Here is a 42,087-nt window from a genome sequence, read left to right on the forward strand (position 1 = left end):
TACTTCTCCGGCGCCAAGCTGCAATGGATTCTGGAGAACGTCGACGGTGTGCGTCAGGCCGCCGAAAGCGGCGACGCGTTGTTCGGCACCCCCGACACCTGGGTGTTGTGGAACCTGACCGGCGGGCCTCGGGGCGGCGTACACGCCACCGATGTGACCAACGCGAGCCGGACCATGCTGATGAACCTGGAGACCCTGGACTGGGACGACGAGCTGCTGAGGCTCTTCTCCATTCCTCGTGCGATGCTGCCGACGATCGGTCCGTCATCGTCGCCGCAGCCCTACGGCGTGACCTCGGAGGCGGGACCGGCCGGTGGCGAGGTATCGATCACCGGGATGCTTGGTGATCAGCACGCGGCGATGGTGGGCCAGGTGTGTCTGTCCGAGGGGCAAGCCAAAAACACCTACGGCACCGGGAATTTCCTGCTGCTCAACACCGGTGAGGCGATCGTGCGGTCCGACAACGGGTTGTTGACCACCGTCTGCTATCAGTTCGGTGATGCCAAACCTGTGTACGCGCTCGAGGGTTCGATCGCGGTGACCGGTGCGGCCGTGCAGTGGCTGCGCGATCAGCTGGGCATCATCAGCGGTGCCGCGCAAAGCGAATCGCTGGCACGCCAGGTCGACGACAACGGTGGAGTCTATTTCGTCCCCGCGTTTTCCGGATTGTTTGCGCCCTACTGGCGATCCGATGCGCGCGGCGCGATCGTCGGGCTGTCGCGGTTCAACACGAACGCACATCTGGCGCGCGCAACGCTGGAGGCGATCTGCTACCAGAGTCGCGACGTGGTGGATGCCATGGCGGCGGATTCCGGTGTGCGCCTTGAGGTCTTGAAGGTCGACGGCGGCATCACCGGCAACGATCTGTGCATGCAGATTCAGGCTGACGTACTGGGGGTGGACGTGATCCGGCCGGTGGTCGCGGAGACGACCGCGCTCGGCGCCGCCTACGCCGCCGGTCTGGCGGTGGGGTTCTGGGCCGATCCGGCGGACCTGCGTGCCAACTGGCAAGAGGGTAAGCGGTGGGCGCCGGCCTGGAACGACGAGCAGCGCGCCGCGGGATACGCGGGCTGGCGAAAAGCCGTGCAGCGGACCCTGGATTGGGTCTCCGTAACCTAGTGGGTCACGTGACGTCACCTCATCCAGGGCCCGCCGAAGGCACTCAGTCTTCGCCGAGAATGCCGTAGATTTCCCGTCGCGCATTGTTGAGGATGTCGACGATGCGCTGCTGCTGTTCGGCGGAAGCGGTGTGGGCCGACTGCCCGACCGCGCCGAACAATTGACCAATGGCCGCCCGCAGATTCATGTGACCGGGGTCGGCGCCTTCGGTGATCTCGTCCCACGGCGCGGTCTCGATCTTTTCGGCCGCGGCGCGGCCCTGTTCGGTCAGCTCGAAAAGCTTCTTGCTGCCTTCGGTTTCGCTCGCGGTGATCAGGCCTTCGTCGTCGAGCAGCTGCAGCGTCGGGTACACCGAACCGGGGCTCGGCTTCCAGAGTCCGTTGCTGCGTTCGGCGATCTGCTGGATCATCTCGTACCCGTGCATCGGCCGCTCAACAAGCAGCTTCAGGATGGCCGCTCGCACGTCGCCGCGCTTGCCGCGACCCGGGCCGCCGCGGCGCCATCCGCCGCGCCGGCCACCGGGGCCGAAGCCGAAGCCGGGACCGAACCCCGGCCCGAACCCGGGTCCGAAGCCGAGCGGGCCGTCGTGGCCGCCGGCATGATCGCGCAGATGCTCGCGGAAGTCCCGTCGGGCCTGGCGCCGTGCCTCGTGCAGGGCGCGCCGGTCAACCGGGCCGGGGCCGAAGCCGAAACCAGGCCGGCCGGCGAAAGGTCCGTCGGGGGGAGTGAATGGGTTGCTCATTTTCTGTCCTTACGTTTGTGGGTAGCGCACCGGTCGTGCGCTACGAAACATCACGATATATCGGAATCGAACGCGATGCAACGGAAAATGTCGGTAAAATTCTGTCGACGGCGCCTGACCTGGGAAATCTGAGCCGTATCGGCCGGCGATCCGTCCGGCGGCGCGGTTTGCATGGGACAGGCGACGGGTAGGAACTACCGAGATGGATGCTGACAACAACCTGACGGTCGATAGCGGTAGCGGCGGCGCGACCGCAGTCGGGCGACCCGATGGTGTTCGGCGCCGCAACACCCGGCCGTGGATCAACTGGGGACTGGCGCTGGCGACGGTGCCCGCCGCCGCAATCGTGATGCTCTTTGCGCTCGGCGCCATAATGAGCACCGACGGCTGCAGCGATCGCAGCTGTCCCAACCTGGGCCACGGCGGGATAAACTTCGGCGTCGCGTTCTACGGCGCGCCCGCGGTCGCCGTCGTGGTCATCATCATCTCGTTTTTCACCGCCAAACGCCGCGGCGGTATCGCGGTTCCGCTGTGCGGATGGGCGCTGTTGGTTGCCGACGTCGCACTCATGGCGGCGAGTGTGGCCGGCTAATGCGGCAGTGAGAAACCGTCCGGCGTATCGCTGTCTCCCGGGCCGGATCGACCGGGTTGCGGTCCCGGCCATCCCATGGCTTGTGGTGGCGGTTGCGGTACCGCACCTGGCGGCGGGCTGGGCCAGGCCCGGGTGCCCTGGTATGCAGCGCGGGGCGGTGGCCACGGCGCCGGCCCCATCGGCGGCTGCCCCGGCGCGGGCATGACCGGCCGCAGCCGGGCGAGTTCGCGGCGGTGCCGCTCGGCGAGGACCGCGGCGAGTACCAGTTCAGGCGGAGCGCCGGGCGGCGGCGGTGGTGCGATGCGGGCCACCACGTCGCCGGCGATCCGGTAGGCCATCTGCAGGCGCAGCTGACGGTCGAGCTGTGTTGCCCTGGCAAGAAATTGACGCGCAACCTCGACCTGACCGCCGGACAGCCCCGAGAGCTGCAGCGACGATGCCCACCACGCCAGTGAGGGCGGCATCATCGGCGGGGGCCCGAGTCGAGGTCCGCGTTCGTTGACCACCACCGTGCCGGCGAAGATATCGCCGATCCGTTTGGCCTTGGGGGACAGGATGCTGCAGATGACGGCGGGGCTCCCGAACAGCATCCAGATCTCCACCAACGCCGCCAGGGCGCGAAACAACGCCTGACGGAAGCGTTCTGGGCCGCCGTCGTCGGACACGACACGCAGGCCCATCGCGATCTTGCCCACCGAGCGTCCCCGCGTTGCTGTTTCGAGAATCAAGGGATAGCCCACAATCACCAGCACCGTAAAGATCAGCAGGATCGCTTGAGACAGTGCGGTATCGAATTGAGTCAGGGTGGCAGCCCATAACATCAGGCCGAGCAGATAACAGACGACCATGACCGCGATATCGATCAGCGCGCTCAACGTCCGCACCGGCAGCTGGGCGATCTGCACATCGAGCACCACAGCGTCCCCGGTCACCACCTCCGACATAACTTCGAACGGTACAGGTTGGGTGCGTGTGGCCTGGCCGCGCTTTGCTACGCCGGCGGTGCGATTAGGCTGCCGAGGGTGGATGTCGATGCATTCGTGCTGGCCCATCGCCCTACCTGGGACCGCCTCGACAATTTGATAGGGCGGCGCCGGTCACTGTCGGGTGCGGAGATCGACGAACTCGTCGATCTCTACCAGCGGGTCTCCACCCACCTGTCGATGCTGCGCTCGACTTCGTCGGATTCCGTGTTGATCGGTCGGCTCTCGAGCCTGGTCGCGCGGGCCCGTTCCGCGGTGACCGGTGCCCATGCGCCACTGAGCAGTGCGGTCATTAGGTTCTGGACGGTGTCTTTCCCGGTCGTTGCTTACCGCACCTGGCGGTGGTGGCTGGGCACGGCGGCGGCGTTCTTTGCCGTGGTCGTGATCGTCGCGCTGTGGGTCGCCGGCAGCCCGGACGTGCAGTCCTTGATCGGAACACCCACTGACATCCAGCAATTGATCAACCACGACGTCGAGTCGTACTACAGCGAACATCCCGCCGCGGCGTTCGCGCTGAAGATCTGGGTGAACAACTCGTGGGTGTCCGCTCAATGCATCGCAATGTCGGTGGTGCTGGGGTTGCCGATCCCCCTGGTGCTGTTGGAGAATGCCGCCAACCTGGGCATCACTGCCGGCCTGATGTTTCCGGCCGGGAAGGGCGGCCTGCTGCTGGGTCTGCTTGCCCCGCACGGGTTATTGGAACTCACGGCGGTATTCCTCTCGGGCGCAACGGGAATGCGGCTGGGATGGTCGGTGATCTCGCCTGGGGACCGGCCCCGCGCCCAGGTGCTCGCCGAACAGGGCCGTGCCGTCGTCTCGGTCGCCGTGGGTCTGGTTGCGGTGCTCTTGGCCTCGGGGTTGATCGAAGCGCTGGTGACGCCGTCCCCGCTGCCGACCTTCGTGCGGGTAGGCATCGGCGTCATCGCCGAGGTGGGTTTCTTGTCCTACATCGTCTACTTCGGCCGCCGCGGTGTGAAGGCCGGCGAAAGCGGTGATATGGAAGAGTCGCCGGACTTCGTTCCGACTCTCTGAGCGGCCGTCGTTGACGGGCAGCCCCCCGGTGGCCGGCATCGCGTTGTAAAGCGTGATAGCGCCGACGCTAAAAGCTTGCCGATCGAATCTGGTTTCCTGCTCCGGTATCGGCGCGCGTGATCGACCTTCTACAGACGCCCGGTCGCCTTCATCGCCAGATAGTGATCGGCAAGGGCGGGTGCCAGTTCGGCGGGCGGGGCGGCGACGACTTCCACCCCGCTGCGACGCAGCCGCGTGGCGATCGCGCCGCGGTCATTGCGGGAGCGTTCGGCGGCCGCCGCGTCGTACACCGCCGCGGCATCCGAACGCCCCGCGGCCATCTGGTCGACGCGCGGGTCGGAGACCGCGGCCAGCAGCAGGTGATGTTTGGCCGACAGCTGCGGCAACACGGGCAACAGCCCCTCTTCGAGTGCGGCCGCATTGAGGTCGGTCAACAGCACCACCAGGGACCGCCTTCGGGCGCGCAATGCGATTGCGGAAACCATTGCCCGCCAGTCGGATTCGACCAAAGCCGGTTGCAGGGGCGCCATCGCGTCAACCAGCTGGGCCAGCAGTTCGGTGCGCGAGGCGCCGAACACGCCGGCCCGGCTCACCCGGTCGTGGGCGAGGAAGTCGACATGGTCCCCGGCCCGCGACGCCAGCGCCGCCAACAGCAGTGCCGCGTCCATCGACCAATCCAGCCGCGGCCAGCCCGCGGGATCGGACGCGGTCGGATCGACGCCGACCCGCCCCGCAGCCGTGCGGCCCGTGTCGAGCACGATCACCACCCGCCGGTCGCGTTCGGGCCGCCAGGTGCGCACCACCACATCGGCGCGACGCGCGGTGGCGCGCCAGTCGATCGAGCGCACGTCGTCGCCGACGACATACTCTCGCAGCGAGTCGAATTCGGTTCCCTGACCGCGTACCAGCGTGGGCAGCAGGCCGTCGATCTCCCGTAGCCTGGCGAGCCGCGACGGCAGGTGCTTGCGGGCCAGGAACGGGGGCAGCACCCGCAGCTGCCCCGGCACCGGTCGCGAACCCTGCCGTCCCGCCAGCCCCAGCGGGCCGATCGATCGGGCGGTCACCACCATCGCTCGCTGGTCGCCGCGGCGAACCGGGTGTAGGTGGGTCTGGACGTGCTGGTCTTGCCCGGCGGGGATGTCGATGGGATGAATGCGCGGCTGCGCCTGGGCGCTGGGCGGCCAGGCGTCGCGGATCTGGCCGCGGAATCGGCGCGGGCCGTCGTTGTGGATCGACAGCCCGCACTCCACCTGCTGCCCGAGCCGGGCCGAGCGATCCGGGGACCGCGCGTAGCGCAATTTGGCGGTGCTGGCCGCCAGTACGATGTCGAGGACCACCACGATTGCCAGCGCTATCAGCAGGACCACGAAAGTCGTTGCCGGCCAATGAGACAGCGCGATAGGCAGGACGCAGATCAGTGCGACCAGCCCGGCGCGTCCGGTCAGGATCACTAGCGGGGCACCGGAACCGACGCCAGAATCCCGTCGAGCACGCCGTCGGGTGTGGCCCCCTCGAGTTCGGCCTCGGGCCGCAACATCACCCGGTGCCGCAGTGTGGGGCGGGCCATGGCCTTCACGTCGTCGGGAGTGACGTAGTTGCGCCCGGACAGCCAGGACCAGGAGCGCGCCGTGGCCAGCAGGGCGGTCGCGCCGCGGGGGGACACACCGAGTTGCAGCGCGGGTGAGGAGCGGGTGGCCCCGACGATGTCGACGATGTAGCCCAGCACCTCGTCGGCAACCAGCACGTTTCGCACGGCGTCGCGACCGGCCGCCAGGTCGGCGGGCCCGGCCACCGGCTTGATCGCCGACAGATCGCGCGGGTCGAAGCCGTGTGCATGCCGGTGCAGGATGGCGATCTCGGCGTCCCGGGGCGGGAGCGTCACATTCAGTTTGAGCAAAAAGCGGTCCAGCTGGGCTTCGGGCAACTGGTAGGTGCCCTCGTATTCGACCGGGTTCTGGGTCGCGGCCACGATGAAGGGGTCGGGCAGCGGCTGCGGTTCGCCGTCGACGCTGACCTGACGCTCTTCCATCGCCTCGAGCAGCGCGGCCTGGGTCTTGGGCGGGGTCCGGTTGATCTCGTCGGCCAGCAGCAGGTTGGTGAACACCGGACCGGGCCGGAATACGAAGGCGGCGGTGCGCGCGTCGTACACCAGCGAGCCCGTCACGTCGCCAGGCATCAGATCGGGGGTGAACTGCACCCGCTTGAACTCCAACCGCAGCGCCGCGGACAGCGCCCGGACCAGTAGCGTCTTCGCCACTCCCGGAACGCCTTCCAACAGCACGTGGCCGCGGCATAGCAGCGCGATCACCAGGCCGCTGACCACGCCCTCCTGTCCGACGACAGCCTTGGCCAGCTCGCCGCGCAACGCCAGCAGCGCCTCGCGCGCCGATTCAGCGGTGGGGGATTGGGCGGTAGTGGGTTGTGTCACGGGTGTGCGACCTGCCTTTCGATTTCGTCGAGCGCACGGGCAAGTTGTAACAGGTCGTTGTCGGTCGTCGGGGGTGGACCGAACAGATGGTAGGAGACGAAGGCCGGATCGAATCCGATGCGCCCGGCCGCGGTGGTCACGACCGCCGTCGGCGAAGCGCCCGCACCCAGGCCGAGCCGCGGCAGCAGCCGTGCCAGGGTGGCGGCGCGCAATGCGGCGGCCGCGCGATCGCGTGCCCGTCGGGACCGGTACAGCCGGCCGCGGCCCTCGACGGTCTCCGACGCGCGCACTACCACCGGTAACTCCTCGGCCACCAGCGGTCCGGGCCGGCGGCCCTTCCACACGGCGACCAGCAGCACCACCAAGGCCAGTTGCCCGACGAGCCAGAGCACTTTGGGCGGAACCAGCTGTAAAAGCGTTGTCTTGGGCGAGGATTCACCCTCGACGTGGTGGGGTGCATACCAGATGAGCCGGGGCCGGTCGCCCGCGAGGTTCATCGCCAGCGCGGCGTTACCCGCTTGCAGCAGGCCGCCGTTGGTCATGAAGTCGGTGCTGCCGACGGCTGTGATGGTGCGTCCGTCGTCGCGGAAGCGGATCAACGCGCCGTCATAGCACTGGGTCATCGCGCGGCCGTCTTCGGACTCGTAGGTGTTGCTCGCCCCGAGCCGGACCGGACCGGAGCGAACAGCCTCGCGCAGTGTGCAATTCGGGTCGAGGTCAAAACCGTTGACGTGCGCGACACGCACGCCGGGCAGCAGCGCCTCGCGGGTCCGTGCCGTCGGTTCCACCAGCAGCAGGTCCGAATGGACGTTGTCCAGCCGGTCTAGGAGCGTGTCGGTGAGGTATTGGCTCTCGGCCACCAGGATCAGCGCGTCCGGGCGTGCCGCATGTTCGACGTCGGCGATGTTGTTGGCCACGACGACGTCGACTCCGGCGCGGCGCAGCAACTCCACCAGCGCGTGCGCACCGTCGGAGCTGGTAGACGCCGCGTCCATGCGGGCGCCGGGGCGCGGCGAGTTCAGATACGCGTCGACGCCCGCGATGACGGCGAGCACCAGCAGCGTGACGAGCACCCAACGCCAGGAGCGCCAGCGCCGCGGCGTGGCTTCGGGACCGGCGCCGGTGATCGTCGCCATCACCGCACCTGCGCCCATGACTCGGTTGCGGCGAGTTGGCCGGGCTGTAGCGGACCGCCCTGCCAGCGGGACCGCAAATGGTCGTCCAGGTCGGCGATCATCTGGTAGGCGGCCTGGGTTCCGGGTTGTTCGCCGTAGGTGACATCGTTGAAACCCATTGCCGCTTGCCTTAATTCGCCGCCCAGGTGCGGCAACGCGGCGCCGGCATCGCGGGCCAGCTCGTTGGCCGTCCGGCCGGGGGCCGGTGTCAGCACACCGGTTTCTTCGAGCTGGCGGGCGACGGCGCGCAGCCGGTGACGAATCGCCGCAGCCCAATCGCCCTCGGCCGCGAAGTTTTCGGCGGTCGCGCGATGCTGGGCGGCGGTCAGTTGGGCGGCTTCGAACAGTAAGTGGTCACCGCCGCGGCGGGTACGCATGGTGCGCCGCAGAATGTGTATGCCAACGATCACTGCGACGGCGAGCAGGATGAAAAGCACTGTCGCGGTGAGCCATCCACCCGGAACCGAGGAGATCTTCTGCAACAGGCGGTAAATCACATTGTAAATCCAGTTGATAAAGTGTTCCCCGGGGGAACCCTTCGAATAGATCGGTTTGTTGAGCTCGTCCTGCGCGGCGCGATGTGCGGCATCGCGGTCGATGTCGATGGAAGGCATCCTCAACTAGTCCTCGCTCGGCCCTTACAGGGGCCGTGTCAGCCAGAGGTTGTCGGTGGACGCGGCCGGGTAGGGCCCCTGGGCGGCTCCGCTTTGCAGCACCAGGTCGAATGCCTCGGCGCGCATCCGGCGGTCGGTGTACAGCAGGACGATGACGCCCGCGTTGAACGGCGCCGTGATGATCTCGCCAATCGCCGCCCCCACCGAGAGAACCGCCGTGCTGACCACGAACGCCGTGGCGGACGAGTTGATTTGGACAAACTGGCCGATGATGCTGAACGGCACCGCGACGGCGTTGGCCACGACGGACGTCACCAGCAACGCGAGCACCCGGATTCCCAGCACCCGCCAGAAGCCGTTGCGAACCAGCTTGAACGATCGGGTGATCGCGTCCATGACCGGCAGCCGCTCCAGCACGATCAGCACCGGGGCAAACAGCACAACCGTGTACAGGTAGACCAGCAACGCGAGGACGACCAGCACCAGCGGGATGCCCAACACCACGGCCGCCGCGGCGCTACCGATCGCCGCCAACACTCCGATGATCACGGCTACCAACCCGGCAAGGGCCGCCACCACGACGGCTTCCAGCAGGGCCAGGCCGAGCAGGGCAAGCAGTCGCCCACGGATCTTGATCCAGGTCTCGCCGATGGTGATGGGTGACCCGAACACCGCCCGCCCGACGATGACGGTGAGCATCCCGGACAAGAGCATGCCGCCCAGCCAGCTGACCAGGATGCCACCCACCAGCGATGCGGACCAGGCACCCAGGACCGTCGAGCTCAGTTCGCCGGGTCGATCGCTGGGGAACCTGTCGGCCGCGGCCAGGGGTCCGAAGAACGCGACCTTGGTGACGATCTGCATGATCACCACGACGATGGCGGTCAGGCCGAGCGTCGCTTTCGGGTTCGCCCGGACGTAGCCGACCGCGCCATTGAAGATGTCGCCCAGCGTCAGCGGCCGCAGCGGGATGATCCCTGGTTTGACGGCTCCGTAGCGCGGCGTGCCGAAGGACGGCGATCCGTAGCCCAACGCAGGCCCATATCCGGGCGGCGGCCCGTAGCCCGGCGGTGGTCCGTAGCCGGGCGGGGGCTGGTAGCCAGGCGGCGGGCCATACGCCGGCGGCGGACCATATGCCGGTGTTTGACCGTAAGCCGGGGGCGGGCCATACGCTGCGGGTGGGCCGTATTCAGGTTGTGGGCCGTATGCCGGTGGCGGACCAGCCGGATAACCAGGCGGCGGCGCGCTCACCGAACCCCGCGGCCTTCGCAGCCGGGCGCGTCGTTCGTCATGGGCTCCATCCTGTCGGCGGCCGGGGCATTTCACAATGTTGACCGCCCACCCGGCGCGTAGCGTCTCACACATGGCGGAACTCAAATCCCGGATCCGGACCGACCTGACCGCGGCGATGAAGGCCCAGGACAAGTTGCGAACGGCCACCCTGCGCATGGTGTTGGCTGCGATCCAAACCGAGGAAGTTTCCGGTAAGGAGGCCAAAGACCTCACTGACGAGGATGTCATCAAGGTGCTGGCCAGGGAATCCCGCAAGCGGAGCGAAGCCGCGGAGATCTACACCCAGAACGGGCGCGGGGAGCTCGCCGCCAACGAGCACGCCGAGGGGCGGATCATCGACGAGTACCTGCCCACCCCGCTCACCGAGGCCGAGGTGGCCGACGTTGCCGACACCGCGATCGCGCAGGTCGCCGAGGAAATCGGTCAGCGGCCGGGGATGAAACAGATGGGCATGGTGATGAAGGCCGCCACCGCGATCGCCGCCGGCAAGGCCGACGGCGCCCGCCTCTCTGCCGCCGTCAAAGAGCGGTTGTAGCCACGCGGGTCAGACGATCCGGCCGCAACGGCGCGGCGGCCAGCGCATCGGGCGAAACACGTTGCGCCGCAACAACCGGCAACAACGGGGACTCCATTACCAGCTGAAAGCACCGGCGCGCCGTTTGCGCTCGGAGCAGTCGGGTATTCCGTCATGCATGACGAATTTTGGCTACACTTTGATGACCGAGCAGAGTGGACCCAAAGACCTTGTCCGGTATGCGGTTTCGGCCGAAGAGCGGGGCTTCGACTTTCACGTGTGCAGCGACCACTTCTCGCCGTGGCTGACCTCGCAAGGACATGCTCCTAACGCCTGGGCGGTGCTGGGCGCGGTGGCGCAGGCCACCGAGCGGGTCGACCTCTACACCTATGTGACATGTCCGACGATGCGATATCACCCCGCGATCGTCGCCCAGCAGGCGGCCACCGTGCAGATCCTGTCCGACGGCCGGTTCACCCTGGGCCTGGGCAGCGGTGAGAACCTGAACGAACACGTCGTCGGCAGAGGCTGGCCGGCCGCCACACGCCGGCAAGACATGCTGCGCGAGGCCATCAAAATTATCCGGGAGCTGTTCGGCGGGCAATTGGTCAACTTCACCGGCGACTATTTCCAGGTCGATTCGGCGCGCTTGTGGGACGTGCCCGACGTTCCGGTGGGCATCGGGGTGGCGGTTGGGGGCACAAAGGCGGTCGACAAATTCGCCAAGCTGGCCGACCACCTGATCGCAGTGGAACCCAAGAAGGATCTGGTCGATGCCTGGCACGGCGCACGCCAAGCGGCCAATCTCGCCGGCGGCGGTCGGGTGGTCGGCCAGATACCTGTGTCCTGGGACCCAGACCGTGACACCGCCGTCAAACGCGCGCACGACCAGTTCCGCTGGTTTGCCGGCGGCTGGAAGGTCAACGCCGACCTACCGACGCCGGCCGGTTTCGCCGGGGCGACCCAGTACGTGCGACCCGAAGACGTCGCCGAGACGATCCCGTGCGGTCCTGACCTCGATGCCATCGTTGAGGGCGTCCGGCCCTACTGGGAAGCCGGGTTCACCGACATCGCGCTCGTGCAGATCGGCGGAGACACCCAGGAAAGGTTCCTCTCCGAAGCGGCTGAGCCGTTGCTTGCGGCCCTGCGCGACGCAGCAAACTAATCGCAGGTTTGACCGCCTTTCGCCCGGGTATCCGGGTCGCAGTCGTGCGCAGCCAACCAACGCGCGTCTGGACGTCGTGGAGCTGGGACGTGAACGGCGTTCCGGCGTGCGTTGGTCTCTCAAACTGCTGACGCACAGCTGGCCCGCAGGTGATGCGCATTCCGGCTAAGCAGGGGGAGTAAACCATGAGCGATGGCAACGGTGACACCACAACCACACTGGTAAGGGCGCTCAGCGGAGCCAGTTTCGGCCTTGGCGTGAGCGAACTGGTTGCGCCGGGGAAGGTCGCCGCTATTGCGGGCGTGGACGATACCCGACGGTCGCGGCGGGTCATCCGCGCACTCGGGGTGCGCGAATGCGGCCATGGCGCGGCGCTGCTGGGCGGTCCCCCCAAGCTGGTGTGGACCCGGGTGGCCGGCGACGTCCTGGACATGACGCTGCTGATCGCGGGCGTCGTTGCCCGCGGGCCCGGGCGACGGCGCCAGGGCACCATCTCGGCCGCACTACTTTCCGGAATCGCCGGACTCGACGTTTACACAGCGTTGCGAACCACCGGCAACGGGGCGCGACCTTCGCAGTTACGAGCTCTTTGATCCGACGGAAATCGGTGATCGCAGCAAAGGAAAGCGACGATGTCAAATAAATTGCAGGGCAAGAAAATAGCGATCCTCGCGGCCGACGGCGTGGAGAAGGTGGAGCTCGAACAGCCACGTGCGGCACTGCAGGAAGCCGGTGCACAAGTCCAGCTGCTGTCGCTGAAGGACGGCGAAATACAGGCGCGTAACCACGATCTCGAACCAGCCGGAACCTTTGCTGTGGACCGAAAGGTATCCGAGGCCTCGGTGGACGATTTCGACGGTCTGGTGCTGCCGGGCGGTACCGTAAATCCGGACAAACTGCGCATGGACAGCTCCGCCGTATCCTTCGTCCGTGATTTCGTCGCGTCGGGGAAGTCGGTGGCGGCTATCTGTCATGGTCCCTGGACGCTGGTGGAAGCCGGTGTGGCAGTGGGCCGGACGCTGACCTCGTATCCCAGCATCCGCACCGACCTGCGCAACGCGGGCGCCCACGTCGTGGACGAGGAGGTCGTCGTCGACGGCAATCTGATTACCAGCCGCTCGCCATCGGACCTTTCGGCGTTCTGCGCGACCATCCTCAAGCAATTCGCCCAGGCGACGACCGGATAACCGCGAAGACTTTTCGCCTGGTCCGTTTGAATTTGCCTGTTTGCGGGCATTATCCCGCCAAGCCGTGATCAGCGGCAGTCCTTGTCCGGTTCTCGAAAGGCCAACAGTGACAACCACGTATCCCGAGCCCGCTGTTACAACGGTCCCAAACGTGTATCAGCCGCAGGAGGACTCCCGTTTGCTGGTGGATGTGATGCATGACACCGGACTGATCCCGGGGCGACGGGTCCTGGATCTCTGCACAGGCAGCGGTTTCATCGCGATCGCGGCTGCCGCTATGGGCTGCGCCGGTGCGACCGCCTTCGACATCTGCCCGCAGGCGGTGCGTTGTGCTCGGGAAAACGCGGCGGTTGCCGGTGTGGAGGTCGACGTCCGCGAAGGATCCTGGATCGCCGCGGTGGATTACGCGCCGTTCGATGTCGTTGTGTCGAACCCGCCCTATGTACCAACCCCGCCCGGTGCCGAAACGGAAGAGATCTGCCCGGTGGCCGGACCTTCATGGGCGTGGAACGCCGGGGTGGACGGCCGGATGATCCTCGACCCGCTCTGCGAGTCGGCGCCAAAGCTCTTGCGCGACGGTGGATCCCTGCTGCTGGTGCATTCGGCGCTCGCCGGTGTCCAGCAGTCGCTGGATTCGCTCAAGTGGGCCGGCATGGACGCGAATGTGGTTGCCTCCAAATGGATACCGTTCGGGCCGGTGATGTCGTCTCGGGCGGCGTGGCTGGAGGAGGTCGGCCTGATACCGCGCGGACGCCGGGAAGAGGAGCTGATCGTGATTCGCGCGGAAAAGCGATGACCGCAACCCGGGTGCAGGTGGTGCCCAACGGGCCCGTGCTGGTATCGGGCCCGGTGCGGATCGAGATGCCCAATGGCGAGGTCGTCGAGTCCGACCGGTTCATGGTGGCGATCTGTACCTGCCGCCGTAGCGACCGCTACCCGCTCTGCGACACCAGTCACCGCCGGTGCCGGCGCCTCAAGACGCCGGCACGATCGACTGCTCCAGCGGCCTCCGCAACGACGTCTGATTCCGCCCCCACGACGTCGTAATCCGTTCCGCCAAGCGGTCTTCGACCGCAGCGTGGGCACGGATGCCGAAGATGACATCGTGTTCGAGTCGCGGGTCCTGGGCGACTAGATCGCCCACCACATCGTTGCGCACGACGTGTTCGTGCACCGCATCAGCCTCCACATGCTCGCTGTAGAACTCGATGCACGCCGCCGGTGCCTGCAGACGCCGTAAGGCCTTCACCATGCGCTGCGATCCCGGCGGTGAGGTGATCTCCGTCGCGGCGAAGTGCCCGATCGCGGCGCCGCGCAACGAGCGGTGCAGCCCGAACAGCGACATGAGGTTGACCACCGCCAAGGCTTCGGCCGGCACGGCGTCGACGTAACCCCAATATGTCGCATCCAGACCGGCCGCCGCGAGCAGATCGGCGAACAGCTGCTGATGCAGCCGCGAGCCCTGTCCGGCGCCGTACTCATCGAATTCGACTGCCACAAACGCCGCTTTGGCCACACCTGTCAGGCGCGGAATAGCAAAGGCGTGGGGATCGCCCTCTTTGAGGTGGTACAGGGAGCGGTGCACGAAGTATTCGCACATCTGCTGCCACGTCCCGGTGTCACGGAGGTAGTACGACGGGCCGGTGCCATCGACTGGTTCGACCGTGAGCGTTTCCATCTCGGCCGCCGCCGTCTGATCTGGATCGATGTGTCCGACGTCGCTGCGCACGCCGGCCAGAAACACCCGTTCCAGTTCGGCGCGCAGTCCCAGCAGCGTGGGATTCCACTCCCATGCGGGGTCGACGCCGGCAAGCCCGCGGTAGTGCAGCTCGTAGCACATGGACAGCGCCAGTTGCAGATCCAGACCGCAAGGATCGGAATCGCGCACAGAGGCGCCGATACGCGCCAGGCGGTCGACCGATGGTGGACCCGCCAGCGCGCAACGTAGGGCTGTGGACAGCGGCCCGTGCGCCGCAGGCAGGACCGGTTCGGTCAGGGTCGATGCGTGAGTCACGCCGATGTCTACCCGCTGTACAGGGCGGGCAAACGGCCCGGCCGCAGCTAGCAGGGTCTTCAATCCGCCTCAGACGGCCTCTGCCGGCAGGCGGAACGTGATGTCGGCGGTGGTGCCGGTGGCGGTGGTGTCGAGCTCCATCGAGTCGCTGAGCATCTGCATCAGCGGTAAGCCGCGTCCGCCGTTGCCCGGCGTGCTGGATGGCGTCTTCCACGATCCGTAATCGGTGATCCGGGTGCGCACTTCGCCGTCGGCAAGACTGACGTCGAGCAACATGGTCCCGGCGGCGAATCCACGGTAAGCGTGTTCGACACAGTTGGTGCACGCCTCGTTGACGACAAGCACGATGTCGGCGGTCTGGTCTTCCGTTACGCCACCGGCGTGCAGCCAGTCCGCCAGCCGATGCCGGATGAGGACCAATTGATCTGCGGTGGCTCCACTTTCGATGCGCAGCGGTGTCTGCTGGTGCCGGTAGATCACCATCGCGACGTCGTCGTCATACCCCGCAGCCGGCGCCAGTTCGCGAAGCACCACATCGGCGACCGCGTCCAGCGGCGCTGTCATGGTCTGCGCTACAACGCTTGCTGCACGGGCGATTCCGTCGTCGATCGACTCGTGCTTGCGTTCGACGAGCCCGTCGGTGAACAGCATCAGTGTCGAGCCGGGCGGCAGCACCTGGGTGGCTTGCGGGCGCGGTTGATTTCTCCGGACCGCGAGCGGCACCGATGCGGCGTCGGTCAACAACGTCGTCGTGCCGCCGCCCGGGCCGGCCAGCACGGCCGGCATGTGGCCGGCGTTGCTGTACTGCAGCACCCCGGTTTCGGTGTCCAGAATGGCCAGGAAGACCGTCGTGCAGTACGCGTTCGGGATGAGCGATGCCGCCGAGTCGAGCTGATCAAGCAACACCGCGGGCTCGGCGCCGTTGATCAGCAGCGCCCGCGCGGAGCTCCGTAGCTGCCCCATGATCGCGGCCGCCGGCAGGCCGCGACCCACGCAGTCTCCGACGACGATGCCGATCTGGTGCTCACCGATCGGTAGCACGTCATACCAGTCACCGCCAATCTCCAACGGCGGCACCGCGGGTTCGTACCGAACGGTGAACCCCGGGGGCGGCTGGACCGGCGGTAGCATGGCACGCTGCAACGTCAGGGACGTCTCACGCGCGCTCTCGAACTGACGCACGTGCTGCATGGCCAGACTCAGGTGCCCGATCAGCACGGTGACCAGCAGCCGATCCTCTCCAGTGACCCAGCGAGGCGTGCGCAGCTCCAGCCACAACGCCAGGTCGCCGGTACCGGAGAGCACCGCCACCAGTCCCTGGACCTTGCCGGGATTGCCCGGCGCCTCAATCGTTTTCGCTGTCAGCGGCAGTTGATGACGCGCATCTTGGAAGGTATGACGCAACCACGGATCCAGCTTGCGCCACGACGAGGCCGAGGGCTCGCCGGCCACCTGGACCGTCGGGTCGCCGTCGCCGTTGGGCCACGAGACCGCGATCACCCGTTGCACATCGATTGCCGCGCTGCATTCGTCGAGTGTGATCGACAGCAACTCGTCCACACTCTTGGCCACCGCCACGGCGGTGGCCAACCGCAGCACCGCAGTTTCCCGGGCCGCGAAGGCACGCTCGGCGGTGACGTCGCGGATCGTTCCGACATAGACGACTGGATCGCTGCCGGTTTCCTTGACCGCGTTGATGCTCACCTTGACCCACGCCAGGTGGCCGTCGGCATGGCGAATGGGTGTCTCGTAGTCGGCCCTACCGTGGGCCAACACCAGCGTTATCTGTTCGGCCGCCGTCGTGGTGTCGACCAGCCAGGGGTGGGGCCATCTATACGGCAAGCCCTCATTGGAGTATCCGAGGATCTCGATGAATGCACTGTTCATCTCGACCACGGAGCCCTCGTGATCGGCGACGAAGAAGCCTTCCTGCAGCGAATTGACCAGGGCGGTACGGAATTTGTCGCGGTCGGCCAGCCCCTCGGCGCGGGCCCGCTGTTCGGCGTAGCGTCTGTTGCCGTCGATGAAGCCGCGCGTTGCGACGTCCAGCGGAACCAGCAGCTGCAGGAGGAACTCCAGTGCGATCGGCGCATCGACGCGGACGTCTTGTGAAATCTCGAAGATCAGCCGGACGTGCTGCTCGACGATGTCGAGCAGGCTGATTTGTTCCTGCAGGGCCCTGCGCCCAAGCTCATTGCCGATCGCCAGGCTGGCCTCGTCGTGTGAGTTCAGATAGGTGCGTAACGCGGCCTCGTATTGATCGTAAAAGTCGTTTCCGGCGCTCAAATCGCTACTCCCCTGTGACGTGCCGCCAGCATCATCGCATCGTCGGTTTCCTTTGCGTCCTTGCCGAGGAGCCCTTCCGCGATGGCGACAGCTGTGGCCGAGAAGTCGATGTGGTCCAGGTAATCTTCGGCAATGCCGTCGGTGCTCATCAGGAGAAGATCACCGGGGCGGATGGAAACCACTTGTGCCGGTGTGGTTTCCGGTATGCGGTAACCGACGATACCTCCGCTAAGCCGCGCACTGGACCGGACCTGGACACCGGTCGGTACCTTGGCCACCAGGTCGGCGGTGACATTACCGACGCCGGCCCAAGTCAAGGTGTTGTCGGCAAAGTCGATCCGCGCCAACGTCATTGCGACTCCTCGGGTGCCGACCAACACACGGTGGCAGAGCTGGATCAAGACCTCGACCCGCTCGGAACTGGCGCGCGTGACCACATCGACCGCGCGCAGCGCCGCTTCTGCGGCAGGAGGCCCGTGGCCGAGCCCGTCTATCACCCCGAACAGTGCCGCCTCACCGTTGATATCGACCGCGATACCCCGGTCGCCTGACGTGTACTCGCTGGGCAGAGGCCGCCCCGCCCTTGCCCACTCGATAGGTCCGAAGCGACCGTTTTTATGCACGAGGAGGGACCCATTTCCACATTTCGATGACGGTTCCCCGACCGAGGGTGGACTCGACCACCAACCGGTCCATCAGGCGGCGGGCGCCCGGCAGGCCCAACCCCAGCCCGCGCCCGGTCGTGTAACCGTCTTCCATCGCCCGTTCGATGTCGGCGATGCCGGGGCCCTGGTCCTCGGCGCGCACCACCAGTGCCTTGCGCCCTTCCCGGTCCTCGATTGCGACCCGGACGGCGCCACGGCCGGCGTAGCTGGTGATGTTCCGTGCGATCTCCGAGATCGCCGTGGCGATCATCGTGACATCGGTGAGGGAGAATCCCAGATCAAGAGCGAGTTCGTGGCCGGCTTTGCGGGCTTCGACGATGTCGTCGGGGTTGTCGATGGCGACGACGATATCAGCCGCCACCGTCGAGCCCGATCGTTGACTTCCCCACTCCGCCTTGGCGATTCAGCAATGCGAGGCCCTCTTCGAGATCCAGCGCGGTGTTCATGTCGTCGAACGCCAGGCCAAGCTGGACCATCGCGAAGGCCACCTCCGGCTGCAATCCGACGATCACCGTGTCCGCGCCGCGCAATCGGGTCATGTGCGCAATCGTCCGCAGCGACCGGGCGGCGAAGGAATCCATCACGTCGATGGCGGTGACGTCGACGATGATGCCCTGAGCGCGGAACTGGCTGACCCGTTCCATCAGGTCGTAGCGCAGGCGTTCGGCGTCGGAGTCGGTGAGGGCGGCCTGTACCGACGCGATGAGGATCGAGCCCTGTTTCAGGATCGGTACTGGCATGGGGTGCTCGTGTCGATTGTGGTTATCCGGTCTGCTCGCCCGTGCGGGTGACCTCGTAGCCCAGTAGGCGTTCGGCTTCCTCGATACCGCCCTGCAGGTCGCCGACGGCGTTCATCTTCGACAGGTCCAGCCCGATGGTCACCAGCGTCAGGGCGATCTCGGAGGACAGGCCGGTGATGATCACGCTGGCACCCATCAACCCCGAGGCGTCGACCGTTTGCACCAGGTGGTTGGCCACCGTTGAGTCGATGGTGGGAACACCGGTGATGTCGATGACCACCACCTTGGCGCGGTTCGCGCGGATTGCCCGCAGCAGCTGTTCGGTGACCTGGCGGGCGCGCTGACTGTCCAGCACGCCGATGATCGGCAGGATCAGCAGCTGCTCACGCACCTGCAGCACCGGCGTCGACAGTTCGCGGATGGCCTCCTGCTGCTGGCGGATGATGCGTTCGCGTTCCTGCACGAAAGACACGCCCACGGTGTTGGCGATGCGGTTGGCCGCCGGCTCGTAGGCGTCGAGGACGCGGTTGAGCATCTCGAACTCGGTCTGGTACTTCTCGAACAGCGAGCGGGCGAGCACGTCGCGCAGCAGCAAGACGATCCCCAGCACCTCGTCGGTCTCTACACCTCGCGGAATGATGCGTTCCGACAGGTCACGCGCGTAGGCCTGCAGCGCCTCCACGCTGCCGGTCTCGAGCACCTCGACGTAGTTGTCATAGACGGCCGTCGCCTCGGAAAAGAGCTCCTCCGGGGTCATCGCGGTGAGCAGCTCAGCCTCGGTGATACGGCGGGCCCACTCCTCGCGCAGAACGGTCCGATTCTGCCGCAGATGCTGAACTAGCTGTGGCAGCAGCCCCTCGCTGGAAATGCCGACGGTTTGTGCTGCGGTGCCGGTACTGTTGAAATCCGACGGCGAATCTGACATCTGGCCTCCCGAGTGCCACGTCGCGCCCTGCGGTCTGCAGTTTCCTTTTGCGAGACTAGCCTGGGTTGTCGCGGGGCACGTATAGAGGGCATATTCTTCTCGCAGTTCATAACGCAGGCTAGGGTTGAACCACGCCACGGCCCAGGACAAAAGGATTGCCAGTGTCAGCTCCTGATTCGATTACCACGCTGGTTGAGGACCACGACGGGGTGTCCGTGGTCAGTGTCAGCGGCGAAATCGATTTGGTCACGGCTCCCGCCCTGGAACAAGCCATCAGCGCGGTCGTCGCAGATACCCCGACAGCATTGGTCATCGATCTCTCCGCGGTGGAGTTTCTCGGTTCGGTCGGGCTGAAGATCCTGGCGGCGACCTACGAGAAGCTGGGCAGACAGACCGGGTTCGGCGTGGTCGCACGTGGCCCGGCTACCCGCAGGCCGATCCACCTGACGGGTCTGGACAAGACCTTCCTGCTGTACCAGACGCTCGACGACGCGTTGACCGGGGTGCGGGACGGCAAACTCAACGGCTAGCGATTCACCCCGCCGGCGCAGGCCGCTTCGAACGCTCGCTCCGTCGTACCTATCGCTTGCCTGACAACATGTTTGGCGCGCGTGCGTCGAGTCCGATTCCGCATTGCATCGATTTCAGGATTGAATCGCGTTCACCGCAAACGTAGCCGCCCGCCGCGATTCGCTCGCGTATATTCTTTGGCGAAAAACTATTATCGGAGGCGGACCGTCCGATGCGGTGTGTCCACATCCGGTCCAGGTGCGATGATCAGGGTATGGACGTCGACCACCCGCAATCCGACCAGCGGTGGGATCGCCGTGAGCGAGGCGAAACCGAAGTTCAACGGCTGGACCGCAATTGGAACAGCCTGCTGCAGGAGCTGCGGGTCGTCCAGACCGGGGTGCAGCTGCTGACCGGATTCCTGTTGACCCTGCCGTTCCAGCAACGCTTCGACGTGTTGGGGCCGCCGATGCGCATTGTGTATCTCGCGACCGTGGCCTGTGCGGTGTGTGCGACCGTCTTGCTGATCGCCCCGGTCGCCATGCACCGGATACTCTTTCGCCGTCACCGGCTTCAGGTCCTCGTGTCGGCCGCACACCGGTGTGCCTTCGCCGGGCTGGGCTTGCTCGGGCTGGCGGTGATCGGCCTGACCACGATCATTTTCGCCGCGGTGGCCGGGCGAAATGTGGGCCTCATAGCCGGAGCGTGTGCGCTGCCGCTGTTCACCTTCTTCTGGTGGGTGCTGCCGCTGGTGCTGCGCACACACGGCGAGTGAGCGAGCTCGTCGGTCAGCGGCCCGGCGCAAGCGCCGCGATCCGGGTTGATTCCAGGTGCTCGAGCAGGTCGCGGGGATCGGCGAAGACGGGTTCGGCGCCCGCCTCCTGCAGTTCCGCGCGGGCGATGCCGCCGCTCAGCAGCCCGATACACGGTAATCGCGCGCCGGCCGCGGCGTGTGCGTCCCACACGGCGTCCCCAACGAACACGGCATGCTCGGCATCGACGCCGGCGCGGTCCAGCGCCACCCGCACGATGCCGGGTTCGGGCTTGGCCGTTTCGACGTCGCGTGACGACGTCGTCTCGGAGATGACGTCGTCGCAATCGAGCACCTTGCGCAAAATCTCGAGTTCGTCTTCGGGCGCCGAGCTGGCCAGCACGACCTGCAAGCCCAGGTCGGCGACCCGGTGCAGCAGGTTGCGGGCACCGGGCAAAGGTTGCAGCAGCGGCGTGATCTCTCGGTAGTACTCGCTGTGCTTGTCACTGAGCCGCTCCTGCACGTCGGCCGGGGCGTCATCGGAGAGCGTCCGGACCAGCCGGGATCCGTCCATGCCGATGCGGCGATGAATTTGCCAGGACGCCACGTTCATGCCTTCGGCGTCAAACGCGCGCTGCCAGGCATGGACGTGCAAATAGTTGGAATCCACCAGGGTGCCGTCGACGTCGAACAGGACGGCGGGTGTCGCGCCACGCGCCATCAGTGCCGGCTCCCCAAGTCGGTGTCGGGACGCGTGCCAGCGTTCGGTCGTGAAGTCATGTGTCCGGCATACCCATGCCGGCCATCGCTGACACAGTCGCGATTTCGTTTGGCTACCGCGGCGACGGGTACACCTGCGTCGTGCTCCCCGACATCGGGGTGGTTTCGTCGCGCCTGTCAGCGGAGCCGACCGCACCCGTCCGCCGTGCGAATAATGCTTATACACAATAACTCTCGACGAGGAATGACATTGGATTACCCCAAGAACGCCGCAGTCGACCATGCCCGTACCACTCGTCAGCACGCCGGCGAATCCCTCAAGAACGGAGCCAACGTCCCCGGCCTCGCTGGTTCGGCCGTGGCGGTGATAGCGCTTACCGTCGGCTTGTTCGCCGTGGCGACCGGACATCTGGTGGGTGGCGCCATCGCCCTGATCGCGGCCGTCGTACTTGGCGCGCTCAGCGCGGCGTGGCTGCTGCGTGCCCACCGCAAGGTCCGCGACGCCGAACTGCGCTGGCACACCGCGTATTCCGACCAGCCCGCGCCACCGCCCAGCAGCTGAGTGCCCGAGCGTTTGCCGCGCGTGCGGCGCATTGCGGCGGAGCTAACGATTATCGGCGCCACGCAGGTACCCGTGGCTGACGCCTGATCCCCACGCCAAGGAGGTAATCCGTTCCTGCCGGACCGGTTGAGCCACCCCGCCCAGCAAACGCCGTGCCGTTGGCGGCGTTGACGCGCTTTCGCGAGTAAGCGCGGGGCATGACGTCGCCGCCGGTCCATTTCTCGGTCGCCGCAACTTTTTCGGGCCGCGTCGGTGTAGCACACCCCCGGACGGGGTACTGCCTGCGCCACGGGTGAGTACACGAAAGTGCGTCAACCCGTTCCATAGCAGGAAGGAACCCCAATGGCGACCACCACTGACTACGACGCACGCCGTGTATCCGACGCCGACACCCAGGACAAGTCCTCGCTTCGCGAACTGGCGCCGACCCTGCAGGGGCCTGTCACCGCCGTGGTCGACGAGGACCCCAACGATGTGCACTTCTTCGAACTACCGGGCGCCGACCTGTCGGGGGAAGAGCTGTCGGTGACGGTGATTCCCCAGCGGGCCGACGAGTTCACCTGCTCCAGCTGCTTTTTGGTGCAGCACCGTAGCCGGATGCGGGCCTGCGGCTCCGGCCTTCCGGTGTGCGCCGACTACGCCTGACACAGGAAAGCTCCGCAGACCGGGACGAGCCGCGCCGCGTACTATGACGCAACCGTGAACCTGCACCGGATTGCGCTGAATTGTCGGTGGCATGCACTAGGTTCAGCGGACAAATGGAGAAGGTACTCGGGTCGCTCCTCGTGCTGGGGTTAGCGCTCCCTTGGTATTTCACGCAAAGGGCCACCGGCAGCCTGCCGGCGGGGTGCCTGGCCGGGCTCGGTGGGCTGGCCGTCGCGGTGGCCACCCTGTGGTGGCTTGCGCTGCAACGGGACCGCTATCAGGCCGATGCACACAGACGACGCGACCTCAAATACGCGAGATCGGGGCTGCGGGCCATCGACCGGATGTCCGGCACCGAGTTCGAGGAATTCGTTGCGGCGCAGCTTCGCGTCGCGGGCTACAGCGTCACCCCGACCGCCAGCACCGGTGACTACGGCGTGGATCTGATCGCCAAGAAAGACGGGGCCCGCATGGCCGTCCAATGCAAGAGGCTCGCGAAGGCCGTCGGTGTGGCCGCGGTCCAGCAGGTCGTGGCCGGGGCGCTGCACCATGGTTGTAACCGGACGGTCGTCGTGACCAACCAGACCTTCACCAAGGCGGCCCGCCAATTGGCCGGTACCCACCACTGCCGCCTGGTGGGCCGCTCCCAATTGCAGAGCTGGGCGCGAATTCAGCCCGTTGTCGTGCGGGGCCGGCGGCGGATACATGGGTTCTCGCCCCACGTCAGGACACAGAGGCTGGAACCGGAGTGGGAAGTCTAGCGAGATGCCTTGGGCCACAGCACGTTCGGCCGACCCCAGCCACCCCCGCGACCTCACCGCCCAGTCGCGTCCTCGATCACCCGGCGCGCGACGTCCCCCAGCGGGGTGTTCATGCTCTGCGAAAGTTTGATCAGGGTGTTGAAGGCAGTCTGGTCGTCGAGATCGTAGCGCTCCATGAGGATGCCCCTGGCCTGTCCGATCGTGTCGCGGGTGCTCAGGGCTTCCCGAAACTGTTGGGTGCGCACAACGTTGCTCCATGCCAGGGCGCCCCAGCGTCGCGAAGACGGCGGCGACCCGGCGAGAGTCTTCGGAGAAGGACTGCGGCGTTCGGCACCGGACCGGCGAATGTGTGCCCGCCGGCTCGGGTAACCGCCATCCGTCGATCCGGCTTGCGTGGCGAAGCCAGGTGGTAGCGTCCGGCCCACCAGCCTGACTTTGGAGCGACGATGGTGGCAACCGAAGACGAGTGGACCAAACCCGCGGCTCTGGCCATCCCCAAGGAAGGCTATTTCGAACTCGAACGCGGCCGGTACGGGCCGCTGTATCCGCGCACCCCGGCTTGCTACGGCTTTTCCATCATCGCCAAGGTCAAGGAAGGCCGCGAAGAAGCCGTTCGCGCCTACGGCCAACAGATTGAAGAAGCCATCAAGGCGAACCCGGAAGTGCTGGCACCGCTGCGGCTGCACTACCTACGCTGGCAACTCTTCGACATCGGGTCGGGGCTGCATTTCCAGTACCAGGGCATCTTCGACACCGACTTCGACAAATACACCGAGGACGCGGTGCACCTGTTCAGCCAGACCGGGATCACCACCGTCTTCACCAATCTCGAGGGCTTCCCCGAAGACTGGCGCGAGAACCCGGATGCCTTCGTCAAGTTCGTTCGCGAGCACCAGTGCCCGAGCTTTCTGGAATACGGTGAGTACCCCTACGTCACGGCCGACGAGATCAAGAAGGCACTGCGGCTGAAAGCCGCGTTCGGCACCATGCTGGATCAGATGCAGTGACGCCGATCGGAGCGTGCAGATGCTTGAGCTCGACGACATCCAGCACATCCTGCTGACCCGTACCCCGGCCATGACCGGACGGTACGAGTTTCTCTCGTTCGACAATCCGATGGCCGGCCGCGCCTGGCTGTCCGAACTGGTGGATGTCGTGGAGTCCGCCGCGTCGGTGCGAGACTCCGTGGACCGCGCCAAGCGATGGGTCACGCTGGGTTTCACCTGGAACGGTCTTCGGGCGCTCGGGGTGCCCGAGGAGGCTCTCGCGACCTTTCCGGAAGAGTTCCGGCAGGGCATGGCCGCCCGGGCCGACATTCTCGGCGACACCGGTCGAAACCACCCCGACAACTGGGTCGGCGAGTTGGCCGGTGACGACCTGCACGCGATTGCGATTCTGTTCGCGCGAGACGACGCCGAGCACACCCGAGCCACCCGCGCCCATGACGACCTGGTGCGGAGGTGCGCGGGCGTGCGGCGGTTGTCATATCTGGATCTGAATGCGACGCCCCCGTTCAACTACGCCCACGACCATTTCGGCTTCCGCGATCGGTTGTCGCAGCCGGTGATAGAGGGATCGGGCGAGGAGCCCACGCCAGGCTCGGGCGCACCGCTGAAGGCCGGCGAGTTCATCCTCGGCTATCCCGATGAGGTCGGCCCGGTGGCCAACGCGCCCCGGCCGGATGTGCTCTCGCGCAATGGCACCTACGCGGCGTACCGGCGACTGCAAGAGCACGTCGCTTTGTTCCGCGACTACATCCGTTCGCAGGCCCGCACGCCCGACGACGAGGAGTTGTTGGCCGCGAAATTCATGGGCCGCTGGCGCAGCGGCGCTCCCTTGGTGCTTGCGCCGGACGCCGATGATCCCGAGCTGGGCGCGGACCCCATGCGTAACAACGACTTCAACTACGGGGAGATGGACCCGCTCGGATACGCCTGTCCCCTGGGCGCCCACGCTCGACGGCTCAACCCCCGTGATACCACGTTCAACATGAACCGGCGAAGGATGATTCGCCGTGGGGCCACCTATGGGCCGGCGCTTCCCGACGGTGCCCCCGACGACGGCGTGGACCGTGGCATTGCCGCGTTCATCATCTGCGCCAGCCTTATCCGGCAGTTCGAATTCGCTCAGAACGTCTGGATCAACGACCGCACGTTCCACGAACTCGGCAACGAGCACGACCCGATCTGCGGGACACAAGACGGCACAATGGAATTCAAGATACCGAAGCGGCCGATCCGCCGAGTTCTCAAGGGCCTTCCAGCATTCACGACGCTGACCGGTGGGGCATACTTCTTCCTTCCGGGCATCAACGCCATGCGATACCTCGCCGCGCTCGACTGACAACCGGGGAACCATCATGAGCACCTTGCCCGCCGCACGCACTTACAACCAAACCCATGTGGTTCGACCGCGCACGGGCAGACGACGCATCAGCATCTACTGGACGTGGAGCTATGCGTGGGAATCCCAGCGCGACATCGAAGCGCTGGACAACCGTTTTTCGACGATGACGGAAGTGCGCAGAGCGGCATGGCCCCACTACGAGGGACCCGACTGGGATGAGGCGCACTTCCTGCAGGGGATCGCCGGCACCCTGGAGCTGTTCCACCGCTCGACGCTGGCCTTCCAGGCACTTGCGGGCGACGCGACCGGCCATCCGGTCGCAGTGTTCCAGCGCATCGACCAGGCCGGCTATCAGCAGCTGATCGACGAACGGATATTGGCCGACACCGACACCCTGATGGTGTTCGGGCTCGACCATCTCGTCGGCGAAGAGGAGGCGCGGGCCGAAGAGATCGCCGCCCTTCGGGAGTGGCTGAAACGCGAAGGCACCTGCCTGCTGCTGGCGCCGCACCACGACGTCGGCTTCACCGACGACCCGGCACAGCGCCAGGTCGAATTCCTGCACCATGGGGATCCGCTGGTGCCACGGCAGCAGCGATTCACCGCCTACACGCGCTCACTGATGAAGGCGCTCGACGTTCCCGTGCACAACACGTGGGGATTGCGCCCCGCTCTGGTGGAGGGCACCAATCAGATCGCGCCGCTGACCGGCTTCCGCGATCTGGACGCGCCGGGGCTGCTGAACAACGTCGTCACGCTGAACTTTCACCCGCACCTGCCGCACTACGAACTCACCGCTGCCGAAAGCGACCAGCTGCGCGTGCTCGGCAGGCAGCGCGTGGACCCGCAACGGCCCCATCCGTTTATCGCGGCGGGCAACAGCGAATTCAACGCGCTGATCTGGATGCCCCCGGACGCCGACCGGGCCGGCGACATCGTGCTCGTCGACTCCACGAATTTCACGACGCTCTTCGGCGGAACGGACAGCCTCAAAAACTTCTGGCACAACCTGGCGACGATGAAGTGATGGAAGAGGAGTTCGCGGCGCGCCACGCTGCGGGCTGACGCCCGGCGTCGCCGCGAACTGCCGCAACATGAGTCGGGGTGGCGGGATTCGAACCCACGGCCTCTTCGTCCCGAACGAAGCGCGCTACCAAGCTGCGCCACACCCCGCTTGAAGCTTCGACAGCCTATCGCACCGTGCCATCGGCTGGCCAAACCGTGGTGTGGCAGGTCACTTCCACGAGCAAGATCGCTCGAACTCGACCAGCGCCTCGGCCGCGTCGGTCGGATCCAGTCCCTGTGCCGCCACCCAGTCGTCGCTGAAGTAGGTGTCGCGGTAGCGGTCGCCGCTATCGGCGAGCAGTGTCACCACCGAACCGCTACGGCCCTCGGCGACCATCTCTGCGAGGAGGCCGAACGCACCCCACAGGTTGGTGCCGGTCGACGGCCCCACCCGGCGCCCCAACACCGCGCTGACGTGCCGCGCGGCAGCGATCGACGCCGAGTCCGGGACAACCACCATGCGGTCGACCACGCCGCGCAGAAACGATGGTTCCACCCGCGGCCGGCCGATGCCCTCGATGCGCGACGAGGTGGGCATCACGATGTCATCGCGGTCCTCGGCGTAGGCGGGAAAGAACGCCGAGTTCTCCGGGTCGACGACGCACAGCCGGGTGGCGTGCCGTCGGTAGCGGATGTAGCGCCCGATCGTGGCGCTGGTTCCGCCGGTGCCCGCCCCGACCACGATCCAGTCCGGGACGGGGTAGCGCTCCTCGCGCATCTGCTCGAAGATCGACTCGGCGATGTTGTTGTTTCCCCGCCAGTCGGTGGCGCGCTCGGCGTTGGTGAACTGGTCCAGGTAGTGGCCGCCGGTTTCGCGGGCGACCCGCTCCGCCTCGGCGTAGACCTCGCTGGAGCTCTGCACGAAATGACAACGGCCGCCGCGGGCTTCGATCAGCGCCACTTTCGACGTGCTCGTCGCCGCGGGCATCACCGCGACGAATGGCAATCCGAGCAAGGCCGCGAAATAGGCCTCCGACACCGCCGTCGAACCCGACGACGCCTCGACTACCGTGGTGCCCTCGTCGATCCAGCCGTTGCAGAGTGCGTAGAGGAACAACGAGCGGGCCAACCGGTGCTTGAGGCTGCCGGTGATGTGCGTGGTCTCGTCCTTGAGGTACAGCGCCACGTCGGCGCCAGTGCTCCACGCGCAGGGCAACGGGTAGCGCAGCAGATGGGTGTCGGCGCTGCGGCGGGCGTCGGCCTGGATCAGGCGGATCGCGTCGTCTGTCCAGCAACGTGAGCGGCTGCGGGCCGCGATCCGGGTCTGGTCGGTCAACGCACCGATGCTGTTGGCTGCGAACGGCTCAGGTCGCTGGCCGCATTGCGGTCGCCCATCGGGGCGGCGATCAACGTCAGCAGGGTGGCCTCCGGCCTGCAGCAGAATCGCACGGGCGCGAACGGCGAGGTGCCCATCCCTGCGGAGACATGCAACTGCGTGTTTGCGCCCCAGCGGGACGGCCCCTTCGCGCGCGAGCGGTCCAGACCGCAGTTGGTCACCAGTGCGCCGTAGAACGGCAGGCACACCTGACCGCCGTGGGTGTGTCCGGCCATCACCAGCTGGTAGCCGTCGGCGGCGAAGCGGTCCAGCACCCGCGGCTCGGGCGAATGGGTCAGTCCCAGGCGCAGATTCGCGGCCGGACTGGCCGGGCCGGCGACGGTTTCGTAGCGGTCGCGGTCGATGTGCGGGTCATCCACGCCCGCGGCCGCGATGTGCAAACCCGCCACTTCGAACTCGCGCCGGGTGTGGGTGAGGTCGAGCCAGCCGCGCTCGGTGAACGCCGCCCGCAGGTCTTGCCAAGGAAGAGGTTCACCGGGGACCCGGTGCGACGGGTTGGTCACGTAGTTCAGCGGGTTCTTCAGCCGCGGGCCGAAGTAATCGTTGCTGCCGAACACGAAGACGCCCGGTCGAGACAGCAGATCGCCGAGGGCCTGGATGACCGACGGCACCGCCTTGGGGTGGGCCAGGTTGTCGCCGGTGTTGACCACCAGATCCGGTTCCCAGCCGGCCAGCTCACGCAGCCACGCCTGCTTGCGGCGCTGGCCGGGCGTCATGTGCAGGTCGCTGATATGCAGCACACGCAACGGGGTCGAGCCCGGGGTCAACACGGGCATGGTGATCTCGCGCAGTACGAACGCGTTGCGCTCGATCACTGCGGCATAACCAAGGCCGGCGACGCTCGAACCGAGCGCGGTGGCGCCAGCACGTATCAGGATGGGCAAAACTTCAGCCATGCTGGCAGCCTACTGCCGGTCGCGGGATGGCAGCGTATCTCTTTGTGTCACGACGCCTATGGGGGCGGCTGACCGGGTGGCGGCGGTGGCGGTGGGGCCAGCAGCGGAATGGTGATCGGCGGCAGACCCGGAATCTCGACTACCTGCGAGCCGACCGGCGGAGGGGCACCTTCCGGCGGCGGCGGCGGGGCAGGCGGTATGCCGTTGCTGACCTGGATGGTGATGATCGAGCCGGGAATCGTTGCCCCGCTCGGTGTTGTTCCAACCACCTCGCCCTGTTTTGCGCTGCTATTGACGAAGTTGTTTTGGTCGGCGACCTGGAAGCCCGCCTCTTTGACACGCTGGCGTGCCGCATCGATATCCAGGCCGGCGACGCTGGGCACCCGCGAACCGGGTGACCCGTCGACGTAGCGAGGGTCGGTGGGCGGCAACTGCACCGGCCCGAAGTTGTTGGCGATCGGCTTCATCGCGGTAAACCACGTGCGTGCCGGTTCATTACCGCCGTACAGGTCGCCCTCGCCACAATGGCGCAGCGGGGACGAGCACAGATCGGTGGGGTTGGGGGAGTCGTCATAGATGTAGTTGGCCGCCGCGTAGTGGTTGGTGAACCCCACGAAGCCCGACGAGCGGTGCGCCTCGGTGGTGCCCGTCTTACCGGACACCGGCAGGTCCCAGCCCGCCGCACTGGCCGAACCGGCCGCCGTGCCGCCGCCCAGGGCGTCCTTGCTCATCGCGTTGGCCAAGGTGTTCGCCAGGCCCTCGGGCACCACCTGATCGCAGGTCTCGGTCGTTACCGCGACCTCGTTGCCCTTGCGGTCGACCAGCTTGTCGATCGGATTGGGCGGGCACCAGGTGCCGCCGGAGGCCAGGGTTGCCGCGACGTTCGACAGCTCCAGCGCGTTCACCTCGATCGGGCCGAGCGTGAACGAGCCGATGTTTTGCCGTTTGACGAAGTCGGCCAGGCTCTCGTTGCTATCAGGGTTGTAGTCGCGGGCCGTGCCCGGGTCGGCGTAGGACCGCAGCCCGAGCTTGATCGCCATGTCCACCGTGCGCGTAACCCCGACCTGCTGGATCAGCTTGGCGAACGCGGTGTTGGGCGAGGTGGCCAACGCGTCCGTGACGTTCATCGACCCGCGGTAGTTACCGGCGTTGATCACGCACCAGTTGTCCTTCGGGCATCCCTTGGCCCCACCGCTACCCATGCCCTTCGCCTGGAACCGGCCCGGTACCTCGAGGGTGGCGTTGGTCCCCATCCCCATGTCCAGGGCCGCGGCGGTGGTGAAGATCTTGAAGACGGATCCCGCGCCGTCGCCGACCAGCGAGAAGGGCTGCGGGCGCATGGTTTGACCGGCATCCACGTCGAGCCCGTACGTGCGGTTGCTGGCCATGGCCATCACCTTGTGCGAAGTCTTGCCCGGCTGGAGCACGCTCATCACACTCGAGATCCCCGGAAGCGTCGGGCTGGCGAACTTGTCGATGGCGGCCTTGACCGGGATCTGCACGTCCGGGTCCAGCGTGGTCTTGATGAGGTAGCCGCCGCGGGCCACCTGTTCCTTACTGATCCCGGCCCGGGAGAGGTACTCCTGGACGTAGTCGCAGAAGAAGGCGCGATCGCCCGCCGCGATGCAGCCGCGGGGTAACTCGTTGGGCTGCGGGAGGATTCCCAGCGGCGTGGCCTTGGCGGCACGCAGCGCATCTTCCTCCTGCGGGATGTTCTCGATCATGGTGTCCAGCACCAAGTTTCGCCGCGCCAGCGCCCCGTCGGGGTTGATGTACGGGTTGAGCGCACTGGTCGACTGCACCATGCCCGCCAACAGCGCCGACTGCTGCCAGTTCAGGTCGGAGGCGTTGACGCCGAAGTAGGTCTGGGCGGCGTCCTGCACGCCGAACGAGCCGTTGCCGAACGAGACCAGGTTCAGATAACGCGTCAGGATCTCTGGCTTGGTGAAGGTCTTGTCCAGCGTCAGCGCCATCCGGATCTCGCGCAGCTTGCGCGCCGGGGTGGTTTCGATGGCCGCGCGCTTCTCGGCGTCGGTTTTGGCGGTCACCAGCAGCTGGTAGTTCTTGATGTACTGCTGCTCGATGGTCGAACCGCCGCGCGTGTCGACGTCGCCGCGCGCATAGCCCGCCAGTCCGGTCAGGGTGCCTTTCCAGTCCACCCCGTTGTGCTCGGCGAACCGCTTGTCCTCGATCGAGACGATCGCCAGCTTCATCGTGTTGGCGATTTTGTCGGTGGGCACCTCGAACCGCCGCTGCGAGTACAGCCAGGCGATGGTGTTGCCTTTGGCGTCGACCATCGTCGACACTGCCGGCACCTCGCCCTCGAGAAGCTGAGCCGAGCCGTTGGCAACCACTTCCGAGGCCCGATTGGACACAAGTCCTATGCCGCCGGCGAAGGGAAACAGCAGCGCCGTGGCGACGACACTGGCCAACAAGCACAGCCCCGCGAGCTTGAGGATCGTGAGCGCGGCCGGGGGGCGGTCTGACATGGCTACTACATTAGCGGCCCTCAGTCACGCCGCCACGCTGCGAGTTCACGCATAAAATGGGTCCAGCTGAGCGCCCGGTGGCCCCGTCGGCGAAATTTGCAGTTGCGTCACGCGACGCGCACCATAGTGTGCAAGATCACTTCCGCGCCCATCGTCCGGTACGAGACGGCACGCCCGTCCCAAAAAAAGCGTTATCGGACTGTTGCGCAATTGCCACCTGACCACCTAACTTAGACACACGGTGAGATTCAGGTAACACCGATGTACATAGTGTGGCGTAGATCGCTAGGTCGGGATCTGCACCCGAGGAGGGCGGCCGTCAAGGGCGGCCGATAGGGAAAGGGAACAGTTCGTGTCACCAATACGGCCGGCGGCGCGTAGGACAAACATTGCAGCCGCACAAGGGGTACTTCACAGTGTCGATGCCGAGGAACGGATCGCTTGGGTCTCGAGGGCGCTATGCCGGACCACAGATCCCGACGAACTGTTTGTCCGTGGAGCGGCCCAGCGTAAAGCGGCAGTGATCTGCCGGCACTGCCCGGTGATGCAGGAATGCGGGGCAGACGCGCTGGACAACAAGGTCGAGTTCGGGGTTTGGGGCGGCATGACCGAGCGGCAACGCCGCGCCCTGCTCAAGCAGCACCCCGAGGTGGTTTCCTGGGCGGACTTCTTCGACAAGAGGCGAACCCGCAGCGTCGGCTGAGCCTTTCGTGGGGGCGGAAGGTTGAGCCGACCGGTTTTTCAGCGGGCAGTTGCCCGGCCCGCATCGTCACCGACCGAAGTGATCTGATCGGCGAGCGCGCGCAGCGCCTCCAAATCCGACACATCAAAGGGCAGCGACGGAACGCCGATGACCGGCACGTGCGGATTGGCTCCGGTGAATCGGGAAAGCAATCTGATCTCCCGCTTGGCGGTCTGCGCACGGTCGGCGTGAATGGTCAACACCGCGGAGGCCAGCGACGCCACTTCGGAGTCGCCGTCGTGTTCCAGCATTTCGCTGCCGTCGATCGCCCGCTCGGCCGGCAGGGAGCACAACGGCGGATGGGTGCGGTTCAAGACCAGCCCGGCGAGCGGCATCCCTTCCTGCGACAACCGGTCCACGAAGAAGGCCGCCTCCCGCAGCGCATCCGGCTCGGCCGCCGACACCACAACGAACTGCGTCCCACGCCTTTTCAGCAGCGCGTAGGTGCGATCAGCCTTCTCGCGGAAGCCGCCGAAGGTGGCGTCCAGCGACTGCACGAACGCTGCGGCGTCGCCGAGCATCTGTGAGCCCAGGATTGTGGACATCGCCTTCATCGCCAAACCCATTGCGCCGGTTACCAACCGCCCGATGCCCCGGCCCGGCGCGAGCAGCAGCCGCCAAAGCCGGCTGTCCATGAAGCTGCCCAGCCGTTTCGGCGCGTCCAGGAAGTCCAGTGCGTTGCGCGATGGCGGGGTATCGACGACTACCAGGTCCCATCGATCCTCGGCCAGCAGCTGACCCAGCTTCTCCATCGCCATGTACTCCTGCGTGCCGGCGAGTGAACTGGCGACGGTCTGATAGAACTGGTTATCCAGAATCGCCTGTGCGCGACCGGGTCCGGAGTACTGGACCACCATCTCGTCGAAGGTGCGACGCATGTCGAGCATCATCGCGTGCAGCTCGCCGGGAACCTCCGCCGCCAGGGGGACTCGTTGCGGTGTGTTACCGAGGTCGCTGACCCCAAGCGCCTGTGCCAGTCGCTTGGCCGGATCGATCGTCAAAACGCAGACATTGCGGCCGTATTCCGCGGCGCGCAGCGCGATCGCGGCCGCGGTGGTGGTCTTGCCCACCCCACCGGCGCCGCAGCACACCACCACGCGGTTGGTCGTGTCGGCCAGGATAGCCGCCATATCAAGCTGTGCAGGCGTGGTGCTCATCGAACCCCCTGCTGCGCAAGTGATTCCGACAGCTCGTAAAGGCTGCCGAGGTCAACCCCGTCGGAAATGGCCGGTAGTTCCAATCGTGCTACTTTCAATGCATCGAGCTGTTGTGCGATCTCGGCGCGCGTGGCGACTACCGTCGCATGCTCGATGGTCTCTGTGAGCAGGCCGGCAAAGTCCTTGTCGTTCAGGCTGATTCCGGATTTTTCCAGTCCCGACCGCACCGAGTCCGCGTCGACGTCTCCCTCGGCGGCCTTCGCCAGATCGGCCGGCTGCAGATAGGAGGGGATGTTGCGGTTCACGATCACGCTGCCGATCGGCAGCTGCATCTCGGCGAGCTCCTCGATGGCTTCCAGCGTCTCCTGGACCGGCAGCGCCTCCAACAGGGTGACTAAGTGAATGGCCGTCTGGTCGGAGTGCAGTAGCTTCACAACGCCGTCGGCCTGCGAATGCACCGGGCCGCCCTTGGCCAAATCGGACACGGCCTTGGTGACATCCAGGAACCGCGCGATTCGTCCGGTCGGGGGGGCGTCGACGACGATCGCGTCATAAACCGGCAGTCGATTCTTGTCGACGCGTATCACCGTCTCCTTGATCTTGCCGGTCAGCAGCACGTCACGCAGACCCGGCGCGATCGTCGTCGCGAACTCGATCGCACCGATCCGGCGCATCGCGCGGCCCGCAATGCCCAGGTTGTAGAACATGTCGAGGTATTCCAGGAAGGCGGCCTCGATGTCGATCGCCAGGGCGTTGACCTGACCGCCGCGTTCGGCGGTCGCGATCTTCACCTCCTGATAGGGCAGGGGCGGCACATCGAAGAGTTGTGCAATCCCTTGGCGGCCCTCGACTTCCACGAGCAGGACCTTGCGGCCTCCCGCGGCCAGGGTCAGTGCCAGCGCGGCCGCGATGGTCGACTTACCCGTTCCGCCTTTGCCGGTCACGAAATGTAAACGGGCCTTCGTCAAGCGCGCAGGCCAGCCGACGGCAGCTCCGCCGCTCGATGTGGTTGCCACCTTCGCATGCTAGCCCGACCCGATAAGCTCGCGGCATGAGCCAAGCGACCGCATGGGAGTACGTCACCGTTCCGCTGCTGACGCATGCCACCAAACAGATCCTGGACCAGTGGGGCGCCGACGGCTGGGAGCTGGTGTCGGTGCTGCAAGGGCCGACCGGCGAGCAGCACGTCGCGTATCTGAAGCGGCCCAAGTAAAGGGATCGGGCCCGATGCGTGCTTCGGCCCGGCTCGGGCAGCTCGGCCTCGCGCTCCCGGAGGTCGTTGCGCCGCTGGCCTCCTATGTACCGGCGGTGCGCACCGGCAACCTGATCTACACCGCAGGCCAGCTCCCCATGCGGGAGGGAAAGCTGTTGGCCAGCGGCAAGGTCGGTGCCGACGTCAGCCCCGAGGCGGGCAAGGCGATGGCCCGGATCTGTGTGCTCAACGCGCTGGCGGCCGTCAACTCGCTGGTGGGAATCGACGAGGTGACCCGGGTGGTGAAGGTCGTCGGATTTGTCGCCTCGGCGCCGGGATTCAATGGCCAGCCGAGCGTCATCAACGGGGCCTCCGAGCTGCTCGCCGAGGTGTTCGGTGAACACGGCGCCCATGCGCGCTCGGCGGTCGGGGTCTCCGAGCTGCCACTGGGCGCGCCGGTGGAAGTGGAGCTGATCGTCGAGGTCGGCTGACGTCCGTGACCCAGGCCGCCGAGTCGCTGACCCATCCCGCATACGCCAAGTTGCGGGCGGTTACCGAGACCGCGTCGGTCCTGTTGGCCGATAACCCCGGGCTGCTGACGCTCGAGGGCACCAACACCTGGGTGCTGCGCGGCCCGCGCAGCGAGGAGCTGGTCATCGTGGACCCCGGACCCGACGACGACGACCACATCGCACGGGTTGCCGCGCTGGGCCGCATCGCCCTGGTCCTGATCAGCCACCGGCACAGCGATCACACGGACGGCATCGACAAGCTGGTCGAGCTGACCGGCGCGACCGTGCGCTCGGCGGGCAGTGGTTTTCTGCGCGGCCTCGGTGGGGAGCTGACCGACGGCGAGGTGATCGATGCGGCCGGCCTCAAGATCAAGGTCATGGCGACGCCGGGCCACACCGCCGATTCGCTGTCCTTCCTGCTCGACGATGCGGTGTTGACCGCCGACACCGTCCTGGGCCGCGGCACGGCGGTTCTCGACAAGGAGGACGGCAGCCTGACGGACTACCTGGAATCGCTGCGGCGGTTGCGCGGCCTGGGCCGACGGAAGGTGCTGCCCGGACACGGCCCGGATCTGACTGATCTGGAGAGCGTCGCGCAGGGCTATCTGGCGCACCGGCGGGAGCGACTGGATCAGGTGCGTTCGGCATTGGGCGAACTGGGGGAGGACGCCAGCGCCCGCCGGATCGTCGAACACGTCTATGTCGATGTCGACGAGAAACTGTGGGATGCCGCCGAGTGGTCGGTACAGGTGCAGCTGAATCACCTGAGCTCGGAGTCGTCGGCCTAACCGAGCTCGCGCGGGTCAATTCTGTCCCAGCAGTCCCGGCTCTGGAGGGCATGGTGTTTTCGAAATGCGATAGCGCTGGCGGTAGCACGATTTGAAGTCGCCTCATGAGTGCCACCACGGTGCCCATGTGACTGGTGTGGCGGAGGTCAACCCCCCGTACGCGCTTACCTCGCTCGGGGTTTGATTCCTCGCTCGGTGGCGCCCGCGCTTACCTCGCTCGGCGGGCCAGTCGCTCGGAGTCCGAGATCAGCACGCTCTTACCCTCCAGACGGATCCAGCCGCGGTGGGCGAAGTCGGCCAGCGCCTTGTTCACCGTCTCCCGCGACGCCCCGACCAGCTGCGCGATCTCCTCCTGCGTCAGGTCGTGGGTGACCCGCATGGCGCCGCCCTCTTGGGTGCCGAACCGCTGGGCGAGCTGCAGCAGCTGCTTGGCCACCCGGCCGGGCACGTCAGTGAAGATGAGGTCGGCCAAGTTGTTGTTGGTGCGGCGCAGGCGTCGGGCCAGCACCCGCAACAACTGCTCGGCGATCTCGGGACGATCAGCGATCCACGCCCGCAGCGCGTCGCGGTCCATCGACACCGCCCGCACCTCGGTGATGGTGGTGGCGCTGGACGTTCGCGGACCCGGGTCGAAGATCGACAATTCGCCGAACATGTCCGAAGGGCCCATGATCGTCAGCAGATTCTCGCGTCCATCGGGCGAACGGCGACCGATCTTCACCTTCCCCGAGACGATGATGTACAGCCGATCGCCGGGTTCCCCCTCGGCGAAGACCGTGTGTCCACGGGGGAAGTCGACGGGTTGCAGCTGCTTGGTCAGCGCGGTGACTGCGCCGGGCTCAACCCCTTGGAAGATTCCTGCCCTTGCCAGGATCTCGTCCACGTTGCCTCTTCAACTTTCCCAAAAGATTAATGTGTTACGGGCAGGCTAACCCCTTGCTCGCGTGACGAGTCTAGAGGAACGCCGTTGTGTCCAACGTGCCAACGCTACACAGGATTGGCGTGTCGAGGTGCCCTAAACTGCGGATTGACGTGCGAATGGCCGTGTATTCGGGTCGGCAGCGTCATTTCATCGCGGTCGACGAAGCTGACGGCGAACGACGGCGCGGCATGGCGCGGGCCGCCGCTGCGTCCGTTCGCCGGGGCCTCTGGTAGCTGCGCAAGCTCGCGCCGATGCAGGTATTCCAGCGCCTCCGGCATGCCTTCGGAGGCCAGCGTGTGCATATCCACACCGTCAGCACGCTCGGGGAGCTCGTCGACATCGGCCACCGCGCAGGCGCCAGGGGCGAGCTCGGACTCGAGCCGCCCAAGACCCAGCGCTGCCAGCATCAGCAGCGCCGGAATACCGGCCACCAGCAACCACGACACACCGAAGAGTAAACATCGCCTTGAATCAACACGAGGTCTCAGCGAGATCACGAAATCAGTACTCTGTCGTACGTGACAGCGGCAAAGTCGTCCGGGCGTTCGAAATCGACTCCGGCCCCGCCCGTCGGCGTTGAAGCCCGGCGCTGGTCGCAGGAATCCCGAGTCGGCTTGGTGCGACGGGCGAGGCGCATGAATCGTGCACTGGCACAAGCATTTCCGGACGCTCACTGCGAGCTGGATTTCACGACGCCGCTGGAATTGACCGTCGCCACGATCCTTTCGGCGCAGAGCACCGACAAGCGGGTCAATTTGACGACGCCGGCGCTGTTCAAGCGGTATCCGTCGGCGCTGGCTTATGCGCAAGCGGACCGCGCCGAGCTGGAAAACCTGATCCGTCCGACCGGTTTTTTCCGCAATAAGGCGTCCTCGCTGATCGGCCTGGGCCAGGCCCTGGTTGAACGGTTCGACGGCGAGGTGCCGTCCACCATGACCGAACTGGTCACCCTGCCCGGGGTCGGGCGTAAGACGGCCAACGTCATTCTGGGCAACGCCTTCGGGGTTCCCGGCATCACGGTCGACACCCACTTCACGCGGCTGGTGCACCGGTGGCGCTGGACCCCGGACAAGGATCCGGTCAAAATCGAGCACTCCGTCGGTGACCTCATCGAACGCGGTGAGTGGACCATGCTGAGCCACCGGGTGATCTTCCACGGCCGCCGGGTGTGCCATGCACGCAAACCGGCGTGCGGCGTCTGCCTGATCGCCAAGGACTGCCCCTCCTTCGGGCTGGGTCCCACCGAAGCGGCGTTGGCCGCGCCTCTGGTGAAGGGCCCGGAAACCGAGCACCTGCTCGCCCTGGCCGGGCTGTAAGCCGGTCTCCGACCGACGCGCACAGGGACCGCAATGCCGACGCTGACCCGGAAGGCTCGCTGGCACATCGCGATTCTGGCGGTGGTGGCGGCGCTGATCGCCGCGCTGGTCGCCCAGCTGCACGACGACTCCGCCACGACCGGGACGCCTGCGAGCAATCAGGCGGTGGCCGACCGGGAACACCGCGACGCCGACACGCCCGCCGCGTTGTCGGGTCCGCGGCAACGCGCCAACTTGCCGCCGTGCCCCGGCGCCGGACTAGGGGACGGCCCCGAGGCGCTGCGCGGTGTGACGGCCGATTGCGCGGCCGACGGTTCCCTGGTCGACGTCGCCCGCGCGCTGGCCGGGCGCCGGGTGGTCCTCAACCTGTGGGCATATTGGTGCGCGCCGTGCGCGGCCGAACTGCCCGCGATGGCCGAGTATCAACGTCGGGCCGGTTCGGACGTGATGGTGGTGACGGTGCATCAGGACGAGAACGAAACGGCGGCGCTGCTGCGGCTGGCCGAGCTCGGTGTGCGCCTGCCGACCCTGCAGGACGGTCGTCGCCGGGTCGCCGCCGCGCTGCGGGTGGTAAATGTGATGCCCGCGACGGTGGTCCTCCGGCCGGACGGTAGCGTTGCCCAGACGCTGCCACGAGCTTTCAACACTGCCCATGAGATCGCGGCTGCGATCGGCAACGACAGGGGATAAGCGGAAAAATTGAACCGACTGGAGGGCCCGTGAGTGCTGGGGGTTCGCCCCTGCGGAATGGGGACCCCGCCCCTTCGCGCGGGACCGTTCCGCTGAGGCCTGACGCCTGTCCTTCCTGGCTGCGTCCGCTGGTCGACAACGTCGATGACGTTCCCGACGCGGCCCGGCGCCGCCTGCCGGCCGACGTGCTGGCGATGATCACCAGTAAGGCCGTGTCGGCGGTGACGACCCTGCGCGGCGCCAGCCGCGACGCCGCTGTCCTGGTGTTGTTCTCCGGTCCGGAATCCGGCGCGCCCGATCGCGGCTTTCCCGAGGACGCCGACCTGCTGGTGACCGTGCGGGCGTCGACCCTGCGCCACCACGCCGGCCAGGCGGCGTTTCCCGGCGGTGCTTCCGATCCCACCGATGACGGCCCGGTCGACACCGCGCTGCGCGAGGCCCGCGAGGAAACCGGCATCGACGTGAGCAGGCTGTACCCCCTGGCCACGATGGAAAAGATGTTCATCGCGCCGTCGCAGTTTCACGTCGTCCCGGTGCTGGCCTACTCGCCGGATCCCGGCCCGGTGGCAGTCGTCAACCAGGCCGAGACGGCGATCGTGGCGCGAGTTCCGGTGCGCGCCTTCATCAACCCGGACAACCGGCTCATGGTGTACCGCGGCGATCTCGGCCGCCGGTGGGCCGGCCCGGCGTTTCTGCTCAACGAGATGCTGGTCTGGGGATTCACTGGCCAAGTGATTTCCGCGTTGCTCGACGTCGCCGGCTGGGCCCAGCCATGGGACACCACCGACGAGCGGGAATTGGACGCGGCGATGGCGCTGGTCGGCGAGGGGGGTGGATCTCGATGAATTCCATGAGCCCGTCGCAGTGGCTGGATGTCGCCGTCCTCGCGGTCGCCTTCATCGCGGCGATCTCGGGCTGGCGGTCGGGCGCGCTGGGCTCGCTGCTGTCGTTCGTCGGCGTGTTGCTCGGAGCGATCGCGGGTGTGCTGCTGGCGCCCCACCTGGTCAGCCACATCGCCGCGCCGCGCGCGAAATTGTTTGCCGCACTGTTCTTGATCCTCGCGCTGGTGGTCATCGGCGAGGTCGCCGGTGTGGTGCTGGGGCGCGCCGTGCGCGGCGCGATCCGCAGCCGTTCCATCAAAACGGTCGACTCGATCATCGGGGTAGCAGTCCAGCTGGTCGTGGTGCTGACCGCGGCGTGGTTGTTGGCGACGCCGCTGACCCAGTCCAAGGACCAGCCGGAACTGGCCGCCGCGGTCCGCGGTTCGCGGGTGTTGGCTCAGGTCAACGACGTAGCGCCGCCCTGGCTCAAGACGGTACCCAAGCGGTTGTCCGCGCTGCTGAATACCTCCGGTTTGCCCGCCGTGCTGGAGCCGTTCAGCCGCACCCCGGTCATCCCCGTCGCCTCTCCCGATCCCGAGCTGGCCGGCAACCCGGTGGTGCAAGCCACCGCGCCCAGTGTGGTCAAGGTCCGCAGCCTGGCCCCGAGCTGCCAGAAAGTGTTGGAGGGCAGCGGATTCGTGATCGCACCCGACCGGGTGATGACCAATGCGCACGTGGTGGCCGGCTCCAACAGCGTCCAGATCTACGCCAGCGGCAGCCCCCTCGATGCCACTGTGGTGTCCTACGATCCGGCTGTCGACATCGCGATCCTGTCCGTCCCCAACTTGCCCCCGCCCCCACTGGCCTTCGCTCAGGGCGACGCGAAAACCGGCGCCAGCGTGGTAGTCCTGGGTTATCCCGGCGGCGGGAACTTCACCGCGACCCCGGCCAGGATTCGCGAGCTGATCAAGTTGAGCGGACCCGACATCTATCGGGATCCGGCGCCGGTCACCCGTGACGTCTACACGATCAGAGCCAATGTGGAGCAAGGCAATTCGGGTGGACCATTGATCGATCTCGACGGTCACGTGCTCGGAGTGGTGTTCGGCGCGGCGGTCGACGACCCCGACACGGGGTTCGTGTTGACCGCCGATGAGGTGGCCGGTCAGCTTGCCAGGATCGGTGACACCAAACTGGTGGGCACCGGCTCCTGCGTGGGCTGAGCCGCCGCGCCTACCGCGCTCGGGTCAGGTGCACCTGCTCCAGGAATTTCGTCAGGTGCCTGTTGATCTCCTCGGGCGCCTCCTCATGGCTGAAATGTCCTGCGCCCGCAATGGATACGTACCGTCCCTGTGGCGCGTAGCGCTGCGTGCGGTCGACCGGGTCGGCCAGCACGTAGGGATCCGCCTCGCCGCGCAGGTGTAACAGCGGCACACTGAGCTGCTGGCTCATCGACCTCATGAAACGCCGGCCTTCATCGCGCAGCTGGCTGCGCGCGGCCCAGCGCTGGTATTCCAGGGCACTGTGCGCGGCCGCCGGGATTTGGATCGCCGTCCGCAAATGGCCGATGGTCTCGGAGAAGTCTTCGGAGGCAAGCCATTTGCCGCAGCTGCGACTGCGGACCAGGCGCTCGATCTCGGCGGCGTTGTCGCGGGTCAACAGGCGCTCGGGCCACAACGGTATTTGGTATTGCAGCAGCGTCGGCAATAGCGCATAACCCTGGTCGCGTCGCGTCAACGTCGATCGTCGCAACGCCGCCGGATGCGGAGAACTGATCAGCGCGATCGCCGACACCAGCCGCGGATGCAACAAGGCGGTGGCCCAGCAGCCCAGCCCGCCGTCGGCGTGGCCCACCAAGGTCGCCGAGGAGTGCCCCAGCGCCCTAATGAGTCCGGCGGTGTCGCCGGCCATCGTCCAGCCGTCGTAGCCGCGGGGCGGCTTATCGCTGCCGCCATAGCCGCGCAGGTCGACGGCGACCACTCGAGCGCCGTGCAGTCCGCGTAGCTGATGACGCCAGGACCACCAGAACGACCCGAAACCGTGCAGCAGCATCACCAGCGGGCGTGCCGTTGCAGGCGGGCCATCGGCCTCGCCTGACGCCTCGACGACGTGGAAGCGGATGCCGTTGGCGTGCACATCGAGATGGCGCCACGGCCCCTCGATGCGCGTTACCGACGGATCCGGCGGCGCCATCTACCAACCCGATGGATCGCCGGCAGCGCCGTTTCCTGGCTTCGCGAGCCTGCCGTGGGGCTCGGGAAGCTGCTTGGCGCCGCCGGGGGCCTTGTCGTGGCTCGGCGTCAGCGCGCTGCGCGTCTCCTTGACCGATTCGATGGTCTGACGCGGTCCGCGGATCCGGCGCACCTTGAGGAAGCCCAGTAGGGCCAGCGCG

47 protein-coding genes, 1 tRNA gene and 2 pseudogenes are annotated in these 42,087 nt (G+C 66.6%); 25 read left to right on the forward strand and 25 right to left on the reverse strand.

Features of this window, described 5'->3' with window-relative positions:
* The coding region (locus tag VFW69_RS10830; protein ID WP_526501011.1) for an FGGY family carbohydrate kinase at positions 1 to 1,119 on the forward strand (1,119 nt) is incomplete at its 5' end.
* Positions 1,120 to 1,162: 43 nt separating this feature from the next.
* Here VFW69_RS10830 and VFW69_RS10835 read toward each other — a convergent pair.
* A complete protein-coding gene (locus VFW69_RS10835; RefSeq protein WP_526501013.1) occupies positions 1,163 to 1,861 on the reverse strand; it encodes a PadR family transcriptional regulator in 699 nt (232 codons plus the stop codon).
* 202 nt (positions 1,862 to 2,063) lie between these two features.
* Here VFW69_RS10835 and VFW69_RS10840 point away from each other — a divergent pair, with 202 nt between their 5' ends.
* On the forward strand, positions 2,064 to 2,453 hold the full coding sequence (locus tag VFW69_RS10840; protein WP_526501015.1) for a hypothetical protein: 390 nt from the start codon (positions 2,064 to 2,066) through the stop codon (positions 2,451 to 2,453).
* Here the strand turns inward: VFW69_RS10840 and VFW69_RS10845 are convergent.
* Positions 2,450 to 3,397 (reverse strand): RDD family protein, encoded by a 948-nt coding sequence (locus tag VFW69_RS10845; protein WP_526501017.1) that lies wholly within the window; start codon positions 3,395 to 3,397, stop codon positions 2,450 to 2,452. The genes VFW69_RS10840 and VFW69_RS10845 overlap by 4 nt on opposite strands.
* Before the next feature lie 78 nt (positions 3,398 to 3,475).
* Between VFW69_RS10845 and VFW69_RS10850 the strand changes: the two genes are divergently transcribed.
* Positions 3,476 to 4,468 carry a stage II sporulation protein M gene (locus VFW69_RS10850; protein ID WP_526501019.1) on the forward strand — a complete coding sequence of 331 codons (993 nt, stop codon included), beginning with the start codon at positions 3,476 to 3,478 and terminating at the stop codon, positions 4,466 to 4,468.
* A 128-nt stretch (positions 4,469 to 4,596) separates the two neighbouring features.
* Here the strand turns inward: VFW69_RS10850 and VFW69_RS10855 are convergent, their stop codons facing one another.
* The 5 genes from VFW69_RS10855 to VFW69_RS10875 are packed head-to-tail and all read right to left on the reverse strand — an operon-like array spanning position 4,597 to position 10,050.
* Positions 4,597 to 5,919 (reverse strand): DUF58 domain-containing protein, encoded by a 1,323-nt coding sequence (locus tag VFW69_RS10855; RefSeq protein WP_526501021.1) that lies wholly within the window; start codon positions 5,917 to 5,919, stop codon positions 4,597 to 4,599.
* On the reverse strand, positions 5,919 to 6,896 hold the full coding sequence (locus tag VFW69_RS10860) for an AAA family ATPase (protein WP_526501023.1): 978 nt from the start codon (positions 6,894 to 6,896) through the stop codon (positions 5,919 to 5,921). Before VFW69_RS10860 ends, VFW69_RS10855 begins: the two co-directional genes overlap by 1 nt.
* The gene (locus VFW69_RS10865) at positions 6,893 to 8,032 is read right to left on the reverse strand and encodes a DUF4350 domain-containing protein (protein WP_526501025.1); all 1,140 of its coding nucleotides are present in this window, start codon (positions 8,030 to 8,032) and stop codon (positions 6,893 to 6,895) included. Before VFW69_RS10865 ends, VFW69_RS10860 begins: the two co-directional genes overlap by 4 nt.
* Positions 8,032 to 8,685, reverse strand: coding sequence for a DUF4129 domain-containing protein (locus VFW69_RS10870; protein ID WP_526501027.1), 654 nt, complete (start codon positions 8,683 to 8,685; stop codon positions 8,032 to 8,034). Before VFW69_RS10870 ends, VFW69_RS10865 begins: the two co-directional genes overlap by 1 nt.
* A gap of 24 nt (positions 8,686 to 8,709) precedes the next feature.
* Entirely contained in the window at positions 8,710 to 10,050 is a 1,341-nt protein-coding gene (locus VFW69_RS10875) for a DUF7847 domain-containing protein (protein WP_526501029.1), read from the reverse strand.
* Here VFW69_RS10875 and VFW69_RS10880 point away from each other — a divergent pair.
* The 6 genes from VFW69_RS10880 (at position 10,049) to VFW69_RS10905 (ending at position 13,891) form a co-directional block, all read left to right on the forward strand.
* A complete protein-coding gene (locus VFW69_RS10880) occupies positions 10,049 to 10,513 on the forward strand; it encodes a GatB/YqeY domain-containing protein (RefSeq protein WP_526501031.1) in 465 nt (154 codons plus the stop codon). The genes VFW69_RS10875 and VFW69_RS10880 overlap by 2 nt on opposite strands.
* 157 nt (positions 10,514 to 10,670) lie before the next feature.
* Positions 10,671 to 11,657, forward strand: coding sequence for an LLM class F420-dependent oxidoreductase (locus VFW69_RS10885; protein ID WP_526501033.1), 987 nt, complete (start codon positions 10,671 to 10,673; stop codon positions 11,655 to 11,657).
* A 185-nt stretch (positions 11,658 to 11,842) separates the two neighbouring features.
* A complete protein-coding gene (locus VFW69_RS10890) occupies positions 11,843 to 12,250 on the forward strand; it encodes a malate dehydrogenase (protein ID WP_526501035.1) in 408 nt (135 codons plus the stop codon).
* 39 nt (positions 12,251 to 12,289) lie between these two features.
* On the forward strand, positions 12,290 to 12,844 hold the full coding sequence (locus tag VFW69_RS10895) for a type 1 glutamine amidotransferase domain-containing protein (protein WP_526501037.1): 555 nt from the start codon (positions 12,290 to 12,292) through the stop codon (positions 12,842 to 12,844).
* A 106-nt stretch (positions 12,845 to 12,950) separates the two neighbouring features.
* Positions 12,951 to 13,640 carry a HemK2/MTQ2 family protein methyltransferase gene (locus VFW69_RS10900; protein ID WP_526501039.1) on the forward strand — a complete coding sequence of 230 codons (690 nt, stop codon included), beginning with the start codon at positions 12,951 to 12,953 and terminating at the stop codon, positions 13,638 to 13,640.
* Positions 13,637 to 13,891 (forward strand): CDGSH iron-sulfur domain-containing protein, encoded by a 255-nt coding sequence (locus VFW69_RS10905; RefSeq protein WP_526501041.1) that lies wholly within the window; start codon positions 13,637 to 13,639, stop codon positions 13,889 to 13,891. The genes VFW69_RS10900 and VFW69_RS10905 overlap by 4 nt, the downstream gene beginning before the upstream one ends.
* Here VFW69_RS10905 and VFW69_RS10910 read toward each other — a convergent pair.
* The 6 genes from VFW69_RS10910 to VFW69_RS10935 form a co-directional block, all read right to left on the reverse strand.
* Positions 13,818 to 14,858, reverse strand: coding sequence for an iron-containing redox enzyme family protein (locus tag VFW69_RS10910; RefSeq protein WP_526501043.1), 1,041 nt, complete (start codon positions 14,856 to 14,858; stop codon positions 13,818 to 13,820). The genes VFW69_RS10905 and VFW69_RS10910 overlap by 74 nt on opposite strands.
* Before the next feature lie 69 nt (positions 14,859 to 14,927).
* On the reverse strand, positions 14,928 to 17,144 hold the full coding sequence (locus VFW69_RS10915) for a SpoIIE family protein phosphatase (RefSeq protein ID WP_526501045.1): 2,217 nt from the start codon (positions 17,142 to 17,144) through the stop codon (positions 14,928 to 14,930).
* On the reverse strand, positions 17,141 to 17,767 hold the full coding sequence (locus VFW69_RS10920; protein ID WP_526501047.1) for a SpoIIE family protein phosphatase: 627 nt from the start codon (positions 17,765 to 17,767) through the stop codon (positions 17,141 to 17,143). Before VFW69_RS10920 ends, VFW69_RS10915 begins: the two co-directional genes overlap by 4 nt.
* Complete coding sequence (locus tag VFW69_RS10925) at positions 17,760 to 18,170, reverse strand: ATP-binding protein (RefSeq protein WP_526501049.1); 411 nt, start codon at positions 18,168 to 18,170, stop codon at positions 17,760 to 17,762. Before VFW69_RS10925 ends, VFW69_RS10920 begins: the two co-directional genes overlap by 8 nt.
* The gene (locus VFW69_RS10930; protein ID WP_112634042.1) at positions 18,160 to 18,549 is read right to left on the reverse strand and encodes an STAS domain-containing protein; all 390 of its coding nucleotides are present in this window, start codon (positions 18,547 to 18,549) and stop codon (positions 18,160 to 18,162) included. Before VFW69_RS10930 ends, VFW69_RS10925 begins: the two co-directional genes overlap by 11 nt.
* 22 nt (positions 18,550 to 18,571) lie before the next feature.
* Positions 18,572 to 19,474: an STAS domain-containing protein gene (locus tag VFW69_RS10935; protein WP_065054536.1), complete on the reverse strand. Its 903-nt coding sequence runs from the start codon at positions 19,472 to 19,474 to the stop codon at positions 18,572 to 18,574.
* Positions 19,475 to 19,635: 161 nt separating this feature from the next.
* On the opposite strand from VFW69_RS10935, the gene VFW69_RS10940 reads away from it, so the two are divergent.
* Entirely contained in the window at positions 19,636 to 20,004 is a 369-nt protein-coding gene (locus VFW69_RS10940; RefSeq protein WP_526501053.1) for an STAS domain-containing protein, read from the forward strand.
* A gap of 254 nt (positions 20,005 to 20,258) precedes the next feature.
* Positions 20,259 to 20,759 carry a DUF6328 family protein gene (locus VFW69_RS10945; protein ID WP_526501055.1) on the forward strand — a complete coding sequence of 167 codons (501 nt, stop codon included), beginning with the start codon at positions 20,259 to 20,261 and terminating at the stop codon, positions 20,757 to 20,759.
* A 13-nt stretch (positions 20,760 to 20,772) separates the two neighbouring features.
* Here VFW69_RS10945 and VFW69_RS10950 read toward each other — a convergent pair whose 3' ends face one another.
* Positions 20,773 to 21,456: an HAD family hydrolase gene (locus tag VFW69_RS10950; RefSeq protein WP_526501057.1), complete on the reverse strand. Its 684-nt coding sequence runs from the start codon at positions 21,454 to 21,456 to the stop codon at positions 20,773 to 20,775.
* 243 nt (positions 21,457 to 21,699) lie between these two features.
* On the opposite strand from VFW69_RS10950, the gene VFW69_RS10955 reads away from it, so the two are divergent.
* From VFW69_RS10955 to VFW69_RS10965, 3 genes are all read left to right on the forward strand, one after another.
* Positions 21,700 to 22,017, forward strand: a complete 318-nt coding sequence (locus tag VFW69_RS10955; protein ID WP_526501059.1) for a hypothetical protein — start codon at positions 21,700 to 21,702, stop codon at positions 22,015 to 22,017.
* Between the two features lie 342 nt (positions 22,018 to 22,359).
* Entirely contained in the window at positions 22,360 to 22,662 is a 303-nt protein-coding gene (locus VFW69_RS10960) for a DUF4193 family protein (protein ID WP_526501061.1), read from the forward strand.
* A gap of 113 nt (positions 22,663 to 22,775) precedes the next feature.
* Positions 22,776 to 23,423 carry a restriction endonuclease gene (locus VFW69_RS10965; RefSeq protein ID WP_526501063.1) on the forward strand — a complete coding sequence of 216 codons (648 nt, stop codon included), beginning with the start codon at positions 22,776 to 22,778 and terminating at the stop codon, positions 23,421 to 23,423.
* A 53-nt stretch (positions 23,424 to 23,476) separates the two neighbouring features.
* Here the strand turns inward: VFW69_RS10965 and VFW69_RS10970 are convergent.
* Positions 23,477 to 23,747, reverse strand: a pseudogene (locus VFW69_RS10970) (ANTAR domain-containing protein); the annotation flags it as partial.
* A gap of 122 nt (positions 23,748 to 23,869) precedes the next feature.
* On the opposite strand from VFW69_RS10970, the gene VFW69_RS10975 reads away from it, so the two are divergent.
* From VFW69_RS10975 to VFW69_RS10985, 3 genes are read left to right on the forward strand one after another with little or no spacing between them, the layout of a single operon-like run.
* Positions 23,870 to 24,430 (forward strand): hypothetical protein, encoded by a 561-nt coding sequence (locus VFW69_RS10975; RefSeq protein WP_526501065.1) that lies wholly within the window; start codon positions 23,870 to 23,872, stop codon positions 24,428 to 24,430.
* A gap of 19 nt (positions 24,431 to 24,449) precedes the next feature.
* Positions 24,450 to 25,766 carry a Dyp-type peroxidase gene (locus tag VFW69_RS10980; RefSeq protein ID WP_526501067.1) on the forward strand — a complete coding sequence of 439 codons (1,317 nt, stop codon included), beginning with the start codon at positions 24,450 to 24,452 and terminating at the stop codon, positions 25,764 to 25,766.
* Positions 25,767 to 25,782: 16 nt separating this feature from the next.
* On the forward strand, positions 25,783 to 26,796 hold the full coding sequence (locus VFW69_RS10985; protein WP_526501069.1) for a hypothetical protein: 1,014 nt from the start codon (positions 25,783 to 25,785) through the stop codon (positions 26,794 to 26,796).
* A 72-nt stretch (positions 26,797 to 26,868) separates the two neighbouring features.
* On the opposite strand, the gene VFW69_RS10990 is transcribed toward VFW69_RS10985, so the two are convergent.
* From VFW69_RS10990 to ponA2, 4 genes are all read right to left on the reverse strand, one after another.
* Positions 26,869 to 26,942: transfer RNA gene (locus tag VFW69_RS10990), tRNA-Pro, on the reverse strand.
* A 61-nt stretch (positions 26,943 to 27,003) separates the two neighbouring features.
* On the reverse strand, positions 27,004 to 28,110 hold the full coding sequence (gene cds1, locus VFW69_RS10995; RefSeq protein ID WP_526501071.1) for an L-cysteine desulfhydrase Cds1: 1,107 nt from the start codon (positions 28,108 to 28,110) through the stop codon (positions 27,004 to 27,006).
* The gene (locus VFW69_RS11000) at positions 28,107 to 29,066 is read right to left on the reverse strand and encodes a metallophosphoesterase (RefSeq protein WP_526501073.1); all 960 of its coding nucleotides are present in this window, start codon (positions 29,064 to 29,066) and stop codon (positions 28,107 to 28,109) included. Before VFW69_RS11000 ends, cds1 begins: the two co-directional genes overlap by 4 nt.
* A 56-nt stretch (positions 29,067 to 29,122) precedes the next feature.
* Entirely contained in the window at positions 29,123 to 31,555 is a 2,433-nt protein-coding gene (gene ponA2, locus VFW69_RS11005) for a transglycosylase/D,D-transpeptidase PonA2 (RefSeq protein ID WP_526501075.1), read from the reverse strand.
* A 352-nt stretch (positions 31,556 to 31,907) separates the two neighbouring features.
* Between ponA2 and VFW69_RS11010 the strand changes: the two genes are divergently transcribed.
* Complete coding sequence (locus VFW69_RS11010) at positions 31,908 to 32,258, forward strand: WhiB family transcriptional regulator (protein WP_526501077.1); 351 nt, start codon at positions 31,908 to 31,910, stop codon at positions 32,256 to 32,258.
* 38 nt (positions 32,259 to 32,296) lie between these two features.
* On the opposite strand, the gene bagB is transcribed toward VFW69_RS11010, so the two are convergent.
* A complete protein-coding gene (bagB, locus tag VFW69_RS11015; RefSeq protein WP_526501079.1) occupies positions 32,297 to 33,454 on the reverse strand; it encodes an ATPase BagB in 1,158 nt (385 codons plus the stop codon).
* Positions 33,451 to 34,470, reverse strand: a complete 1,020-nt coding sequence (gene bagA, locus VFW69_RS11020; protein WP_526501081.1) for an ATPase BagA — start codon at positions 34,468 to 34,470, stop codon at positions 33,451 to 33,453. The genes bagB and bagA overlap by 4 nt, the downstream gene beginning before the upstream one ends.
* A 35-nt stretch (positions 34,471 to 34,505) precedes the next feature.
* Between bagA and sp36 the strand changes: the two genes are divergently transcribed.
* The 3 genes from sp36 to VFW69_RS11035 are packed head-to-tail and all read left to right on the forward strand — an operon-like array spanning position 34,506 to position 35,946.
* Positions 34,506 to 34,667, forward strand: a complete 162-nt coding sequence (gene sp36 / locus VFW69_RS11025; protein WP_526501083.1) for a Sp36 family protein — start codon at positions 34,506 to 34,508, stop codon at positions 34,665 to 34,667.
* A gap of 14 nt (positions 34,668 to 34,681) precedes the next feature.
* Positions 34,682 to 35,137, forward strand: a complete 456-nt coding sequence (locus tag VFW69_RS11030; protein ID WP_526501085.1) for a RidA family protein — start codon at positions 34,682 to 34,684, stop codon at positions 35,135 to 35,137.
* Between the two features lie 5 nt (positions 35,138 to 35,142).
* Entirely contained in the window at positions 35,143 to 35,946 is an 804-nt protein-coding gene (locus VFW69_RS11035; RefSeq protein ID WP_526501087.1) for an MBL fold metallo-hydrolase, read from the forward strand.
* A 208-nt stretch (positions 35,947 to 36,154) separates the two neighbouring features.
* Here VFW69_RS11035 and crp read toward each other — a convergent pair whose 3' ends face one another.
* Positions 36,155 to 36,829 (reverse strand): cAMP-activated global transcriptional regulator CRP, encoded by a 675-nt coding sequence (crp, locus tag VFW69_RS11040; protein ID WP_036465140.1) that lies wholly within the window; start codon positions 36,827 to 36,829, stop codon positions 36,155 to 36,157.
* A gap of 104 nt (positions 36,830 to 36,933) precedes the next feature.
* Positions 36,934 to 37,314, reverse strand: coding sequence for a hypothetical protein (locus tag VFW69_RS11045; protein ID WP_526501096.1), 381 nt, complete (start codon positions 37,312 to 37,314; stop codon positions 36,934 to 36,936).
* A gap of 189 nt (positions 37,315 to 37,503) precedes the next feature.
* Here VFW69_RS11045 and nth point away from each other — a divergent pair, with 189 nt between their 5' ends.
* Genes nth through marP form a run of 4 tightly spaced genes read left to right on the forward strand, consistent with a single transcriptional unit; the run spans position 37,504 to position 40,918 of the window.
* Positions 37,504 to 38,184: an endonuclease III gene (gene nth / locus VFW69_RS11050; protein WP_526501098.1), complete on the forward strand. Its 681-nt coding sequence runs from the start codon at positions 37,504 to 37,506 to the stop codon at positions 38,182 to 38,184.
* Positions 38,185 to 38,217: 33 nt separating this feature from the next.
* Positions 38,218 to 38,874 (forward strand): TlpA family protein disulfide reductase, encoded by a 657-nt coding sequence (locus VFW69_RS11055; RefSeq protein ID WP_526501100.1) that lies wholly within the window; start codon positions 38,218 to 38,220, stop codon positions 38,872 to 38,874.
* Between the two features lie 29 nt (positions 38,875 to 38,903).
* Positions 38,904 to 39,719: an NUDIX hydrolase gene (locus VFW69_RS11060; RefSeq protein WP_526501102.1), complete on the forward strand. Its 816-nt coding sequence runs from the start codon at positions 38,904 to 38,906 to the stop codon at positions 39,717 to 39,719.
* 5 nt (positions 39,720 to 39,724) lie between these two features.
* Positions 39,725 to 40,918, forward strand: a complete 1,194-nt coding sequence (gene marP / locus VFW69_RS11065) for an acid resistance serine protease MarP (protein WP_526501106.1) — start codon at positions 39,725 to 39,727, stop codon at positions 40,916 to 40,918.
* A gap of 10 nt (positions 40,919 to 40,928) precedes the next feature.
* On the opposite strand, the gene VFW69_RS11070 is transcribed toward marP, so the two are convergent.
* The gene (locus tag VFW69_RS11070; RefSeq protein ID WP_526501104.1) at positions 40,929 to 41,888 is read right to left on the reverse strand and encodes an alpha/beta fold hydrolase; all 960 of its coding nucleotides are present in this window, start codon (positions 41,886 to 41,888) and stop codon (positions 40,929 to 40,931) included.
* Positions 41,889 to 42,087 (reverse strand): annotated as a pseudogene (locus tag VFW69_RS11075) (phage holin family protein); the annotation flags it as partial.

The sequence above is a fragment of the Mycobacterium sp. genome (assembly GCF_036273375.1).
Lineage (GTDB): Bacteria > Actinomycetota > Actinomycetes > Mycobacteriales > Mycobacteriaceae > Mycobacterium.

Coding starts and splice junctions, on each gene's coding strand:
- VFW69_RS10935 (WP_065054536.1), bottom strand. CDS start 19,474: ATGTCAGATTCGCCGTCGGATTTCAACAGTACCGGCACCGCAGCACAA.
- marP (WP_526501106.1), top strand. CDS start 39,725: ATGAGCCCGTCGCAGTGGCTGGATGTCGCCGTCCTCGCGGTCGCCTTC.
- VFW69_RS10965 (WP_526501063.1), top strand. CDS start 22,776: ATGGAGAAGGTACTCGGGTCGCTCCTCGTGCTGGGGTTAGCGCTCCCT.
- VFW69_RS11000 (WP_526501073.1), bottom strand. CDS start 29,066: ATGGCTGAAGTTTTGCCCATCCTGATACGTGCTGGCGCCACCGCGCTC.
- VFW69_RS10945 (WP_526501055.1), top strand. CDS start 20,259: ATGGACGTCGACCACCCGCAATCCGACCAGCGGTGGGATCGCCGTGAG.
- VFW69_RS10930 (WP_112634042.1), bottom strand. CDS start 18,549: ATGCCAGTACCGATCCTGAAACAGGGCTCGATCCTCATCGCGTCGGTA.
- bagB (WP_526501079.1), bottom strand. CDS start 33,454: ATGAGCACCACGCCTGCACAGCTTGATATGGCGGCTATCCTGGCCGAC.
- nth (WP_526501098.1), top strand. CDS start 37,504: ATGAATCGTGCACTGGCACAAGCATTTCCGGACGCTCACTGCGAGCTG.
- VFW69_RS10870 (WP_526501027.1), bottom strand. CDS start 8,685: ATGCCTTCCATCGACATCGACCGCGATGCCGCACATCGCGCCGCGCAG.
- VFW69_RS11070 (WP_526501104.1), bottom strand. CDS start 41,888: ATGGCGCCGCCGGATCCGTCGGTAACGCGCATCGAGGGGCCGTGGCGC.
- VFW69_RS10955 (WP_526501059.1), top strand. CDS start 21,700: ATGACATTGGATTACCCCAAGAACGCCGCAGTCGACCATGCCCGTACC.
- VFW69_RS10835 (WP_526501013.1), bottom strand. CDS start 1,861: ATGAGCAACCCATTCACTCCCCCCGACGGACCTTTCGCCGGCCGGCCT.
- VFW69_RS11030 (WP_526501085.1), top strand. CDS start 34,682: ATGCGTGCTTCGGCCCGGCTCGGGCAGCTCGGCCTCGCGCTCCCGGAG.
- ponA2 (WP_526501075.1), bottom strand. CDS start 31,555: ATGTCAGACCGCCCCCCGGCCGCGCTCACGATCCTCAAGCTCGCGGGG.
- VFW69_RS10950 (WP_526501057.1), bottom strand. CDS start 21,456: ATGGCGCGTGGCGCGACACCCGCCGTCCTGTTCGACGTCGACGGCACC.
- VFW69_RS10845 (WP_526501017.1), bottom strand. CDS start 3,397: ATGTCGGAGGTGGTGACCGGGGACGCTGTGGTGCTCGATGTGCAGATC.
- VFW69_RS10905 (WP_526501041.1), top strand. CDS start 13,637: ATGACCGCAACCCGGGTGCAGGTGGTGCCCAACGGGCCCGTGCTGGTA.
- VFW69_RS10890 (WP_526501035.1), top strand. CDS start 11,843: ATGAGCGATGGCAACGGTGACACCACAACCACACTGGTAAGGGCGCTC.
- VFW69_RS10980 (WP_526501067.1), top strand. CDS start 24,450: ATGCTTGAGCTCGACGACATCCAGCACATCCTGCTGACCCGTACCCCG.
- VFW69_RS11055 (WP_526501100.1), top strand. CDS start 38,218: ATGCCGACGCTGACCCGGAAGGCTCGCTGGCACATCGCGATTCTGGCG.
- VFW69_RS10865 (WP_526501025.1), bottom strand. CDS start 8,032: ATGGCGACGATCACCGGCGCCGGTCCCGAAGCCACGCCGCGGCGCTGG.
- VFW69_RS10985 (WP_526501069.1), top strand. CDS start 25,783: ATGAGCACCTTGCCCGCCGCACGCACTTACAACCAAACCCATGTGGTT.
- VFW69_RS10875 (WP_526501029.1), bottom strand. CDS start 10,050: ATGTGTGAGACGCTACGCGCCGGGTGGGCGGTCAACATTGTGAAATGC.
- VFW69_RS10975 (WP_526501065.1), top strand. CDS start 23,870: ATGGTGGCAACCGAAGACGAGTGGACCAAACCCGCGGCTCTGGCCATC.
- VFW69_RS10840 (WP_526501015.1), top strand. CDS start 2,064: ATGGATGCTGACAACAACCTGACGGTCGATAGCGGTAGCGGCGGCGCG.
- VFW69_RS10960 (WP_526501061.1), top strand. CDS start 22,360: ATGGCGACCACCACTGACTACGACGCACGCCGTGTATCCGACGCCGAC.
- VFW69_RS10885 (WP_526501033.1), top strand. CDS start 10,671: ATGACGAATTTTGGCTACACTTTGATGACCGAGCAGAGTGGACCCAAA.
- VFW69_RS10895 (WP_526501037.1), top strand. CDS start 12,290: ATGTCAAATAAATTGCAGGGCAAGAAAATAGCGATCCTCGCGGCCGAC.
- sp36 (WP_526501083.1), top strand. CDS start 34,506: ATGAGCCAAGCGACCGCATGGGAGTACGTCACCGTTCCGCTGCTGACG.
- VFW69_RS10880 (WP_526501031.1), top strand. CDS start 10,049: ATGGCGGAACTCAAATCCCGGATCCGGACCGACCTGACCGCGGCGATG.